Source organism: Desulfovibrio intestinivivus (genome assembly GCF_053570665.1).
In genome coordinates this window covers 1-57,671 of the sequence record NZ_JBRBQT010000002.1, presented here as the reverse complement: position 1 = coordinate 57,671, position 57,671 = coordinate 1, and the positions used below count along the sequence as shown (strand labels likewise).

Annotated in this window: 41 protein-coding genes and 1 tRNA gene (1 of these 42 running past the window's edge); 19 read left to right on the top strand and 23 right to left on the bottom strand. The window is 58.7% G+C overall.

What is annotated here, in order from left to right:
- The 3 genes from ACUZ9P_RS14610 to ACUZ9P_RS14600 form a co-directional block, all read right to left on the bottom strand.
- Window positions 1–198: the beginning of an ATP-grasp domain-containing protein gene (locus ACUZ9P_RS14610; RefSeq protein ID WP_449250296.1), read on the bottom strand. 990 nt of this gene lie to the left of the window's left edge; only the first 198 of its 1,188 coding nucleotides appear in the window; its start codon is at window positions 196–198; its stop codon lies beyond the left edge, outside the window.
- Window positions 195–1,529, bottom strand: coding sequence for a homoserine dehydrogenase (locus ACUZ9P_RS14605; RefSeq protein WP_449250295.1), 1,335 nt, complete (start codon window positions 1,527–1,529; stop codon window positions 195–197). The genes ACUZ9P_RS14610 and ACUZ9P_RS14605 overlap by 4 nt, the downstream gene beginning before the upstream one ends.
- 437 nt (window positions 1,530–1,966) lie before the next feature.
- On the bottom strand, window positions 1,967–3,148 hold the full coding sequence (locus ACUZ9P_RS14600) for an aminotransferase class I/II-fold pyridoxal phosphate-dependent enzyme (protein WP_022659937.1): 1,182 nt from the start codon (window positions 3,146–3,148) through the stop codon (window positions 1,967–1,969).
- A 332-nt stretch (window positions 3,149–3,480) separates the two neighbouring features.
- On the opposite strand from ACUZ9P_RS14600, the gene mtnA reads away from it, so the two are divergent.
- The 4 genes from mtnA (at window position 3,481) to mgtA (ending at window position 10,110) form a co-directional block, all read left to right on the top strand.
- Window positions 3,481–4,569, top strand: a complete 1,089-nt coding sequence (gene mtnA, locus ACUZ9P_RS14595) for an S-methyl-5-thioribose-1-phosphate isomerase (RefSeq protein ID WP_449250294.1) — start codon at window positions 3,481–3,483, stop codon at window positions 4,567–4,569.
- Between the two features lie 9 nt (window positions 4,570–4,578).
- Window positions 4,579–6,606 (top strand): TIGR04326 family surface carbohydrate biosynthesis protein, encoded by a 2,028-nt coding sequence (locus ACUZ9P_RS14590; protein ID WP_449250293.1) that lies wholly within the window; start codon window positions 4,579–4,581, stop codon window positions 6,604–6,606.
- The gene (locus ACUZ9P_RS14585; protein ID WP_449250292.1) at window positions 6,603–7,076 is read left to right on the top strand and encodes a C-GCAxxG-C-C family (seleno)protein; all 474 of its coding nucleotides are present in this window, start codon (window positions 6,603–6,605) and stop codon (window positions 7,074–7,076) included. Before ACUZ9P_RS14590 ends, ACUZ9P_RS14585 begins: the two co-directional genes overlap by 4 nt.
- 274 nt (window positions 7,077–7,350) lie before the next feature.
- Window positions 7,351–10,110, top strand: a complete 2,760-nt coding sequence (mgtA, locus tag ACUZ9P_RS14580) for a magnesium-translocating P-type ATPase (protein WP_449250291.1) — start codon at window positions 7,351–7,353, stop codon at window positions 10,108–10,110.
- Between the two features lie 135 nt (window positions 10,111–10,245).
- Here mgtA and ACUZ9P_RS14575 read toward each other — a convergent pair whose 3' ends face one another.
- The 6 genes from ACUZ9P_RS14575 to ACUZ9P_RS14550 form a co-directional block, all read right to left on the bottom strand.
- The gene (locus ACUZ9P_RS14575; protein WP_449250290.1) at window positions 10,246–11,448 is read right to left on the bottom strand and encodes an alpha/beta hydrolase family protein; all 1,203 of its coding nucleotides are present in this window, start codon (window positions 11,446–11,448) and stop codon (window positions 10,246–10,248) included.
- Between the two features lie 160 nt (window positions 11,449–11,608).
- Window positions 11,609–13,651, bottom strand: a complete 2,043-nt coding sequence (locus ACUZ9P_RS14570; protein WP_449250289.1) for a methyl-accepting chemotaxis protein — start codon at window positions 13,649–13,651, stop codon at window positions 11,609–11,611.
- A 403-nt stretch (window positions 13,652–14,054) separates the two neighbouring features.
- Window positions 14,055–16,097 carry a methyl-accepting chemotaxis protein gene (locus ACUZ9P_RS14565; protein ID WP_449250288.1) on the bottom strand — a complete coding sequence of 681 codons (2,043 nt, stop codon included), beginning with the start codon at window positions 16,095–16,097 and terminating at the stop codon, window positions 14,055–14,057.
- Window positions 16,098–16,354: 257 nt separating this feature from the next.
- Entirely contained in the window at window positions 16,355–17,800 is a 1,446-nt protein-coding gene (gene thrC, locus ACUZ9P_RS14560; RefSeq protein ID WP_449250287.1) for a threonine synthase, read from the bottom strand.
- Window positions 17,801–17,956: 156 nt separating this feature from the next.
- Window positions 17,957–18,571: a glycerol-3-phosphate 1-O-acyltransferase PlsY gene (plsY, locus tag ACUZ9P_RS14555; RefSeq protein WP_298998282.1), complete on the bottom strand. Its 615-nt coding sequence runs from the start codon at window positions 18,569–18,571 to the stop codon at window positions 17,957–17,959.
- Between the two features lie 152 nt (window positions 18,572–18,723).
- A complete protein-coding gene (locus tag ACUZ9P_RS14550) occupies window positions 18,724–20,874 on the bottom strand; it encodes a ribonuclease catalytic domain-containing protein (RefSeq protein WP_449250286.1) in 2,151 nt (716 codons plus the stop codon).
- 206 nt (window positions 20,875–21,080) lie between these two features.
- Between ACUZ9P_RS14550 and ACUZ9P_RS14545 the strand changes: the two genes are divergently transcribed.
- The 4 genes from ACUZ9P_RS14545 to ACUZ9P_RS14530 all read left to right on the top strand — a co-directional run bounded on the left by ACUZ9P_RS14545 (window position 21,081) and on the right by ACUZ9P_RS14530 (window position 27,324).
- Window positions 21,081–22,922 carry a triose-phosphate isomerase gene (locus ACUZ9P_RS14545; protein ID WP_298998278.1) on the top strand — a complete coding sequence of 614 codons (1,842 nt, stop codon included), beginning with the start codon at window positions 21,081–21,083 and terminating at the stop codon, window positions 22,920–22,922.
- A 14-nt stretch (window positions 22,923–22,936) separates the two neighbouring features.
- Entirely contained in the window at window positions 22,937–24,079 is a 1,143-nt protein-coding gene (gene icd, locus ACUZ9P_RS14540) for an NADP-dependent isocitrate dehydrogenase (RefSeq protein ID WP_298998276.1), read from the top strand.
- Window positions 24,080–24,312: 233 nt separating this feature from the next.
- Complete coding sequence (locus ACUZ9P_RS14535) at window positions 24,313–24,990, top strand: LysE family translocator (RefSeq protein ID WP_298998274.1); 678 nt, start codon at window positions 24,313–24,315, stop codon at window positions 24,988–24,990.
- Between the two features lie 42 nt (window positions 24,991–25,032).
- Window positions 25,033–27,324 (top strand): hydratase, encoded by a 2,292-nt coding sequence (locus ACUZ9P_RS14530; protein WP_449250285.1) that lies wholly within the window; start codon window positions 25,033–25,035, stop codon window positions 27,322–27,324.
- 178 nt (window positions 27,325–27,502) lie between these two features.
- Here ACUZ9P_RS14530 and ACUZ9P_RS14525 read toward each other — a convergent pair whose 3' ends face one another.
- The 8 genes from ACUZ9P_RS14525 to ACUZ9P_RS14490 form a co-directional block, all read right to left on the bottom strand.
- A complete protein-coding gene (locus tag ACUZ9P_RS14525; RefSeq protein ID WP_449250284.1) occupies window positions 27,503–28,180 on the bottom strand; it encodes a tetratricopeptide repeat protein in 678 nt (225 codons plus the stop codon).
- Window positions 28,173–28,310: a CcmD family protein gene (locus ACUZ9P_RS14520; RefSeq protein ID WP_022659954.1), complete on the bottom strand. Its 138-nt coding sequence runs from the start codon at window positions 28,308–28,310 to the stop codon at window positions 28,173–28,175. Before ACUZ9P_RS14520 ends, ACUZ9P_RS14525 begins: the two co-directional genes overlap by 8 nt.
- Window positions 28,311–28,355: 45 nt before the next feature.
- Window positions 28,356–29,039 (bottom strand): cytochrome c biogenesis protein, encoded by a 684-nt coding sequence (locus ACUZ9P_RS14515; protein ID WP_449250283.1) that lies wholly within the window; start codon window positions 29,037–29,039, stop codon window positions 28,356–28,358.
- Window positions 29,039–29,716 carry a heme exporter protein CcmB gene (locus ACUZ9P_RS14510; protein ID WP_022659956.1) on the bottom strand — a complete coding sequence of 226 codons (678 nt, stop codon included), beginning with the start codon at window positions 29,714–29,716 and terminating at the stop codon, window positions 29,039–29,041. Before ACUZ9P_RS14510 ends, ACUZ9P_RS14515 begins: the two co-directional genes overlap by 1 nt.
- Window positions 29,704–30,411 carry an ABC transporter ATP-binding protein gene (locus ACUZ9P_RS14505; protein WP_449250282.1) on the bottom strand — a complete coding sequence of 236 codons (708 nt, stop codon included), beginning with the start codon at window positions 30,409–30,411 and terminating at the stop codon, window positions 29,704–29,706. Before ACUZ9P_RS14505 ends, ACUZ9P_RS14510 begins: the two co-directional genes overlap by 13 nt.
- A gap of 16 nt (window positions 30,412–30,427) precedes the next feature.
- Entirely contained in the window at window positions 30,428–32,344 is a 1,917-nt protein-coding gene (locus tag ACUZ9P_RS14500; RefSeq protein WP_449250281.1) for a heme lyase CcmF/NrfE family subunit, read from the bottom strand.
- Between the two features lie 213 nt (window positions 32,345–32,557).
- Complete coding sequence (locus ACUZ9P_RS14495) at window positions 32,558–32,971, bottom strand: cytochrome c maturation protein CcmE (RefSeq protein ID WP_027181034.1); 414 nt, start codon at window positions 32,969–32,971, stop codon at window positions 32,558–32,560.
- A 490-nt stretch (window positions 32,972–33,461) separates the two neighbouring features.
- Window positions 33,462–34,499 (bottom strand): hemolysin family protein, encoded by a 1,038-nt coding sequence (locus ACUZ9P_RS14490; protein WP_449250280.1) that lies wholly within the window; start codon window positions 34,497–34,499, stop codon window positions 33,462–33,464.
- 414 nt (window positions 34,500–34,913) lie between these two features.
- Here ACUZ9P_RS14490 and ACUZ9P_RS14485 point away from each other — a divergent pair.
- Window positions 34,914–34,990 (top strand) — tRNA-Met (locus ACUZ9P_RS14485).
- A gap of 82 nt (window positions 34,991–35,072) precedes the next feature.
- Here ACUZ9P_RS14485 and ACUZ9P_RS14480 read toward each other — a convergent pair.
- The 4 genes from ACUZ9P_RS14480 to ACUZ9P_RS14465 form a co-directional block, all read right to left on the bottom strand.
- Window positions 35,073–35,675 (bottom strand): hypothetical protein, encoded by a 603-nt coding sequence (locus ACUZ9P_RS14480; protein WP_449250278.1) that lies wholly within the window; start codon window positions 35,673–35,675, stop codon window positions 35,073–35,075.
- A complete protein-coding gene (locus ACUZ9P_RS14475) occupies window positions 35,644–36,597 on the bottom strand; it encodes a hypothetical protein (protein WP_449250277.1) in 954 nt (317 codons plus the stop codon). Before ACUZ9P_RS14475 ends, ACUZ9P_RS14480 begins: the two co-directional genes overlap by 32 nt.
- Before the next feature lie 191 nt (window positions 36,598–36,788).
- Complete coding sequence (locus tag ACUZ9P_RS14470) at window positions 36,789–37,421, bottom strand: GDYXXLXY domain-containing protein (protein ID WP_449250276.1); 633 nt, start codon at window positions 37,419–37,421, stop codon at window positions 36,789–36,791.
- Window positions 37,414–39,816 (bottom strand): DUF4401 domain-containing protein, encoded by a 2,403-nt coding sequence (locus ACUZ9P_RS14465; RefSeq protein ID WP_449250275.1) that lies wholly within the window; start codon window positions 39,814–39,816, stop codon window positions 37,414–37,416. The genes ACUZ9P_RS14470 and ACUZ9P_RS14465 overlap by 8 nt, the downstream gene beginning before the upstream one ends.
- Window positions 39,817–40,179: 363 nt before the next feature.
- On the opposite strand from ACUZ9P_RS14465, the gene ACUZ9P_RS14460 reads away from it, so the two are divergent.
- The 8 genes from ACUZ9P_RS14460 to ACUZ9P_RS14425 all read left to right on the top strand — a co-directional run bounded on the left by ACUZ9P_RS14460 (window position 40,180) and on the right by ACUZ9P_RS14425 (window position 52,528).
- Window positions 40,180–42,729: an ATP-binding protein gene (locus ACUZ9P_RS14460; protein WP_449250274.1), complete on the top strand. Its 2,550-nt coding sequence runs from the start codon at window positions 40,180–40,182 to the stop codon at window positions 42,727–42,729.
- Window positions 42,730–42,783: 54 nt separating this feature from the next.
- Window positions 42,784–44,220 carry a sigma-54-dependent transcriptional regulator gene (locus ACUZ9P_RS14455; RefSeq protein WP_449250273.1) on the top strand — a complete coding sequence of 479 codons (1,437 nt, stop codon included), beginning with the start codon at window positions 42,784–42,786 and terminating at the stop codon, window positions 44,218–44,220.
- 187 nt (window positions 44,221–44,407) lie between these two features.
- Entirely contained in the window at window positions 44,408–46,834 is a 2,427-nt protein-coding gene (locus tag ACUZ9P_RS14450) for a DMSO/selenate family reductase complex A subunit (RefSeq protein ID WP_449250272.1), read from the top strand.
- A gap of 11 nt (window positions 46,835–46,845) precedes the next feature.
- Window positions 46,846–47,466, top strand: coding sequence for a DMSO/selenate family reductase complex B subunit (locus ACUZ9P_RS14445; RefSeq protein ID WP_240823426.1), 621 nt, complete (start codon window positions 46,846–46,848; stop codon window positions 47,464–47,466).
- A gap of 2 nt (window positions 47,467–47,468) precedes the next feature.
- On the top strand, window positions 47,469–48,332 hold the full coding sequence (locus ACUZ9P_RS14440) for a dimethyl sulfoxide reductase anchor subunit family protein (RefSeq protein WP_449250271.1): 864 nt from the start codon (window positions 47,469–47,471) through the stop codon (window positions 48,330–48,332).
- A gap of 47 nt (window positions 48,333–48,379) precedes the next feature.
- Window positions 48,380–49,036, top strand: a complete 657-nt coding sequence (locus ACUZ9P_RS14435) for a TorD/DmsD family molecular chaperone (protein ID WP_449250270.1) — start codon at window positions 48,380–48,382, stop codon at window positions 49,034–49,036.
- Window positions 49,037–49,392: 356 nt separating this feature from the next.
- A complete protein-coding gene (locus tag ACUZ9P_RS14430; protein ID WP_449250269.1) occupies window positions 49,393–51,168 on the top strand; it encodes a methyl-accepting chemotaxis protein in 1,776 nt (591 codons plus the stop codon).
- A 139-nt stretch (window positions 51,169–51,307) separates the two neighbouring features.
- Complete coding sequence (locus tag ACUZ9P_RS14425; protein ID WP_449250268.1) at window positions 51,308–52,528, top strand: MFS transporter; 1,221 nt, start codon at window positions 51,308–51,310, stop codon at window positions 52,526–52,528.
- Window positions 52,529–52,626: 98 nt separating this feature from the next.
- Here the strand turns inward: ACUZ9P_RS14425 and ACUZ9P_RS14420 are convergent, their stop codons facing one another.
- Window positions 52,627–54,141 carry an outer membrane homotrimeric porin gene (locus tag ACUZ9P_RS14420; RefSeq protein ID WP_449250267.1) on the bottom strand — a complete coding sequence of 505 codons (1,515 nt, stop codon included), beginning with the start codon at window positions 54,139–54,141 and terminating at the stop codon, window positions 52,627–52,629.
- Window positions 54,142–54,556: 415 nt separating this feature from the next.
- Here ACUZ9P_RS14420 and dcuS point away from each other — a divergent pair, with 415 nt between their 5' ends.
- Window positions 54,557–56,191, top strand: a complete 1,635-nt coding sequence (dcuS, locus tag ACUZ9P_RS14415) for a DcuS/MalK family sensor histidine kinase (protein WP_449250266.1) — start codon at window positions 54,557–54,559, stop codon at window positions 56,189–56,191.
- Entirely contained in the window at window positions 56,188–56,865 is a 678-nt protein-coding gene (locus tag ACUZ9P_RS14410) for a response regulator (protein ID WP_022659973.1), read from the top strand. Before dcuS ends, ACUZ9P_RS14410 begins: the two co-directional genes overlap by 4 nt.
- A gap of 24 nt (window positions 56,866–56,889) precedes the next feature.
- On the opposite strand, the gene ACUZ9P_RS14405 is transcribed toward ACUZ9P_RS14410, so the two are convergent.
- On the bottom strand, window positions 56,890–57,636 hold the full coding sequence (locus ACUZ9P_RS14405; protein WP_449250265.1) for a sulfite exporter TauE/SafE family protein: 747 nt from the start codon (window positions 57,634–57,636) through the stop codon (window positions 56,890–56,892).
- Window positions 57,637–57,671: the final 35 nt, after the last annotated feature.

The following is a 57,671-nucleotide window of genomic DNA, read 5'->3' as shown; positions in this document are numbered from 1 at the left end:
GGGCGCGCAGTCCGGGCAGGGCTTCCGGCCCTGGACCGCAAATTCCGCTTCCGGTATGAGGTTCAGGGGCGCTGCGCCAGAAAGCGCGCGGGCGCGGGACAAGTCCCGCGCCACAGCATTGTCGAGCACCGGTTCCCGCCGGGCTGCCGCGTAGTCGAGCAGCTCTGGCGAGACGTATGGTTCATCAAAAATTATCATGCTCCTCCCAACACGCGGAAGTACACCGCGGGTTCCTTGAGCAGGCCGGCGTCCATGGTGCGCTGGAGGGCGTCGCTCATGGCGCGGGCCGTGGTTTCGTGGGTCATGAAGACCAGCGGCACGCCGTTGCCTTCATCGCTCTTCTGGATGACCTGAGCCATGCTGATGCCCTCGGCGGCCATGCAGCCCGAAAGATCACGCAGCACGCCGGGGGTGTCCTGCACCATGACGCGCACGTAGTAGCACGAGCGCCATTCTTCCGGCGGCACTATGGAGGCCTTGGGCAGTTCCTTGCCTACAAAGCCGGTGTTGTTGGGGCGTTCATCGCGGGCAACGGCCAGCAGATCGCCCAGCACGGCCCCGGCTGTGGGCAGATCGCCCGCGCCGCGCCCGTGGAAAAACAGCGGGCCGGAAGCGTTGGCGTCCACCCGAACGGCGTTGTACACGCCGCCCACGCGGGCAAGCAAAAATTTGTGGTACACTAGGGCGGGGAACACCCCGGCCTCAAGCCGGATGTTGCCTTCAGCCTCGGCACCCTCGGCGCCGGGCACCTCGCGCACCTGACCAATGAGCTTGATGCGGTAGCCAAATTCGCGCGCAAGGCGGATATCCATGCCAGAAAGCCCGCGAATGCCGCGCACCGAAAGGGCCGTGTAGGGATAGTGCACCCCGTAGGCCAGACGGATAAGCAGAATAAGCTTGTGGGCGGCATCATGACCGTCAATGTCCAGCGTGGGATCGGCCTCGGCATAGCCCAGCTGCTGGGCCTGCTTGAGCGCAACGTCAAAATCCATGCCATTGCTGGTCATTTCAGACAAAATATAGTTGCTGGTGCCGTTGAGAATGCCCATGAGCGATTCAATCCGGTTGCCCGTGAGGCTTTCCTTCAGCGTTTCCACAATGGGGATGGCCCCGGCCACGCTGGCTTCGTAGCGCAGGATGCGCTTTTTGCGGTCAGCCTTCTGGAACAGGGCCAGACCTTCCTCGGCCAGCAGGGCCTTGTTGGCGGTGACGATGTGCTTGCCCTGATCAAGGGCGCGGTCGATGATGGTGCGGGCATTGTCGATGCCGCCGATCAGTTCCACCAGCACGTCAATTTCAGGATCATCGGTAAGCGCGCGGTAATCGGTGGTTAGCTCGGTTCCGGCTGGCAACGGGGCGCTGCGGGCCTTGGTGGCGTTGCGCACAAGCACCTTTTTGAGCACGATGTCGCGCCCGCAACGGCGGCGAATAAGATCGGCGTTTTCGTCAAGCAGACGCACAAGGCCGCCGCCCACGGTGCCGAATCCGGCAAGGCCCACTACCAGGGGTTTATCGCTGTTCTTTGTCATGTCGCCTCCGAATCTGCTGCCTAACCCCGGTCTGTCCGCCGCGGGCCTGCGCGGTTGTTGGCCATGTGCGGCCTTATGGTTGCTGCGGCGGGGCCGGAAAACCTCCCGACCCCGCCGATTTCAGTAATTCTGACCTCGCTTCTTACCGTCCGAAAAAACGGCTTTTGAAAGCGAAATTTTGTTCCCTGGCAAGAAAACGACCCGTTTCAGGCCAGGGATAGTACATGCTGGTGCAGACCTGGACTGAAACGGGCCGTTGACGCTGTCCAGGGGGCAAAAGATACTTTCAAAACCTGTTTTGCCATCCTGCGAATTTTTGCCTTCCGGCAAGGAATGCGGGCTTTTTATGCAGGGAGTGTACTCTGATGGTACTCGACCGGAATAAAAAGACCGCCTGACGCCGCCGGAAGCAAAAAGGCGCGGAGTGCGAAACAGGTTTAGTCGGAGACGCCCGACAACAACCGCCGCATACTGCTAATAGCCTGCCGCGTGCGTTGATCGTTTTCAATCAGGGCAAAACGCACGTATTCGTCGCCGTAGGAGCCGAAGCCCAGGCCAGGCGAAACAGCCACGTGGGCCTCCTGCAACAGCAGCTTGGAGAATTCCACGGAGCCCATCTTGCGGAAGGGTTCGGGAATGTGCGCCCACACAAACATGGTCGCCTTGGGCGAAGGTGTTTCCCAGCCGATGCGGTTCAGGCCTTCGATGAGGCGGTCGCGCCGTTCCTGATATACATCGCGGATCTGGTGCACGCAGTCTTCGGGGCCGTTGAGGGCCACGGTGGAGGCAATCTGGATGGGCTGGAACATGCCGTAATCCAGATAGCTCTTGATGCGCGCCAGGGCATGAATAAGATCCTTGTTGCCCACGGCAAAACCCACGCGCCAGCCGGGCATGGAATAGCTCTTGGACAGGGAGTAGAATTCCACGCCCACATCCTTGGCGCCCTTGGCCTGCAAAAAGCTGGGGGCCTTGTAGCCGTCAAAAACCAGATCGGCGTAAGCCAGATCATGCACAACCCAGATGTGGTTTTCCTTGGCGAAGTCCACAATCTTCTGGAAGAATTCCAGATCCGTCACTTCGGTGGTGGGGTTGTGCGGATAGCAGATGAAAAGCACCTTGGGCTTGGGCCAGGCCTGACGCATGGCGGCCTCAAGGTCTTCAAAAAAGTTGCGGCCAGGGCCGATGGGCACGCTGCGCACGTCCGCGCCTGCAATGATGGGCGCGTACTTGTGGATGGGGTAGGTCGGGTCGGGTGCGAGCACCACATCGCCGGGCTCAAGAATAGCCAGCGAAAGGTGGGCCAGGCCTTCCTTGGAACCCAGGGTCACGATGGCTTCGCTGTCAGGGTCGAGCTGCACGCCGTAGTGGCGGGCATAGCGATCACAGATGGCTTTGCGCAGGTTCGGAATACCGCGCGAAAGCGAGTAGCGGTGGTTCACCGGCTTCTGTGCTGCCTCAACAAGCTTTTCGACGATGGGTGCGGGCGTTGCGATGTCCGGATTGCCCATGCTGAAGTCCACGATGTCGATATTCTGCCGACGCAGCCGCATTTTGAGGTCTCCCACCACCGCAAAAACATAGGGGGGGAGGCGGCGAATCCGCGAAAACTCTTCCATGTCTGATAGCTCCTAAGTTGATCGACATGCAGTCTGTCCCATGCGCTCGCAACAGGTCACGCCCGCACCATGCAGGCATGGACTCCACCCTGCCGCGCAGCCCCACAGGAAGCCCGTGCGTTTACCGGGCGCTCACATCGCGCCGGAAACGATTTTGTCAAGCCGCAGCATAGCCAGCCGCGCGCCTGTTTGTAAAGCATTGCGGGCCGCAGAACCCCTTGAGGGGGCATGTTTTTTATATGGTTTACGGCGAAATGCCGCCAACTGCGCTTTGCCTTCAGCGCATAGTTGTGTATCCTTGATAAATATCTCGAATCCTGCGGAGGCAAACCATGGAAGATCATATTCGCTTTGACAGGCAAAATCTTGCGCTGCACCTGCTTGACCAGCGCTTGCTGCCAGAGCAGGAAACCGAAGTGATCTGCCGCAATACAGACGACATTGTATCGGCTTTACAAACCATGGTTGTGCGCGGGGCTCCGGCCATTGGCGTCACTGCGGCCTGGGGCTGCGCCCTTGCGCTGAACGAAACCAGCGGCCCCGGCTGGGCCACCCAGCTTGAAGAACTGCTCGACCGCATTGCCAATGCCCGACCCACCGCCGTAAACCTGCGCTGGGCCGTTGAACGCATGCGCAGATGCTGGTGGAAGGGCATGAACAGCGGACGCGGCGACCGCGCCCCCCTGCTCGCGGCCTTTCTTGACGAGGCCGCCAGAATGCAGGCCGAAGATGTGGAAGCATGCAAGACTCTGGGCCGTTTTGGCGCGGATTGCCTGAAAGACGGCGACACCGTGCTCACCCACTGCAATGCTGGCGCCCTGGCCACTGCGGGCTATGGCACGGCGCTTGGGGTTATTCGAGGTGCTGTGGAGCAGGGCAAACGCATCAAGGTTATTGCCGATGAAACACGGCCCTTCCTCCAGGGCGCGCGCCTCACGGCCTGGGAACTGCACAAGGACAATATCCCCGTTACTGTTGCCTGCGACAATGCCTGCGCGCTGCTCATGAGCAAGGGGCTCGTGCAGTCTGTGGTGGTGGGGGCCGACCGCATTGCCGCCAACGGCGACGCGGCCAACAAGATCGGCACCTATGGCGTTGCCCTGCTGGCAAAGCACTTCAATATTCCCTTCTACGTGGCTGCCCCGCTCTCCACCATTGACCCCACAACATCCGACGGCAGCGGCATTCCCATTGAACAGCGCCCGGAACGCGAGGTCACCCACGTGGGTGATACGCGCCTGACACCCGCAGATGTGCCCGTGTACAATTTTGCCTTTGACGTAACCCCTGCAGAGCTTATCACCGGCATCATCACCGAAAAAGGAGTGTTGCAGCCGCCCTACGGCCTTGCCATCTGGGCAGCCCTCAACGAGGCCAGTGCCGCGCCCGAAGCAGAAGACGCCAGGATTAAGGAGCGATAGGGGTTCAGCATGAAAGAGCTTGTTCTTGTCATAGGCCCGATGCTGCCGGATGCGGCGCGCGCGCTGTGCACGGCCCCGGGCTACAGCCCCAACGGCAAGGCCGAAACAGAGTCAGGTAAGGCCCTGCCCGAACGACTTGTTGCGCACTGGGACGGCTGGGAAGCGCCCAGTGGCGAAATTTCGCTGTCTGCGCGCCTGCGTGATGAACTGACGACCATCCGCGCCGAACATATGGCCTGGGCGCACGATTTGGGACGCATGCGCGTTGGCGGCCGCGAGGTGCAGCAGCATCTGCGTTGCGGCGAAAAGCTCTCCATGTGGTGGTGTTCGCTGCTGTACGAACGCCATCCCAAGATGACGCCCGGCCTCTACACTGTTTACAAACTGCGCACCCTTGAGCGCCTCATGGACGAGGGCGGATTTGCCTCCCTGCGCGTTTTTGGCGGGGATGAAGACCTGCGCGCCGCGCTTGCGCGCATGTGCAAATCTGGCCACAGGCTGTTTGCAGGATGCAGCGAAGCTCCGGTTCCGCTTGAGCCCGCCCGCAGCCTGCTGCGCAAGGTTTATGACGCAACGCCTCCTCCCTTGCGCGCGCTGGCCCGCTACGTCCACTGGTGGTGGACTGTGCGCCGCCACCTGCCGCCAGTTTCAGCCAAAAACCCGCTGCCGCCCGCTCAGGGGCAGGCTGCCACCATCGCCACCTACTTTCCCAATGTGGACATGAAGGCTGTGGAAAATGGCCGCTATCGTTCCCGCTACTGGGAAAGCCTGCACGATGCGCTGAACGCCACCGCCGATGCGGAGGCGCAAGAACATGGGAACGCCGGGGAGCATGCCCAGACCGCCGGGCACTTCGTGCGCTGGCTTTTCATCCGCTTTCCTGCGCCCCAGCTCAGTCTGGCCCAGTGTATTGCCCTGCGCGACCGCTTTCGCCGTGAAGGCAGAGACGGCGCGAGCTTCCATTATCTTGAAGAATTTCTGACCACAGGCGACCTCATAGCCGCCCTGTTCCGCTACGCGCGCCTGTGCCTTGCCAGCCTGCGGCTGGAAAAAGAAGCCCGCGCGGCCTTTCATTTTACAGGCTCGCAGATTGATTTCTGGGCCTACCTCGGCCCCTACTGGGCGGAATCGTTCCGGGGCTGGCGCTGCCTTGAACGCTGCCTGCAACACCGGGCATTCAAGCGGTATGCCGCCATGGCAGGCCCGCAGCGCTGGACGCTCTTCCCGCTGGAAAACTGCCCGTGGGAACGCATGCTCACGCAGACCATGCACGAGGCGGACAACGGCCCCGTCATCGGCGCGCAGCATTCCACCATCCGGCCCACAGACTTTCGTTATTTTGACGACCCGCGCACCTTTACGGGAGAACTGGCCGCTTTCCAGCCCGACATGGTGCGGGGCAACGGGCAATCCGCGTGCTCGCAGTGGCGCGAGGCAGGCGTGCCCGCCGAGCGGCTGGGCGAAGTGGAAGCTCTGCGTTACCTCTATCTGGCCGACAAAGACGCGCAAAAGGCCAGCGTTGCTGCGGGCCATGATTCCACGCCTGCTCCCCGGCGTCTGCTGGCTGTAACCAGCTTTTTTGCTGACGAAACCGAGGCCCATCTGGCCCTGCTTGCCCGTTCGCTGCATGCAGGCCTGCTTGACGGCTGGGAAATCCGCGTAAAGCCGCACCCCTACCTGCCCGTTCAGGAAAGGCTCAACGCCTTGCTGGGCCGCCGTGCGCAGGACGTGCAGGTTGTGGATGGCCCCATTGCCGACCAGCTTGCCCCCGGCGTGGTGGTCTGGGCCTCCAACTCCACCACCGTGGCGCTTGAAGCCGCCATCAAGGGGCTGCCCGTCGTGGCCATGCTGCCCACAGACGACTTTGACCTCTGCCCCCTGCAAGATGTAGCCAGCCTGCCGCGCACCGGCAGCGTGGACGATGTGGCCAGCGCGCTGCAAACTGCAGCGCCTCTGCACCTTCCACCTGAATATCTTGACCTGAACGTCGATCTTCCCAGATGGGAAAAACTGCTGCACCTGAGAGGAAAACCATGAGTACGCATGACAGAGTGGCCGCCCTGGTGCGCCACTATTATTGGGACAGAGATCTCAATTGCGCCCGCACGACCCTGCGTTGTCTGGAAAACACACTCCAGGAACCGCTGCACCCGCAGATTTACACTGCCACCGTAGGTTGCCACGGCGCTGGCGGCACAGGCGGGCAGTGCGGTCTTGTGGAGGGCGGCTTGCTGCTTATCGGCCTGCGCGGCGCAGAACTGGGCAAGGAAGAATCCGAAATCGTTGATCTGTGCGCGCAGTTTGCCGCCCTGTTCACTGAACGCTTCGGCAGCCTCTCCTGCAAGGCTTTGCGGCCCGGCGGCATCCACCCCAATGATCCGCCACATCTGTGCGAATCCGTTTCAGTAGACGCCATATGTTTTTTGCATGACTTTCTTGACGAAATGACACATTCCGCCGAGCCCAACCGCAGAAAACATGGATTTAGCGCCGACACGGCGGAATAGGCTTCCGTTTTCCCCCTTTGACAATAATGCCCGGAGCGAATAGGTTCCGCGCAGATGGCCCGTTGCGGCCATACTCTTTTTATGTGTCTGCCCCCTGGCAGGCGGTCACCCTCAACCCTATGGAAGGAGCTTCCTACATGCCGTCCGACAGTTGCCACAGTTCCCCTTCGGAACCTGACAGTTTACGTCGCACCACTCTTTCCACGCCATTCCGTTCCCGTAGCTGAAAATCTTCCTGCGGGTAACGCGTTGCGCGTGCTCCCAGGAGGATTTTATGGTTCTGCGCTCTTTTCTGCCGCACGGCCTTGTTGTGCCGTTTGCCCGTTTTTTTGGCCGCAAAAAAGGCCCCGCCGCACATACCGTCAGTACTGAACTGGTCCGTCAGGCTACAACCCGCCTGCTTGATGCCGCGCGTGTTGAGCCGGACGAAGCATTGCAGACGTTCAACTCCTCGCCCGATGGCCTTTCCCGCCATCAGGTGCATGAGATGCGCCATCAGTACGGTGCCAATATCCTTGCCGCCAAGGGCAGGGACAGCCTGCCCAAACGCCTGTTCACCTCGTTTATCAATCCCTTCAGCGTTGTGCTCCTGCTGCTGGCCTGCATTTCTTTCTTTACCGACTATCTGCTTGTAGCCGCCGGAGAAAAAGACCTCACCGCCGTTATTATCGTGATGGTCATGGTCTGCATCAGCGGCGTGCTCCATTTCGTGCAGGAGGCCCGCTCCGGCAATGCCGTGGCCCGTCTTGAATCGCTGGTCAAAACCACCATTGAAGTGGTGCGCGAGGGCGAAGGCAAGGAATTGCCCATAAATTCGCTGGTGGTGGGCGATGTGGTGCGCCTGGCCGCAGGCGACATGATCCCCGCCGACATGCGGATTTTGCGGGCAAAGGATCTTTTTGTCAGTCAGTCTTCCCTCACTGGCGAGAGCGAACCGGTGGAAAAGTTCCCCCATGCCCTGCCCGCCGACACTGCCGCCGCCTCGCCCCTTGATTGCGACAATCTGGCCTTCATGGGCAGCAACGTTGTCAGCGGCGCGGCCTACGGCCTTGTGCTGGCTGTTGGCGGAGCGTCGCTTTTCGGCTCTCTGGCGCGCCAGATTGCTGCAACCACCACGCCCACCAGCTTTGACAAAGGCGTGAACTCCGTTTCCTGGCTGCTTTTGCGGTTCATGTTCTGCATGGCCCCGGTGGTGCTTTTTATCAACGGCTTCACCAAGGGCGACTGGGTGGAAGCCGCATTGTTTGCCCTTTCCGTTGCTGTGGGCCTTACGCCCGAAATGCTGCCCACCGTGGTATCCGCCAATCTGGTGCGCGGAGCCGTGTTTATGGCCCGCAAAAAGGTTATTGCCCGCCGCCTCAACGCCATCCAGAACCTTGGGGCCATGGACGTGCTGTGTACCGACAAGACGGGCACCCTTACGCAAGACAGGATTGTGCTTGAGTATTCGCTCGACATTCACGGCGCGGAAGACGCCCGAGTGCTGCGCCACGCCTTTTTGAACAGCTGGTTCCAGACCGGCCTCAAAAACCTGCTCGACGCCGCCATTGTCAACCACGCCGATGAACTGAGCATGCAGCCCCTGCGCAAAGAGTACAGCCTTGTGGACGAAATGCCCTTTGATTTCAGCCGCCGCCGTATGAGCGTTGTGGTGGCCGACACCACGGACAAAACCCAGATCATCACCAAGGGCGCGCTGGAAGAAATGCTCACCGTATGCGCCTATGCCGAATACCACGGGCAGGTCGAACCGCTCACGCCTGAACTCCAGGCGGAAATACTGGAGCGAGTGCGCCGTTACAACAACGACGGCATGCGCGTGGTGGGCGTGGCGCACAAAACCATGTCCGCGCCGGGCGGCGTTTTCTCTGTGGCGGACGAAAAAGATATGGTGTTGCTGGGCTATCTGGCCTTTCTTGATCCGCCCAAGGATTCCGCATCAAAGGCGCTGGCCGCGCTCAACGAACACGGCGTACGCGTAAAGGTGCTGACAGGCGACAACGATGCCGTTACCCGTAGCGTGTGCCGCCAGGTGGGGCTGCAGGGAAAAAACATTCTGCTGGGCGCAGAAATAGAGGGTATGGACGACGCGGCCCTGAAAACTGCCGTTGAGGAAGCCGACATTTTCGCAAAGCTCAGCCCGCGCCAAAAGGCCCGCATTGTGACCTGCCTGCGCGGCAACGGCCATGTGGTGGGCTTTATGGGCGACGGCATCAACGATGCCCCGGCCATGAAGAACGCCGATGTGGGTATTTCCGTAGATTCCGCCGTGGATGTGGCGCGGGAATCCGCGGGCGTCATCCTGCTGGAAAAAGACCTCACCGTGCTTGAGGCCGGCGTGATGGAAGGCCGCCGCACCTATGCGAATATAATCAAATACATCAAGATTACGGTAAGTTCAAACTTCGGCAACATGTTTTCCGTGCTGGCGGCCAGCGTGTTTCTGCCGTTCTTGCCCATGACGCCCCTACAGATTCTGGTGCTCAACCTGCTCTACGATGTCTCCTGCACGGCCATGCCCTGGGACAATGTGGACGAGGACTTTTTGCGCAAGCCCCGCAACTGGGACACGGACAGCATCCGCAGGTTTATGTTCTGGCTCGGGCCTACCAGCTCGGTCTTTGACCTCACAACCTACGCCCTGCTGTTCTGGGTGATCTGCCCTGCCGTGGTGCCCATGCCCGCAGGCGGCTGGCAAGCCATGAGCAGTACCGATCAGGCGAGCTTTGCCGCCCTGTTTCAGGCGGGCTGGTTTGTGGAATCGCTGTGGACGCAGACCATGGTCATTCACATGCTGCGCACCCCGGGCATCCCCCTGCTGCACAGCCGCGCCGCATGGCAGGTGACCCTGTTCACGGGCCTTGGCGTTGCTGTGGGCACAGCCATTCCCTTTACCACTCTGGGGCAGGGGCTGGATATGGGCGCGCTGCCCGCCAGCTACTTCCCCTGGCTGGCGGCAGTGCTTGCGGGTTATCTGACCCTCGCCACGCTGGTAAAGGGAGCCTTTATGCGCCGCTACAACACCTGGTTATAACAAGAACTGCGGTCAGGGGGCTGGTTTCCAACCTCCTGACCGCAGCACGAAAAGAAACCGGAACTATCTGATTTTTGCAGTGTCCTTTGCTCTCAGGCAAAGCTTTCTGATGCAGCCAGCGGGCAAAAGAGCTGTTTAGCGTTTGCTGTCAAAAAAATCCTTCTGATCCCCCACTCCATACAAAAACCCACCTCGGTGGTCGGCGGTGTCGCCAGCATACACGGCTTCAGCCCTGGCTCCCCCTGCGGTGATGGTGTAGCCCACGGCAAGGGTGGACACATAGGGCGGCATGACTTCATCCACCTTGCCGTAATAGTAGCGGCAAGGCGTTGCCGAGCGCCACATGAAGGCCTGATTGTCTCGCAATCTGCGAAAAAAGGTATCCATACCCGCCGAGGATTGCGCCATAACTTCCTCTTGCACCAGGTCGGCAATCTTGGCGGGTATCTGCGGTTGCAACTCTTCCCAACCGATCTTGTTCTCGTAGAAATCACGGCAAACAGCCTGATACTCTGGCTTGATGATGGTCTGGGGCAGGCCGGGCATGTCGTAATAGTAGGCGTAGGAATAGGTAAACAGAATAACGCTGCCAGCGAGCCACGTGGCGTCAAGCGCTGAGGGGTTGTTTATCCAGCGGGTCAGCAACAGGTACAGATCGGCTGGCGTAGCCGCCGTTGCCGCCGCCTTGACGGGCATGTTCAGGGATTCGAGCCGATGGCGGAACTGCTGGGTGCTCCAGCTGCCCTGCGACCAGCCACTAAGATAGAGGCAATCCTCTTCAATACCCAGATCAGCAAGCACCGCTCGGGCGGCAAAAAGCATATCCATGCAGGCCTGCACTGTTGACTCGCGCACCATGTAGCTGTCCGGCTCTGTGGAATCACCCTTGCCGATGTAGTCCGCGCCTATCACCACATAGCCGTTCCCCGCCAGCCGCGCGGTGACAATGCGTGTTTCGTCCGATTCCTCGGGGCGGGAGGGCACTGCCGTGCGGGTAAATACCGTGCCGTGCTGATATGAGACCACGGGCAGCTTTTTTTGCGTAGTTTGCGGCACCGCCACAAGGCCGGAAGCCAGCGTGGGCCGATTGCCCTGTTCCGGAATCATGGTTGTATACAGCACCTTGTACAGGCTCACGCCATTGGCGGCTTGCGGGTACTGCATCTTGAAATTGCTGAAGGTCGCCACTTCTGACGTAAGAATTTTGTTCAGCCGTTCAACGCTGTAGTCGCCGATGTGCGTATAGCGCACGCCGGAGGCTACGTCCTTGTAATCTGCCGCGCTGGCAGTCGCCGCCAGCAGCATGAACAAAAGAGCAATGATCGTAGTCTGCCGCATGGAGCCTCCGGGGTTGCTGGTGTTTTTTCCACACTACTGATGCTCTGTTCTTTTGCAAGCCTCTGTGGGCAGCCCAAAAAGCTGACCCGGAAAAACCATATGAAAAGGGGCCCTGCCATGCGGCAAGGCCCCCCCCATATTGGTACTTACAGCCGGGCGGCTAATGCCCGGATTTCATACTGCTGATAAGCCCGCGCAGCACCTGGGCCTGCTGGGCCATGTCTGAAACCGCCCCGGCAGAATGCTGCATGGCGGAGCTGGTTTCTAGCGAAATACGGTTCACGTCTTCAATGGAGCGGTTGATCTCCTCGCTGGTCGAAGACTGTTCTTCCGCGGCGGTGGCGATGGATTGCACCTGCTGGGCCGTAGCGTCCACCAGATTCACAATTTCATGCAGGGCCTCGCCGGAAGTGCCCGCAAGCGTGGTGGCGGTATCAATCATACCCACTACCTGCTCCACGTTGCCCACGTTTTTGCGGGTGCCGTTCTGGATATCGCGGATGGCGTCGCCCACTTCTTTGGTGGCGGTCATGGTCTTTTCCGCCAGTTTGCGCACTTCGTCAGCAACCACGGCAAACCCTCGCCCGGCCTCGCCTGCGCGCGCCGCTTCTATGGCGGCATTGAGCGCCAGCAGGTTGGTTTGGTCTGCAATGTCCGAAATAACACCCAAAATCTGCCCAGTACTCTCGGCCTGCTTGCCGAGCGTGGTCATTTCCGATTTCAACTCCACGGCGCTGGTCTGGATAAGGCTGATATCCTTTATCACGCTGGCCACCACATCCGCGCCGCTTTCAGCCTTGCTCTTGGCGGCCTTGGCGGATTCCGCCGCCTGCCCGGCGTTGCGCGCCACTTCAAGCACGGTGGCGTTCATTTCTTCCATGGCCGTGGCTGTCTCGCCCACGCGCGCGGTCTGGCTTTCAGCGCCGCGACTGGCCTGTTCCACCTGGGCAGAGAGTTCTTCCGAAGCCGTGGTTACGGCCTCCACAACGCCTTCAAGCTCGGTGGCGGCATGCAGCATGCCATCGGCCTTGGCCTGTTCGGCGGCAATGCGGGCGGCTTCGGCTTCCTTTGTTGCGCTGGCTGCGCGTTCTGATTCTTCCTGCGCCAGACGGCTTTTTCCGTCTGCTTCGGCTATTTTGTCTTTAAGGCTGCCCACCATGCTGCGCAGGCTGTCTGCCAGATGACCAATCTCATTACGCCGCACAAGGGTCAGGCTGCGGTCAAGCTCACCCGCCGCCACCGACCGGGCATAGGATTCCAGCTCTTGCAGGGGTTTGACGATTATCTTTTCAAGGGCCAGCAGGGTAATGCCCACAAGCAGCAGAATTGCGGCAAAACCCGCGCCAACCATGAGGTTGCGCTGGCTGTTGGCCGAGGCCTCAATCTCCGCGCGATCCATGGTAATGACAACCTTCCAGTTCCAGCCCGGAACCGGCGCCCACGCCAGCATTTTTACCACGCCGTCACGGGTAAAGGATTCCACGCCTGAAGGCGTGGCAAGAATCTTGGCAATGCCTTCTTCCTTGGAAACATCCTTGAGTACGCGCTCGCTGTCAGGGTGCCCGACCATGACGCCCGTGGGCGCAACAATAAACGGATAGCCCGTTTTACCCAGGTGAATGTCGTTAATGTATTTTTCCATCAGGCCATCAATAGCATAGGCCATGCCCACGCCGCCAAGCACCTTGCCGCTGTCGTCCACTATGGCATCGGCAACGCCCACAATGGGCTTGCCCGTGATCGCACTCTTTGACGGAGTGTCGCTCAGGCCGGGCTTGCCCTTGAAGGTCTCGCGAATGTACTCGCGGTGAGCAAAATTTTTGAGGCTGCCTTCCTTGCCGTGAACACGATTGATCACCTGGGTGCCTTCCGTGTCAAACAGAAAGAAGGAGTTTACTTCGTCTGCCGAGCGCGACATGGCCGAGAGAAAACCTGCGGCCTCGCCATTATCGTGCCGGTTACGCAAATATTCCTTGAGGGCAGGTTGCAGTACGGCTCCGTGTAGCACCATCTGCTGCTGCTCGCCAAAGTCGCCCAGCGACTTGGCGATGGTGCCAGCCAGAAGGCGCATCTGATCTACGCTTGACGTCAGGCTGGCCTCATAGCTGTAGCGGGCGACCACGACAATCAGGGCTGACTGCACCGCAAATACCACCCCGCCCACAAGAAGCATCATTGCCATTCTGATGCTGCGTACCGACATAAACTAGCCTCCTCACTGCAAAACAGATCATTTCGATTCAGACTGTCCACTGCGATCTTGCTAAAAACATCAAATGGAAGGCATTTGCAATATATGTTCCAATATATCAAGATATTTAATTTTACGATTATTACCTGAAATAACTGATAATTCATTGTTATCTGAATCTTGATTCCTTCACGTCACGTTCACATATGTCTACATTTATTAACACTGATATTAAAATAATTAACAGTAATATCTGCACGTGCGCCATGTGGCGGCGGCAAAACGAAGATGAAAAAAGCGGCCCCCACGTGAGCAGGAGCCGCTTGCAGTCAGACGTCAAGCTTGATTTTAAAACACTTCAGCAACAAGTTCAGCCTGGCAGGGCATGCCCGCCGCTGTTCTCCATCATCACTGGCTAGTTTCCGGATTTCATACTGCTGATAAGCCCGCGCAGCACCTGGGCTTGCTGGGCCATTTCTGAAACCGCCCCGGCAGAATGCTGCATGGCGGAGCTGGTCTCAAGCGAGATACGGTTCACGTCTTCAATGGAGCGGTTGATCTCTTCGCTGGTGGAGGATTGTTCTTCCGCAGCAGTGGCGATGGACTGCACCTGCTGGGCCGTGGCGTCCACCAGTTCCACAATTTCGTTCAAGGCCTCGCCCGAGGTGCTCGCAAGCGTGGTGGCGGTGTCAATCATGCCTACAACCTGTTCCACATTGCCCACGTTTTTACGGGTGCCGTTCTGGATATCACGGATGGCGTCGCCCACTTCCTTGGTGGCGGTCATGGTTTTTTCCGCCAGTTTGCGCACCTCATCGGCTACCACGGCAAATCCACGCCCGGCTTCGCCAGCGCGCGCCGCTTCAATGGCGGCATTGAGGGCCAGCAAATTTGTCTGGTCGGCAATGTCCGAAATAACGCCCAGGATCTGCCCCGTGCTCTCGGCCTGCTTGCCGAGCGAGGTCATTTCCGTTTTCAGTTCCACAGCGCTGGTCTGGATGCGGCTGATGTCCTTTACCACGCGGGCCACCACATCGGCACCGCTTTCTGCCTTGCTCTTGGCGGTTTTGGCGGATTCCGCCGCCTGCCCGGCATTGCGCGCCACTTCAAGCACGGTGGCGTTCATTTCTTCCATGGCGGTCGCTGTTTCGCCCACACGGGCAGTCTGGCTTTGAGCACCACGGCTGGCCTGTTCCACCTGGGCCGAAAGTTCTTCCGAAGCCGTGGTTACGGCCTCCACCACGCCTTCAAGCTCGGTGGCGGCATGCAGCATGCCATCGGCCTTGGCCTGTTCGGCAGCCATGCGGGCGGCTTCAGCTTCTTTTGTTGCACTGGCGGCGCGTTCCGATTCTTCCTGCGCCAGACGGCTTTTTTCATCAGCCTCGGCGATCTTGGCCTTGAGACTGCCTACCATGCTGCGCAGGCTGTCAGCCAGATGGCCAATTTCATTGCGCAGGTTGATCGTCAGGGAGGACTCAAGATTGCCGTCCGCAACGTCTGAAGCAAAAGCCTGCAACTGCCGCAAGGGGCGCACAACCACCTTGTCCAGCGCAAACAGGCAAATGCCCACCAGAGACAGGATAGTGATAAAGCCCACCACCAGCATAACGTTACGCTGCTCATGGGCAGGAGCTTCAATTTCATCGCGACTTACTGTCACGCCCACGCGCCAGTTCCAGTTGGGAGCCACATCCCACGCCAGCATGCGTTTCTCGCCGTTACGCATAAATTCTACGCCATTGCCGGAATCAGCCTTGACCATTTCGCTGACGCCCGGTTCCCCGGCCATATCCTTGAGAATAAGCTCGCTGTCCACGTGGCTGATCACAACGCCCTCGGGCGAAACCACAATGACACGGCCAGTTTTACCTATGGTTATGCCCTTGAGGTTTTTGGTCAGGGTGTCTATGTCGTAGGACATGCCAACACCTCCAGCCACTTTTCCTTTGTCGTCAAAAATAGGCGTAGTAACGCTGACTATGAGCTTGCCCGTGGCAATGCTCCTGAGCGGGGCAGAACTGTAACCCGCCTTCCCGGCTAGTGCGGTCTTTATATACTCGCGCTCCGCCAGATCGTTAACCTTGCCCAGTTTACCCTGAGCACACAGAATAACCTGCTTGCCCGAGGCATCAAACAGATAGAGCGTATTTATTTCGGGCGCGGCTTGCGACATGGCGGCAAGAAAAACTTCCGCGCCTTTTTTGTCTTCGCCCGTAAGCAGAAATTCACGCAGTCTCGGTGGTTTGGAAACTCCGTTTATGAACATGCTGAGCTGTGTTCCAAAATCGCCCAGGGATTTGCTTACCGTGTCCGCGGTGAGATCCATTTCGTGAGTGCTCGCCTTAAGGTTCGCCTCATCCCCCATGCGCGTTACGACAACAACCAGAGCCGACTGCACCGCCAGTACCACAATGCTGATGACCAGCAACATGGCAGTTCTGATACTGCGTGAAAACATAAAAACATCCTTTGCGTAATAAACTTATCATCTTAGCACATTGATCCTTGGTGATTCATATGCGGCACCTCCCATTTCGGGAGGATGATAATTCCCCAAGAGATCACGCCATGCAGCCCGCAACGCGGCTATTTTTTCAAATACCACGCAATCTACGTACCAGAGCAGGGGCGGCATTCCGCACAGCAAAAAAGAAGCGGCAGCGCAACAGATCTGCGCTGCCGCTTCTTTGATTATCGGCTTCTAAAATATAAACTTTACTTTTTTTGTAAAGAAAGTCGCCCAGCCACGGCATCCGCCCCCATGCGGGCAAATTCGGCCACTTCCCGCCCCTGACGGGCACTTTCGGGCAGGAGCAGTTCCGGCTTGTTGGCCAGGCTCTTGTCGGGCGTGACGCCGTATTCCGGCGGGAAGGAGTCGTTGAAATACATGTCCTGAAAACCAGCGAACTTGAGCGCATGGGCCGTCGCGTCAAGCACGGCATGCTCCTTGTCGCTGATCAGGCCAAAGGCCTTGGCGTTCATGAGGCCCGCAAGGCATTCTCCGCCCTGGGTGCAGGCAATGTGGCCGTGACGGTTGGCAACAATCATGGCGTCCATGATCTGCTGCTCGGTCACGCGCACCACCTGAAAGGCCCCTTCGCCGCCCTTTTCGATAAATACCTCCGCCAGCTTGCGCACACGCGGGAAGGAAACGGGGTTGCCGATCATGGCGGCCTGCGCCACGCTGGGCGTGACGGTTACGGGCTGCCAGTGGCGGGCATCCTTGGGCGCATCGTAATAACGCCACACCGGGTCGGCATGCTCTGACTGCACGCCGAACACGCGGGGCAGCGAGGATATGATGCCGAGCTCCAGCATTTTCAAAAATCCGCACATGATGGCCGTGACGTTGCCCGCATTGCCGATGGGCACAAAGAGGCACAGATCAGTCATGTCCCAGCCGTACCACTGGGCTGTTTCATACGCGTAGGATTCCTGCCCGAGGATGCGCCAGCTGTTCTTGGAATTGAGCAGGGCCACGCGGTAATTTTCTGCCAGCAGCTCGACCACCTTCATGCAGTCGTCAAACACGCCGGGCAGTTCAAGCACGGTTGCTCCGCTGCCAAGCGGCTGCGAAAGCTGCTGGGGCGTCACCTTGCCGTGGGGCAGAAGCACCACGCTCTTGAGGGGCGCGCCCACATACGAGGCGTAGAGGGCCGCCGCCGCCGAGGTATCACCAGTGGAGGCGCACACGGTCAGCACTTCGTCCCATTTGTTGCGGCGGCACAGCCACTTGAGGTAGCTGAACGCGCAAGCCATGCCGCGATCCTTAAAGGACGCGCTGGGGTTCTGACCGTCGTTCTTGTAGGCAAAGGGCACGCCCACGCGGTCGCGCAGGGCCGGGGCCGCTTCAATAATCGGCGTGATGCCTTCGCCCAGATACACGATATCGTCTTCGTCCAGCAGGGGAGCAAGCAGCTCGTAAAAACGGAATATCCCCCGAAGCGCGGTGCTGCGGCTGGCGGAGCGGGCGTCAAAAAGCTCGCGCCACTCTGCGCCGCTGCGTTCTTTCAGTTTGTCGAAATCCAGGTTTTCCAGCAGAAACACGCCGCCGCACTGCGGGCAGGTGTACAGCAGGCTGTCGCCGGGATGACGCGCGCCGCAGTCAAGACAAACATACTCCATGCGGCCGCGATAGGCCGGAAAATCCGCATGCGCCATGAGAGAAACTCCTTGATAATGGCATCAGGAAGGGGCTTTGCAATCCCCATCCTCACCTCTGGTCTGCAAAAACACTTTGCGGCCAGGGGCGCTTGTGGCTGTGGCAATGGCGGCACAGAGGGCCGCAACATTGCCGAAATCTGCGGGAAAGCCAGGCTATCCCTTGTCTTCCTGTTTTTCCGAATGCTTGCCCTTGAGCCAGCTGTTTTCTGTTCCTGCACGCAGTCGGGCGATGTTTTCCTTGTGCTTCCAGACCACCACGGCGCACACGCACAGGGCCAAAGGCAGCCAGGCCCACTGGCCGGTAACGGCCAGCGCCACGGCCAGCGCCACGACCAGCGTGAGCGAACCCAGCGAAACAAAGCCGCTGCGCCAGATAACAAGGCAGCACAGGGCCGAGGCCGCTAGCAGATGCCAGAAAGCCAGGGGGAGGAACACGCCAATGCTGGTGGCAACAGCCTTGCCGCCCTTGAACTTCATGAAGCACGAAAAAACGTGCCCAAGCACGCAGGCCAGGCCCACCACGCTCACAAATACGGGCGAGGGATTGATGCGAAAGGCCAGCCACACGGGCACAGCCCCCTTGCAGACGTCGCACGCAAGGGTTGCCACACCCCAGCCAAAGCCGCACAGGCGGGCCACATTGGTGGCCCCGGTGCTGCGGCTGCCGCTTTCACGCGGGTCTATGCGGCAAAAGGTCTTGGCGATAACAAGGCCCCACGGCACAGAACCAAGCACATAGGCCAGAGCAATCCACAATACTTCCAGCATATAATTCTCCGCTGCAAGCCTCTGAAAATACGGGCAGATATGCCCGCAAACCCCAAAAGTCCTCTTAAAAACACAATCTTACATGGCAGCGCAAATACCTGTCGGCGCGCATGCCAAGCAGGGACGCAGCCCGACTGAAGCGAAAGGCTGGTCTAGCCCGCCGTAACCGCTTCCAGAATCATGATTTCATTATACAGGGGCTGCACCTTGCCGATACGCACATCCACGGCAAGGCCGGGGTGCGAGCGCTCGTCAAAAAGCCGCCTTTTACCGCGTACAAACATACCCTGGTCAGGCAGGCTCACGGTAATAAAAGCATCGTTTTCTTCAGTGATGACGCCGTTCCACCAGACTTTGTCGCCCTTCTGGCGGAAGAAGAGCAGCTTCCAGTAGCGCGGGCGGAAGCGCTGCACCTGCCCCGCCGCGTCCAGTGCGGGCGAAAGCACGTTGAGCAGGTCTGTCAGCTCGGCTTCTGTCCAGCGCGGCGCGCCAGTACGGAAAAAATGCACCAACTGTTCTTCGTTGACAAGATCGGGATAACGCCTGAGCGGCGAGGTCACAGGGGTGTAGCGCGCAAGCCCGAGGGCCGCGTGGGGCCGGGCCTGCACCTCAAGGCCTGAGGGCGTGAGCGCGCGCATGATGCGCGTCATGTCCTGCGGCGTCGTCCAGATGCCCGCGTATTCTCTGGGCAGGGCCACATCCTGCACGCGGTGCAGCATGGCGACGCCCTGGTCCGCGGCCCACTGGGCCACAGCGGCGCTGGCAAGGATCATCATTTCCGCCACCAGCATCTGCGCGTCCGAGGCCTGATAATCCAGCCCAACTTCCACGCGCACATCTGCCCCTTCGCCCTCAAGACGTATCACAGGGTCGGGCCTGTCCATGATCACCGCGCCGTCCGCGATGCGGGCGGTCTGCCGCTGACGGGCAAGTTCAAGGCCCAGACGCAGCTGTTCGGCATAGGGCGTGGCCGCGTTCTGCGGCAGGGGTTCGCCTGCGGCCTGCGCGTCAAGCACGGCCTGGCTGTCCACATAGGTCAGGTTAGCGGCAAGGCTGGTCTGCACAACCGAAATCTCGCACTCGCCAAGGGTGCCGTCCGCCGCCACATGCACAAGCACGCTCAGTGCGGGACGCGTCTGGCCCGCCAGCAGCGAGTAGGCGTCCGTGCCCAGCACTTCGGGCAGCATGTGGCAGTCGCCTTCCGGCAGATAGATGCTGGTGCCGCGGTGCAGCACCATCTTGTCCAGCGGCCCGCCAAAATTCCAGAACAGCGAGGGGCAGGCCAGCATGAGGGTCAGGGCCCAGCCGTCGCCCTCCGCCTCCACATGAAAGGCATCGTCCACGTCGCGCGTGGTTGCGCTGTCTATGCTGATGCAGGGCAGATCGCAAACATCAAGACTGCCTGGCTGTCCGTTCTTGGCAAGGACTGCCTGGGGGTCGCGCCCTGCGGCGGCAAGGGAGTCTACCTCATCGGCGCAGGCCTGCCACCATGTGTCGCCCGAGGCATAGCCCGCGCGGTCAAGCCAGAAATTATAGTGCGGCGGCACCTTGCCCCAGGCCACCAGCAGTTGCAGGGGCAGATGCGGCACATCCGGCATGCCCTTGCTCAGGGTGCGCCAGATGTTTTCCCATTCCTGACTTTCAGGATCAATCATGCGGGAAAAAAGAACTTCTTCCAGGCGCTCGGCCACTTCCTGCGAGGGCCATTCGCCAAGGGCAGCGCCCTCGCGCGGGGGCTGGGGCAGCTCGCGCTTGCGGCAGGCAACATCCCACAGAAGGCGCAGAAAGGCGGCTCCGCCTGCAATGAGCGATTCGCGCTCAAGGCGGATTTTCTCCTCGGCCATGCGTTTTTCAACCATGTCGGCAGAAAAAACCTGAAAATCCGGGGGCTGAAAACGAAAATGACTTTTGCAGGCCAGCAGGGCGCGGCCATAGGCAGCCACATGATCGGTGGTGGGGTCGCTTTCAAAAAGCTCGGCAAACCAGCTTGCCGGGGCCGCTTCCACCTCGCCCTGGGCGAGTTCCCACACGTCCATGACGGGGATCTGGACGGCCATATCTTCGCGGTTTTGTCTGTGCGCTTCAAGCACGCGCACTGCGTCTTCCCGCCCCATATCCGCCCCGTGCATGGGCCCTATCCAGGGCAGCAGGCGCGAAGAATTGAGCCGGGTTTCCCTTCTGTTGGGCAACAGCAGCCGCAGCCTGCCCCCGACCTCTTCAGTGACCAGGGCAATCTGCACGGCATTGCCTTCCATATATTCCACCACGCAACCCGGCGCCGGGTAGCGCACACAATCAGACATGCCCGCTCCTTCAGAAAAAGCGCGTCCGCTCTCCCATAGACCGCCGCGCTTGCAGCCAAAGACATTCCTTTATTTTTGGCCTTCTGGCAAGTGCCGCCGGGGGCGCAGCGCCAGATATACTGGACGCAAGGGCTATAAACCGCTATCTTAGCGGCTTACGGCAACAATTTTTACCACGCGCATAGCGCTAGCAGGGCGGACACCCAATGAGCAACATTATTCACCAAACTGGAGGCAGCCGTACCCTGGTCATGCAGGAGCCGGAAAAACCGCAGCTCTACCGTGAGCTTTTCCCTTACACCAGCGTTTGCCGCACCTCGTTTGACGAGGTTCTGCTGTCCCCCCGACCGGCAGATCAAATGCGCATTACCGACACGACCTTTCGCGACGGCCAGCAGGCCCGCCCCCCCTATACGGTCAAGCAAGTGGCAAAGATGTTCGATTTTCTGCACCGACTCGGCGGAAAAACCGGACTCATCACGGCTTCGGAATTTTTTCTGTACTCGGCCAAAGACCGCAAGTGCATTGATGTGTGCCGCGCCAGAGGCTACCGCTTTCCGCGTGTGACCGCCTGGATACGCGCCACCAAGGAAGACCTCAAACTTGCGCGCGACATGGAATTTGACGAAACCGGCATGCTCACCAGCGTGTCGGACTATCATATTTTTCTCAAGCTGGGCAAAACCCGCCAGCAGGCCATGGACATGTATGTGGGCATGGCCGAGCAGGCGCTGGAATGGGGCATCATCCCCCGCTGCCACTTTGAAGACGTGACCAGAGCCGATATTTACGGCTTCTGCCTGCCCCTGGCCCAACGTCTCATGGAGCTTTCGCGCCAGAGCGGCATGCCTGTCAAAATCCGCCTGTGCGACACCATGGGCTACGGCGTCCCCTACCCTGGCGCGGCGCTACCCCGCTCGGTGCAGCGCATTGTGCGCTGCTTTACGGACGAGGCCGGCGTTCCCGGTCAGTGGCTTGAATGGCACGGACACAACGACTTCCACAAGGTGCTGGTCAACGGCGTTACCGCATGGCTCTACGGCTGCGGCGCGGTCAACGGCACGCTGTTCGGCTTTGGCGAACGCACGGGCAACACACCGCTGGAAGCCCTGCTGGTGGAATACATTTCGCTTACGGGCGACGATGCCGCCGCAGACACCACGATTCTGAGCGAAGTTGCCGATTTCTTTGAAAAAGAACTGCATTACCGCATTCCGCACAACTATCCCTTTGTGGGCCGCGACTTCAACGCCACCAGCGCGGGCGTGCACGCCGACGGCCTGGCCAAGAACGAAGAGATATACAACATCTTCGACACCAAGCATCTGCTTGGCCGCCCGGTGCCCATCATCATTACCGACAAGACGGGCCGCGCGGGCGTTGCCTACTGGATCAACGCCAACCTCAATCTGCCCAACGACCAGCAGGTCTCCAAAAAGCACCCTGCCGTGGGCCAGATATACGATGCCATCATGGCCGTGTACGAAGAAACGGGCCGCACCACCAGCTTCTCGCACGAAGAAATGGAAGCCCTGGTGCAGCGCTTTATGCCCGAACTCTTCGCCTCCGAATACGACCACATGAAGCAGCTGGCTGGCGAACTTTCGGCCAACATCATCATTCGCCTTGCCCGCAGCAAGGATCTGCTGGATCTCAGCAAGCATGCCTGCGCGCGGCTTGACGAATTTGTGCGCGAATTCCCCTTTATCCAGTATTGCTACCTCACAGACGACCAGGGCAAGCTGCGCTGCTCGGCCATTACCGACCCGGTCTACAAGGAAACCTACGAGGCTCTGCCCATCGGCTACGATTTTTCGGAGCGCGAATGGTTCAAGATGCCCATGAAAACCGGCGACCTGCACATCATGGATGTGTACCAGTCGCACTTCACGAGCAAACTCATCATCACCGTTTCATGCGCGGTGACGGATGACAAGGACAACATCGTGGGCGTCATTGGCGTGGACATCCAGCTTGAACTGCTCCTCAAACGCGCCCGTGCGCTCCAGCAGGAAGTGGCGGCAGCAGACGACAGCGACAACGACTAAGGTAAGGAAATTCCATGAACAAGAGAATCTACTGGATCGAAGGCGATGGCATTGGCCCCGAAATCTGGAAGGCCGCGCGCCCTGTCATTGAAGCTGCCCTTGCTGCCGAAAATACCGGCATCAATCTGGAGTGGACAGAGCTGCTGGCGGGCGACAAGGCCGTGAAAGAAACTGGCTCTCCCCTGCCGGAAGAAACCATGCAGACCCTGCGTAGCGCAGAGCTTGCCATGAAGGGCCCCCTCGGCACCCCCGTGGGCACGGGTATCCGCAGCCTCAACGTGGCTTTGCGCCAGGGGCTTGATCTCTACGCATGCATCCGCCCGGTGCGTCACTTTGAAGGGCTTGAAACTCCCGTCAAACACCCCGAGCGCGTCAACATGGTCATTTTCCGCGAAAATACCGAAGACGTTTACGCCGGTGTGGAATTTGCCGCCGGGACTCCCGAGGCCCGCAAGCTTATCACCTTTTTGCGCGAGGAACTGGGCGTGAACAAGGTGGACGACACCGCCGCCGTGGGTATCAAACCCATGACCGAGGCTGGCTCCAAGCGTCTGGTGCGTCGCGCCCTTCGCTTTGCCCTGGACCAGAAGCAGCAGAGCCTCACCCTTGTGCACAAAGGCAATATCATGAAGTTCACCGAAGGCGCCTTCCGCCAGTGGGGCTACGATGTGGCCGCGCAGGAATTTGGCGACCTGACCTGCACGGAAAAGGAACCCGTGGCTGGACGTCTGGTGGTCAAAGACCGCATTGCAGACGCCATGTTCCAGGAGGCCCTGCTGCGCCCCGAGCAGTACCAGATTCTCGCCACGCCCAACCTCAACGGCGACTACATCTCTGACGCGCTGGCGGCGCAGGTGGGCGGCCTTGGGCTGGCCCCCGGCGTCAACATGTCGGACACCCTGGCCTTTTACGAAGCCACCCACGGCACTGCCCCCACCATTGCGGGCAAGGACAAGGCCAACCCCGGCAGCGTCATTTTGTGCGGCGCGCTGATGCTTGAACACATCGGCGTGCCCAAGGCAGCCGAGCGCATTCGCAATGCCGTGAGCAAGGCCATTGCCGCCAAGGCCGTGACCGAAGATCTCGCCGCCCAGGTGCCCGGCTCGCGCACTGTGGGCTGCGTGGAGTTCGGCGAAATCATAGGTGCAAATCTGTAGAGATATGTTAGCCCGTAGCCGAAAGGTTACGGGCTTTACTTCTGCATGCTGCGCGGGCCAGCTGCATGGCTAGTCATACGGCCAATTGCCCGGCCAGATGCATATTCTTGAAGGTAGAATATGAAGAAAAGGAGTGTCTTTACGGCTCTGTTCGGAGGTCAACCGACTGACGGGCGCAACCGCAAGGTACTCCTTTTATTTCTCCTGCTCTGGCTTGAATGAAGGACTACACCATGATTTCACTGGATACTCTGCTGCTCTTTGTGCCCATGGCCGCCATTCTGGTAATGTTGCCGGGGCCGGATTTTGCGCTTATTGCCAAAATTTCGCTCATGAATGGTCGCCCGCAGGGGCAGGCCGCGGCAGTGGGCGTGGCCCTTGGCATCTGTGTGCACACCACGGCAGCCATGCTGGGCATTTCGGCCATCATCGCCCAGTCCGTGCTGTGGTTCAGCATCCTCAAATATGTGGGCGCGGCCTATCTGGTGTGGCTGGGCATTCAGGCCATACGCGCAGGGCAACGCGCTGGCCAGCCAGTAAGCGCGGCGGTAGTTAAAACGGCGCAGGAGCCGAATCCCGCCCGGTCAGTGCAACGTCTGACGTTGCGCCAATGGCTGCACTTCTTCGGCCAGGGCTTTCTGACCAATGCGCTGAATCCCAAGGCTGTGCTGATTTTTCTGACTTTTCTCCCCCAGTTCATGGATCCCCACGCACCGCTTGCCCCGCAGTTTCTCACCCTGGGCAGCATCATGTCTGGACTGTGTCTGTTCTGGTATGTGCCGCTGGCCTATATGTTGGGCCGCATCCGGCACATCTTTGAGAACAGCCGCTTCCAGAAGTGGATGCAGCGCTGCACTGGCCTTGTGTTCATAGCCTTTGGCCTCAAACTGGCCACGGCGCAAGCTCGCTAACCCGCGTCGCGCCAGCGACCCGCAAACCCCTGAAGGTCTGCCATGATCGAAATTGTGAACAGTTCTGTGGTGATTGACGCCAACGGCATAAGCATGGCTGAAGAAGCCCGCGACAAGGGCGTGGATATCGAAGCCGCCCGCAAGAACAGTCTTTCCGCCCGCATTCTGGCGGCGCACAATACCGGCACGGACGACAACGTGCTGCGCATCCGCTTTGACGCCATGGCCTCGCACGACATCACCTATGTGGGTATTGTGCAGACGGCCCGCGCCAGCGGCCTCAAGGAATTTCCCGTCCCTTACGCGCTGACCAACTGCCACAACAGCCTGTGCGCCGTGGGCGGCACCATCAATGAAGACGACCATCTCTTCGGTCTTTCCGCTGCCCGCAAGTACGGCGGCATCTTTGTGCCCCCGCATCTGGCGGTCATCCACCAGTATGTGCGCGAAATGATGACCAAATGCGGCGGCATGATCCTTGGATCAGACAGCCACACCCGCTACGGCGCGCTGGGCGTCATGGCCATTGGCGAAGGCGGGCCGGAACTGGTCAAGCAGCTGCTTGGCAAGACCTACGATGTGACCAATCCGCAAAAGGTGGTTGTGTGGCTTGAGGGCGCGCCCCGCCCCGGCGTTGGCCCGCAGGACGTGGCCCTCGCCATCATTGGCGCGGTGTTCAAAAACGGCTTTGTGAAGAACAAGGTCATGGAATTCATGGGCCCCGGCGTGGCGGGTCTTTCCGTGGAATACCGCTGCGGCATTGACGTCATGACCACGGAAACCACCTGTCTGTCGTCCATCTGGACCACGGACGAAAAGGTGCGCGACTACATGGCCATGCACGGCCGCGCGGGCGACTACGCCGAGCTGCGGCTTGAAGGCCCGGCCTGCTACGATGGCCTTATCCGCGTTGATCTGAGCAGGATTGTGCCCATGATCGCCCTGCCCTTCCACCCCAGCAACGTGTACCCCGTGGCCGAAGTTGCCAAGCACGGGGCCGAGCTGCTGGCCGAAGTGGAAGCCGAAGCCCAACGCCAGTTTGGCGATGCGGCCAAGGGCCTGAACATGCGCGCCAAGGTGCGCGATGGCGGCGTGTGGGTGGATCAGGGCATTATTGCTGGCTGCGCTGGCGGCAATTTTGAAAATATCGCCTTGGCTGCCGCCATCCTGGACGGCAAATCCACGGGCAATCAGGCCTTCAATCTGGCCGTGTACCCCGCCAGCGAACCGCAGGGCCTTGCGCTCGTCAAAAACGGCGCAACCGCCAAGCTCATGCTTGCAGGCGCAGTGATGAAGACGGCCTTCTGCGGCCCTTGTTTCGGCGCTGGCGATACCCCGGCCCACGGGGCGCTCTCCATCCGCCACACCACCCGCAACTTCCCCAACCGCGAAGGCTCCAAGCCTTCCAACGGGCAGGTCTCCACGGTGGCCCTCATGGACGCCCGCTCCATCGCCGCCACTGCGGCCAATGGCGGCCGCCTTACCCCGGCAACCGAGCTTGACTGGTCTGCGCCCGCGCTGGCCAATGTCGATCTTTCCTACTCCTTTGAGCCGCTCATCTACCACAGCCGCGTGTACAACGGCTTTGGCAAGGCGGAACCCGAAGCCCAGCTCGTGCGCGGCCCCAACATTGCCGACTGGCCGAGCATGAGCCCCCTGCCCGAACATCTGCTCTTGCAGGTGGTAAGCGTGATCACCGACCCCGTCACCACCACGGACGAGCTGATTCCCTCCGGCGAAACTTCGTCTCTGCGCTCCAACCCGCTCAAACTGGCGGAATACACGCTTTCCCGCAAAGATCCCGCTTATGTGGGCCGCGCCAAGGCTGTTAACGCCATGGAAGCCGCCCGCCTCGCCAATCCCGCCGATGCGGAGTTGCTTGCCAAGGCGCGGGGGCTCTTTGCCGTGTGCGGTCTTGATGTATTGCAGGGCGCAGCCGACCTCAAGCAGGTGGGCCTTGGCTCCACAATCTTTGCCGTAAAGCCCGGCGACGGTTCGGCCCGCGAACAGGCGGCTTCCTGCCAGAAAGTGCTGGGCGGCTGGGCCAACATGGCCGTGGAATACGCCACCAAGCGTTACCGCTCCAACCTTATCAACTGGGGCATGCTGCCCTTTATCGTTGATCCCTCGCTGGCCGACAGCCTGAAGGTCGGCGACTGGCTTGTGGTGCCCAACGTGCGCAGCGCCGTGCAGAACGCCGACCCCACCTTCACCGGCTACGTTGCCAGCGAAGACGGACAGGCTCAGCAGATCAGCCTTGCGCTCAAGGAACTGACCAGTGATGAACGCAAGATCATCCTCAATGGCTGCCTGATCAACTTCTACAACAGCTAGGCGAGAGTTTTGCGGGGGGGGGGGGACCCTCTAAAAAGGGTCTCCTCCCCCGTACCCCCACCCCCTAAATTTTTTATTCTACTATCAGGGGTGGCTAACAAGGCCATTCAAAACACCAAAAGGCCTCTGTGGAGCAGTTCCACAGCGGCCTTTTTAATTTCTGGCTGGCAGAAAAGCCTTACTTGGCGGCTTTCTTGTCTGCCTTTTTGTCAGCTTTCTTGTCCGCCTTGGCGTCTGCTTTGGCATCGGGCTTGGCTGCGGCGGGCTGGGCTTCTTGCACTGCGGGGACTTTTTCCAGTTCCTGCTTGATGGCAGCCTTGAGTTCTTCGCTGGCGGTGGCGTCGGTCAGGCCCGCGCGCAGGTGTTCCGCACCGCGCTTGGGGTCTTCGAGAAAATAGATGTACAGCACGCCGAGGCTGTAGCGCACGGAGGCTTCGTCCTTGATCTTCACAACCTGCTCAAGGGCTTCGGCGGCTTCCTTGTGGCGGCCCTGATTGTGCTGGATTACGCCAAGCAGGTACAGGGGCTTGGGATTGCTCACGTCCATGGTCACGGCGCGCTGGGCAAAGGTTTCTGCCGCATCCCAGTTCTGCGCGGTCACAAGGTGCTCGATCAGATGAATAAGAGCGCCGAGATCCTGCGGATTTTCCGCAACCTGACGCATGAGCTTGCCCACGGTCTGGGCATCTTCGCCAGCTTCGCCCCCGCCCATGCCCTGCTGTTGACGGGCCGCCACAGTGAGATGCGGATTCTGGAAGCGCGCCTTGAGCGAGGCCCCAAGCATCACAGCCAGCGCAACAGCCAACGCGATAATGAGTATGCGGGCGGAAAGGTTGCTTTTTTTCGTATCAGTCATGATTGAGCATCTCCATCTGGGCAAGGCGCGCGGCCAGTGAACGCTGGCGAGCCGCCAGAAAAGCCATATACGAGCCAATGCCAATCCACACGGCGGCATTGGCCATGATTACCCATGTCAGTGTATCCATAGTTCCTCCGGGTGGAGTGAATGATTTCAGTTACGGGCCGAAATATCAGGCATTCAGCCGATTTTGCGCCAGCGCGTCAAGGCGGTCGCGCAGATCAAGCTGACGCTTGCGCAGCCACACCAGGGCCGCCCACAACAGGCCAAAACAGGCAACGCAGGCCATGACGGTAATACGCATTTCAGGCTCCAGCCCGCCGCCCTTGCTGCCAAAAACAGCCGGATGGATCGACCGCCAGATGCGCGCCGACATAAAGACCAGCGGCACATCCAGAAAGGCCACCACGCCCACCACGGCGCACACCGTATTGCGGCGCTGCGGCGGCAGGTCAAGCCCGCGCAAAACCAGATAGCCCGCGTACACGAACCACATGATCAGGGTTGTGGTCAGGCGCGGATCCCACGTCCACCACACGCCCCACGAGCGGCGCGCCCAGAGCATGCCCGTGACCAGCGCAAGGCCGCCCAGCAGCACGCCCACTTCTGCGGCGGCGGCAGCCAGCCTGTCCGCAGCGGGATTACGCCGCCACAGGTAGGCTACAGAAGCGCCAAACACCACAAAAAAACTCACCAGTGCCCACCACGACATGGGCAGGTGGATGTAAAATATCTTTTGCGCCAGCCCCAGGGTCACTTCCTCAGGGGCATAGGCAAACACAAGCCACTGACAGGCGGCAAAGGCAACGCCCCCCAGCAGGGCCAGAATCTGCGGCAACGCCGAACACTTGGGCATTACTCATCCCCCGCGTAGATGTATCCAAACAGCAAAAGCCCGGCACCCAGAAAAACGGCGTCAAAGGCGGCGGCTACGCCGAGCCACGCCCCCGGGCCATCCGGGTTGGGCGCGCCGAGCGCCTGCGCCCCCACGCTGATACCCGCCAGCAAAAGCGGCGTCAGCAGCGGAAAAAGCACAATGCTCAGCAACGATTCACGGGCGGCCTGCCCCTGCGCCAGCGCCCCCAGCAGGGAGCCAAGGGCGCACATGCCGATATCCGTCAGCACAAGGGCCAGCAGAGCCTCGGGCAATGGCCCGCTGAGATCCTGCCCCAGAAAGACAACCGCCGCTGGCAGAAAAACAACCTGCGCCAGCACCAGCAGGGCAAGCCCCGCGCAGCCCTTGCCAAGCCATACGGCCTGCACCGGGGCGGGGCACAACAAAAGCCCGAGGCGGGAATTGTTAACTTCTTCCAGCGCATAGAGCTGGTTGAAAATAAGCACCTGACAAAAAGCGGAACTTATCCAGAACACAGCCGCAGCGCCCTGAGGAGCCATACGCTCGCCAATGCCCTGCGACAGGCTGAAGACAAAAAGCAGCAAAAGCCCGAGCAGCAAGGCCTGCACCAGCCCGCTGCCACGCGCCAGCGTCAGGGCCAGATCCTTACGGGTCATGGCAAACATCAGGCGCAGCATGCGGGGCCTCCCTGCGCGCGTTCAGAAGCCTCTGCGGCAGCGCCAGCCAAGGTTTCCACCGGGGCAAATCCGCCAAATCCTGCGGGGGAGCCATCATAAGCCAGCTTGCGGTGTTCCAGCGCCAGCAGCCTGTCGGCCAGGGGCGCATCGCCCGCCAGATCGTGGCTGATAAGCACCACGCATGCCCCGCGCTGGCGCGCTGCAAGGATTTCTCGCCGCAGCAGAGCCAGCGAAGCCACATCAAGCCCTGTGCCGGGTTCGTCCAGCAGGAGCACGTCCGGGGCCTGCATGAGCACCCGCGCCAAGTTCAGACGCTGGGCCATGCCGCGCGAGAACACGCCCGCTCGCTCGTGGGCGTGGGCTTCCAGCCCCACGCGGGCCAGCCCTGCCATGATATCGTCACGCGTCAGCTTGAGGCAGTAGGCGTCGCGCCAGAAGGCCAGATTCTCCACCGCTGTGAGACCGGGATACAGAAAGGTAGCGTGCCCCAGATAGCCCACGCGGGCCTGATCTGCCACGTTGGCAGCGCCAGCGCTTGGGCGGGAAAGCCCTGCCATGATGCGCATGAGGGTGCTCTTGCCCGCGCCGTTGCCGCCCACGAGCAGCGAGACACTGCCCGCAGCAAGAGCGCAGCTTACGTCTTTAAAGACGACCTTGACGCCATAGACCTTGGCAACGCGCACAAGTTCCAGCAAGAGGGGCCTCCTGCGGCTAGGCCGCGCTGTTCTCGCTGTCCGACTCCGGCGCGGGATTCTTGCGGCGGCGCAGGCCAGCAAGCGGCACAAGGCACATGATGGTGCCGCCGATCCACAGCCAGTTTACCAGCGGCTCAACGCTGACCTTGACCACAACCCTGGAGCTTTCGTCCAGCCCCAGCAGGGAGGCGTAGACTTCGTTGCCAAGGCCGGGGATCACGTCCACTTCGGAGAACTGCATAGTGCCGAACTTGTCGTACAGGCGGCGTTCCGGCGCGACGATGCCGATGGATTTGCCGTCCTTGAAGATTTCCAGCCGCGCGACGATGAATTCATGGTCAACGCGGCGGCCCTCGCCCAGTTCGAGCAGGGTGGCGGTATAGCTGCCCACGGTGCTGCTTTCGCCCTTGGCGAGGATCATTTCGCGGTCAGTGGTGTACGGGCCGGAAAAGGAGAGACCGATGGCGACCAGCGCCATGCCGATATGCGCGCCCAGCGCCCCGATGGTGACAGGCTGCGAGCGGTTGGCCTTGTCTGCCAGCAGCATGACGGCCCCAAGCACGATAGCCACAGCGGCGGAAGCGCCCAGCAGGGCCGTGGGCTGATGGTAGCCCAGCGCCCAGATAACCCCGGCGCTGACCACAAAGGCCCCGATCACGGCAAAAAAGCCCTTCTTGTTGCGCAGGCCCCCGCCCCAGCCGAGCCAGGGGCAGGCAGCCATCATCACCACCAGCAGCGCGCCGAGGGGCAGGCACACGCGGTTGTAGAAGCGGGCGTCAAGGCCGCGCGGCGCGGTAGACCACAACTTGCTGATGACGGGCCACATGGTGGCAACCAGAATAATCACGGCAAGCGCCAGCAGCACCCAGGCCACAAGGGTCAGAAAGCCTTCGCGGCTTTCAAGCCCGGCAAGGGGTTTGCCGGTTTTGGGCGAGGCAAAGGGAATCCACAGGGCAATGACAAGGCCGCCCAGCACAAAGATGGTCAGGGGCGTACCCACGCTGCCGTCGCCAAAGGCGTGGACGGAATCAATAACGCCGCTGCGCACAAGGTAGGTGGCAAAAAAGGCAGAAACCGTGGTGAGCACCATCATGGCAACGTTGACGCGCCCAAGCTTGCCCCGGCGGTCTTCAACAATCAGGGTATGCAGCGAAGCCGTGGCGATGAGCCAGGGCACCAGAGAGGCGTTTTCCACAGGGTCCCATGCCCAGTAGCCGCCCCAGCCAAGCTCCATGTAGGCCCACCATGCGCCGAGCACTATGCCCGCCGTAAGGAACAGCCACGCCAGAATGATGAAGGGCCGCGAAAGGCGGAACCAGGACCCTTCGCTGCTGCTCTGCCCCGAAAGACACTGGGCCAGCGCCAGGCAGGCGGGCACGGCAAAGCCGCCGTAACCAAGGAACAGCAACGGCGGATGAAAGATCATACCGGGATTCTGGAGCAGGGGGTTCAGGCCGTTGCCGTCTGCCGGAACAGGCGATTGCAGCACAAAGGGATTGCTCCAGCTGGTGAGGATAAGGGCAAAAAAGCCCATGATGATGTAAAAAAAGCTCCAGTACCACAGGCGCGTGGGGCGGCTGAGGTTTCTGTAGGCCCGCGTGAGCGCAAAGGCGCTGCCGCTCAGGCCCACGGCCAGCGCCCAGAAGAGCATGGAGCCGGGCTGCCCGGCCCAGAAGGCCGTGAGGCGGTAAAATACGGGCAGTACGCGGTCAGTATAGCTGGCAACGTAGGCCACGCTGAAGTCGTTCCAGAACAGGGCGTGCAGCAGCAGGGCCGAGGCCAGCAAGAGCGCGCCGCTGATAACGAGGTGGGCTTTTTCCACCACGGCGAGGGAGTCTTCCCGGTTTTGCCACAATTGCAGAAGGGCCAGACCACAGCCGCCAAGTGCGGCCAGCAGGGCCACCAGTTGAAGGGCAAAGGCAAAAACGTACATAAGACTCCTTTATCCCGCTTAGGGGGCGGCCCGCCGCAGGGCGGGGCGTTACTATCGTTTGGGCATCGGGTGCCCGATTACGGCTCTGCGCACTGAGCTGAAACCCGGCCATCTTTGCAGGGAAAGCCCGCGACCTTGGCCCGCAACAATGGACAGAACGAAGGGCCAGTCAGGCCAATCGCACTCGCCAAACGGCAATGCCGCTGAGCAGGCTCAGCTATTGCGGTTCTCTTTCTGGTATTTGGAGGGGCATTTGGTCATGAGCGTCTTGGCCTGAAAGCGGCCTTCCGGCCCCATGCCGCCTTCAACAATAACTTCCGCGCCAGCCTTGAAGGTATCCGGCACCGCGCCGGAATAACTTATCAGAATGGTCTGGCTGGCGTTGTCCTTGTCTTCAAGGCGAAAATCCACACCGGGCGCGCCCCGGTGCTTCTCAATGCCGTCTTCGGCCACAGTACCAAAAAGCCGCGCCGCCACGAGTTTTTCGGGCGTTGCGGCCTTGGCTTCCGACACATTCAGAAAATACACGCTGTTTTCAGAAAAGCCGGAATATGCAAGATAGCCCACCCCGCCCAAAAAGAGCAGCAGCGCGGCTATGTAGATGCCAGTGTTTTTTTTGCGGGCCATGCGTTTCTCCTGAAACATTGGGTCATGTTTGGTGCTGCCCGAAAGGGGCCATGACCTTCGACCTGTCGCGCCGCAAGGCGCGCAGACCGAACCTGCCGGGCTGGGGCTTTTGCCTTGGGCCGCCCGGCCCTGATTGCTCAAACCCTTACGCTATTTTATACCTGCTGACAAGATAGGAATTATTTTTAATAGAAGTATAACTCAGCTAGGGGCGCGGGTTCTGTGATTGTGGTCACACTTGCCGCAAGCTTTGTGTGCGGGCGCACACCACTGCAACAGCAGGGGAACAGGGGCTGAATCCAAACAAGCATTTGCTCAGGCACACATGCAAGGCAGAATGCGGCCTGCGTCTTATCATACTACTGCAATAAGATTTCTGCCGCAAGGGATAATACAATTATTCCACGCCGCCCAATCCTAATCGGCTGGCGCGCAAGCTGCAACGCGCCGGATTTGCAAGCCGGGCAAGCGGGCAGCGCAGGGCAACAGATCAGCCCTGCCGGTTCACGCTCAGTTCGCGCCGCCGCTGACGAGCCAGCGCGCGCAGATCATCCACATTATCGCTTTCGTCCACAATTTCGCTGCCGAGGATTTCTTCCAGCACGTCTTCCAGCGACACCACGCCAGCAAGACCGCCGTATTCATCCAGCACCACAAAGAGATGCACGCGGGCCTTGAGCAGCTCGTGCAGCAGCACGTCAAGGGTCTGGTTTTCAATGATAAAATGTGCCGGGCGCATGATCTTGCCGAGGGTCACATCTTTGCGGCCCTCGTTTATGCAGCGGCCCAGGGTGCGGCGCTCCACCACGCCCACAATGTCTTCGTTATTGTCGCCGTACACGGGTATGCGGCTGAAATGCCAGGTGCGCTGGTCTGTATAGGCCTGCTCCACGGTGAGGTCGTCCGGCAGTTCAAACACCACCGTGCGGGGGGTCATGATTTCGCGCACGCGCTTTTGATCCAGCGCCAGCACATTGCGGATAAAGGCTTCTTCATAAGGTTTGATGCGCCCCGCCTGACGCGAAAGGCTCGTGACGGCGCGGATGTCGTCCTCGGAAATGACCGGGCCAGCGGACGGCGGGGACACAAGCCGCGTTATCATGCTCGTAACCCACAGCAGCGGCGACATGAGCTTGACCATGATGGCAAGCGGGCGGGCGAGCATCACGCCGAGCGGCTCTGCCTTGGTCACGCCCAGATTCTTGGGCAGGATTTCGCCCATTGTCAGAATCAGCACAGTAAAGCCCACGGCAAAAATCGACATGTATTCCGGCCCGTACACGGCCAGAAAGGCCGCGCCCGCCACCGTGGCCCCGGCGGTGTTGGCAATGGTGTTGAGCGTGAGGATGGCGGCAATGGGTTTGTCCACCTGGGTGCGCAGGGCGTACAGCAGCTCGCCGGACTTGCTGCCGGACTTGCGCAGCCGCTCGATGGTTGACCACGAAAGGGAATACAGCACCGTCTCAAGCAGCGAACAGGTAAAGGAAACGGCAACAGCAATGACAACGGCCAAAACAAGGGTGAGCATGGCGAAACATCCGAAGGATTTGATGCGGCGGGTCGCCCTGCAAAACGCAAGGCGGCGCTGACAGCCGAAGTTTAGCCCCACGCGGGCCTGTTTGCAATCGCTGGGGGGTTGCGCGAGGGGCGGATGTGGATGCTGACCAGCACGACCAGCCGGAATCTCAACGAATGAAATGGAAAAAAGGAACGACAGTTACTGCGGCAACTGGCAAGTGAGATTATGCTGACTGAAAAACGCGCCCCCGGAGCAAAAATATTTTTGAGAAGTAAAATGCAATATAACTGCGCAAACAAAGGGTTTCAGACTCTGACAATCATTTTTAAATGAGGCTCTTTCAAAAAAATTTATTAATTTCCTTGACAGTCAGAGGCCAAGCGCTTAGATATCTGTTCTCGCAGCGAGAAACGCTGCACGTGTCGCGGGGTGGAGCAGCTCGGTAGCTCGTCGGGCTCATAACCCGAAGGTCGTAGGTTCAAATCCTGCCCCCGCAACCAGATAACTCAAGCCCTTACGGAGACGAGCCGTAAGGGCTTTTTCTATTTTCTTCACAAGGCCCCGACAGACTAGCCTGAAAAATCAGTCTTCAGCATCTGGGTCGCTATGGCTAGGCCAATGAAGGCGATCACACAGATAGAAAAGCCCCACAAGACTTGTCACTATCATGTGAGCAAAAAAATACACATAAAATATTGCCACTAAATATTTTGCAATGACAAGAAACGAATAATGCAACTTTGCATGTTCTAGGATAAGAAAAAAAATATTAAAAAGACATAGCACTATACTAATAAACGCAAGATAACCAAACAAAAAACATAAAAATCTTCTTCTTGATAGTTCACGTTTTTTGCTTATTCCATTTTCTGAAGAAAAAAGAGTCGGTGGATTATCTCCATCAATCTTTCCATCTATACTTTTCCCATTGAATGTTGCTATTGCAGCTAGAGCCGCAATATAAAACCCAGGAAGTACACCCAAAAGCGAAGAAGTTGACTTAGCAACATCATAAAGCTTTAATGGTATACACCATATGTGATAAAAAAATAATACACATATTACTGATAAACATGGGATAGCTACGTCATAAATGCACTTTGCCTTATGCTGAATACAAAAATATAAAAGTGGCCTCAACAACCTTGACTCACTAATTATCCGATCCAATTTTTTTTTGCACATATTTCTCTGCCAAAAGAAGTCTAATCATTTTACTAGTCAAGTCCGTACGAATAGATTCTGAACACTGAGGTAGTGCGACATTAACTCCAATTTTTTCAGTTTTCCCATAAATAAGATCCTTCACGGAATGTATATCTGATGAAGTCTTTAACGTGTAAGACTTCCCTTCATTTCTTTTTATGGTAATTCTTACTTCAGGAAATTTCTTATTGAACTTATCTATAAGTTTTTCTACAATTGATAGCGATTCTTCACCTTGAACTTTCTCCAGAGATATTTTCAAGCTGTGTACATGCTCTTTCATAACTGCTCGTTCATCAAGCTGTTCTATTGAATATCTTTTTATTAACTCTATTCCTGAGATAGACCCTCTAGTATTTACATCGTCTGTGAGTTTTTGCGAGGCGAGTGTTTCAATCTTGAGTTTTGGCCATGACTCTATCTGATCATATTCAGTACACGGTGTGACCCCAAACATTTTAAAATAATTACGCAAAAATGATAAAATATAATGTGACTGCAAGCCTGGAACCTGCTCTTTTACTGCGATATATCCAAGATTTTTTATCTTTTTTAAAGCTATTACATAATGAAATGACAAAGCAATTCCTTCACCCTCCAACTTTGGTTCAGTACGAATTTCATTTTTTTCAAGCTGACCAAATGCGGGGTCAGAAACATTTTTATCTACATATACAAACAATATTGTTGCAGTCTCGCTTTCTTTATTAAATTGCATATCACGTATTCTCAAGGCAATTGTATTATTTTTATATACTTTGACTAATCCATCTTCAGAATTTATGCGCCGTTGCATGTTCTCAAGGATGGTTTTCATTCTGAAAGGAAAGTTTCCTTGATCACTATTCGGAGTGAAATTAAATATTTGAAATACAACCCACCTAGACTTTGCATCCAGCATATAGGCTCTCCTTGGCTTAACTATTTCATTATTTATTTAGCAGCTTCTTCATCACTTTCCAAGCCTTCATGCCCATTATCAGCTATCAACAAGATGCAGGAGACTCATTGTTAGCGACGCAAATATTGCATACATCTTTAGTCTAAATAATTTCCCTCTTATTATTTCAGTACATTATCGTCCATCCTCCCCTACCCACCACTCAACCCCACAAGCAGGGTCTTGCCGTCTGGCGCGAGCTTAAACACGCCAAACTTTGCACCTGTATACTGATGGGCGGTTCCTTCCTGAAAGTAGAAGGCCGTGGCGGCTGTGAGCACTTCGTAGCCGCGCAGCTTGTAGGCCAGCAAGAATTCATCAGCCTGCAAGGGGCTGCCATCGTCCAGCCGCACAAATGATGCCGCATGCGGCACCGGGTCATTGGCAATGCGCAGCACGGCAAAGCCTTCCGTTTTTCGGCTTTCGTCATATATGTTGAGGTCTTTTGCGCTCGCTGTGGGGGAACTGGCCCCGCCATCCACGCCCCCGCCGCTTGCCGCATTGCCCGAAGCTCCAGCCTCAGGCGTCCCGTTTGTCGCACTCACTTGAGCAGCCTTTTGGCCCGCGCCCTGTGCGGCCCTCTGCGCAAGGGCCTTGCGAATATCGTTGTTCACCACATAACGCAGGGCCATGTAGTCGCCCATGAGCGGCGCGCGCGGGTCAACCGGGGCAAGGGCCAGCAGGATTGTCTTGCCCTCCGCCAGCACTGTTTCCATGCGGTATACGGAAAGGCCGTAGCCGCCCAAAAACAAAACCAGCACCGCAAAAATATAGAACTTACGCATGGGCTGCCTCCCGCGCCGCAGCTTTTGCCTGCCATAGCCGCAGAACTAGGGCCAGCGCCAGCAAGCCAAGGCCTGTTGCCATCAGATAGATGGATTTTTGCGAAAACGGCACAGCCAGACTGTAATAATAAAAAACCATGTAGGCCAAGAAATACGCCAGCACAAAGCCCTGCATCACCACGCTGCCCATCTGCCTTGCCAGCGTTAGCCCCAAAAGGGCCAACCCAGCCCCCGGCAGATACCACGACAACGCAAACACAAGGGGCATGCCCGCCATTGTGAGCAACCGGGCAGTCCTGCCCGCGCCTTTGCCTAACCAGAATGCCAGCGCGGCCACAGCCAGAGCCGGGGCAAGTCCCAAATATCCCGAAGCCAGACCGGGCAAACCCATATCGCTGGCGAGGCTGTACGCCGGGGCAAGGGTGAACATCTCAAAAATCAGCACAGAAGCGTAAAAGCCGTAAAACCACCCTTCCGCCATTTTGCCACGCGCCGTGCCGCGCCACCTGTGTTCACGCAGGCAATAGCAGGTCAGCCCCGCGCAAACCAGCGCCCACCACAGCGAAAGCAGCTCCACCGCGCCGCCCGCTTCGGAGGTGGCAAAACCATTGCGCGCATACCCGTAAGAGAACGCAATCCCCAGCGCCACAGAGTTGCCGACCACAACCGCCGCAAGCATTGCGTAGCCAGTGTTGCCCATGAGGATGCCTAGAGCCAAAAGCACCCCCGCCAGCGCAAGACAGGCCAAACCTTCGGGCCTGATGCTGGCGCACAGGGCAATGGCAAGCCCGACAGTTCCGGCAATCACCAAGGCAAAGCCAAAGTGTCGGGCAAACAACTGCTGCCTTGCCAGCAGCACACGCCCCATAAGCAGCACCGGCACAGATGCCGCAAAAACGGTCAGTTCCTCATTGGAGCTGATCCCCAGACTCTCAAAAAGCAAAAATCCGAAAAAGGCGATGAAAAAAACCGCCGCCACCCATCCGCCAAAGGCCAGCATGCCCCTGACATACCAGGGGGAGGGTTGCGCCCCCAGCCTATCCAATGCGTCAGGCAACGGCTGATTGAGCGGCACAAGATCGCCCGCCTGCAAGTGCGCCCACAGCGTTTGCCAAATGTTCCCGGCAGCGGTACGGCCAAAGAGCGAAGGGGAAAAGGCCACGGCCTCGGCCTCCTGCCGGGGGGCCGTTATCATGCTGCGTTGCAGGTGCAGGAGTATCTTTGCCAGCCCCGCGGTCACGCCGGTGACAAGCAAACCCCACAGCAAAAAGGTTGCCATGCTTCCGGCGCTGAAAAACAGCTCCGCTTCCGCCAGAGCGGAAAGCAACACTGCCGCGCCCGCTGCCAGAAGTGTCGCAAGCATAAAGAGGTCGGGCTGCCGGGTGCGGTACCACCACCACGAAAAACCCGCCACGACCACGGCAAAACCCACAACAAAATTGGGCGGCAGCCAAAGCATCTGTCCAGCCCTGAAATACTGGTTAAAAATAGTGGCGATCAGAAAAAACGTGGTGCGGGAAACCATGTCAAAAAAGAGCAGTCTGGGCATCCAGCGCGAGCAGAGCCACGCCTGCGCATGGGCCGTGTTCTTATTCTGGTTTATATTCTGATCTGGATTATTGCCTGTACCATCGCCTGCATCATCCAGATTCTGTTGCAGCCTGGCCGCCGCCCTGCGGGCCATCCACTCCCAGCACCCAATGGCGCAGGCAATGGCAACAAGCCACTCCGGCACCATAAAAAACTGCCCCAAGGCATCAAGAGGCGATGAAAGGCTGCGCCCAAGCCAGAGCGCCGCAAAAATATTGGCCGAAATCCACGCGGCAAACCACAGCCCGGCCTGCCTGCCCGCCAGCGCAAGCAGCACCAGCAGCGCCGTCCATACCCGAAACAGCTCCCACAACTCGGCCCCTGTCTGGTAGGTCTGCCCAAACACCGCCAGCATCGGCCCCATTGCAATGCCGCAGGCCAGCAGCAAAACCTGCCACAGCCGCGTATCCGGCCCCAGCAGCACTGCCCCAAGGCCGCTCCCTGCCACAAGCGCGCCTATAAGAGCCATGCGCGCAGAGGGCGTCATGGCTCCCCAGTTCCAGGCAATGAAGCAGATCACGCCCGCCAGAAAAAACAGCGCCCCGCCCAGCAAAAACATCTGCCGCCAGTAGGCGAGCCAGGCCTTGCCGTCCGGCCTGAAACCGCAAAATTCCACGGCCCGCTGCCATGCTACAGTGCTGATTACCCCGGTATCGCACAGGGTGTTGAGCGCGGTCTTGGTCAGCGGCGGCAACACTCCGCCACCGGAGGCGTAATCTGGCGCAGTGTATGGCGCGTGGCCTGCCTCATGGTTTGATGCATGGCTGGGCGTTGCAGAAGGATCAGGATTTTCAATTTCGGTCATGGGCTGTTTCCTAATTGTGGGCAGGGGCTTGAAAAGCAGTGACGGTTATCAGCGTAACGCCAGCATAACAAAACACCCTCTGGCGGAGAACAGGAATATATCTCTGTAATTATAGCCAGATATACGATTCTGTCGCCGTGTGCGTCAGCAGACAAAGCCAGCACGCAGGCTCAGCGGCGGCGCACTGGTGCAAGCAACAAATCATAGTGAACGGCTTTTATACGGTTGCCTTTCAGCGCAAGCTGTACCAATCTTGGCAGCTTGAGACAGCGCAAATGCGCGGGCAGGCCATGCGCCCTGCCCCTGCGCAGCGTAAAACAGTTTTTGTAAACCACTCTATTGGCCCCAACGCGGCACCAATTAATGAAATATACAGCTTACATATTGTGCGCGCTGGCGCTGCTTTTTGCCGCCGCCTGCTCGCTCCTGCCAGAACACACGCCGCTCACAATGGAAGAACGGCGCTGGATCAAGGAACACCCGGACGGCGTGCGCGTGGGCGTAAGCCTGCACTACCCCCCCTACGAAATTTACGACATGAAAGGGCATTATCAGGGGCTGAGCGCAGACTACATCCGGCTTATTACGGAAAAAACCGGGCTGAAATTCGTGCCTGTGCGCTTTCGCAACCGGGAAGAAGCGCTCAAGGCGCTGGAATCGCACAAGGTCGATATGGTGGCGGCTCTGGAGATGACCCCCGAGCTTCAGGAGTATCTGGATTTCACCCAGCCCTACATCAGCGTGCCCGCGGCCATCATATCCCGTAAGGAATACGCGGACGACCTCACCCTGGACAAACTGGCGGACATGCGCATCGGCGTGACGGTTTCCGACCATTTCACCAAATATCTCAACGAGCATTACAGCGGCACGAGTCGCACCATCCTGCCCGTTACTGGCGGCTATATCGGCGGCCTGCGCGCGCTGGCCGTGGGTGATGTGGACGCCCTCATCTGCGACATGGCCCTTGCCTCGCACTATATTGCCAATGCCCGCATCAGCAACCTGCGCATAGCTGGCATAACCAACTATTCCATAGACCTGCGCATAGCATCCCGCAAGGATGAGCCCATGCTCGGCAGCATTGTGCGCAAGGGGCTTGCCCTGATTCTTCCGCACGAACGGCAAGTGATTGAGGAGGAATGGCTTTCCCTTCAATACCGCCCATTCTGGGCGAGCCGCACGTTCTGGATGGGCGTTTTTGCCGTGTTTGGCCTTGTGTTTGGCAGTATCGTGCTGGTGCTGTTCTGGAACCGCAGCCTCAAACGGCAGGTCAACCAGCGCACCCTTACCCTGCGCTCCATCAACACCGTTCTGCTGGGGTCGCTGGATTGCCATACGGAGCAGGAGGTTATGCTGCGCTGCCTCATGGAGGCGCGCGTCATGTCCGGCAGCGAACACGCCACCCTGGCCCAGTTGCAGCCCAAGGGCACGCTCAACCACCTGCTGACTGTCTATCCTGAAGATGGCGAGCCGGACGGCAAAAACACCAGCGGGCGCGACGCCATCCAGCTTGGCGAAGCCCAGCTCAGTGAACTGCGCTCCGGCAATGTTGCCCGCGCGCATCTTGCCAGCGAGGGCCTGCACATGGTGATCGTGCCCTTGCAGCAAAAGGACGCCACTGTTCTGCGCTGCATCACGGTAATGCGCCGCGGCAAGGATTACACCCCCACGGAAATACTCGGGCTGACGCAGGTGCTTTTTGCCTTTGAAGAAGCCCTGCAACGCAAGCGCGCAGAAATTTCCCTGCACGACAAAGAACTGCAATTGCAGCGTGTGCAGCGCATGGAGGCCCTTGGCACCCTCGCAGGCGGCATTGCCCACGACTTCAACAACCTGCTGGGCGTCATCATAGCCAATGGCGAAATGATCGAGCTGTTCCATCTGGACGGCGATGCCACGCTGGAATCCAAGACCAAGGCCATTCTTGCCGCAGCCTATCGGGGCCGCGACCTTGTGAGCCAGATTCTCAGCTTCACCAAACGCAGCAATCAGGAAGTGCAGCTCGTACACGTCAGCCATATTATCAAGGAAACCGCAAAGTTCCTGCAAACTTCCCTGCCTGCGCCCATCTCCATCCACTACAGCATCGGCGACCCGGAGCCTCCGGTGCTGGCCGATCCCACGCAGTTGCATCAGGTGCTCATGAATCTGTGCACCAATGCAGCGCAGGCCATGGAAACCAGCGGCGGCGTGCTGACCATCGGCATAGAAACGGCGGATGAAGCCCCCTGCGCAGCAAAAATATCCGAACGCGGCTTTTTGTGCCTCACCGTTTCAGACACGGGCTGCGGCATGAGCAAGGAAGTGCTCGAGCGCATTTTTGATCCCTTCTTTACCACCAAAACGCCGGGCAAGGGCACAGGGCTTGGGCTGGCAGTGGTGCAGGGCATCGTCAAGGTCTGGGGCGGCTGCGTGCAGGTTTCCAGCGAGGTGGGGCGCGGCTCTGTGTTCCGGGTGTACATTCCCGCAGCGCGTGAGCAAAAGTACGCCCAGCCCGCCAAGACCGGGCCGCAAAAAATGCCCGCCGGCACAGGCTCCATCCTCTTTGTGGATGATGAACGCGAACTGGCGGAGACCTTCCGCGTGTTTCTCGAAAGTCTCGGCTATACCGTGCATGTGGAGACGGAAAGCAATGCCGCGCTGGAGCGCTTTGCCCAGTGCCCCAAGGCATACGATCTGGTCATCACCGACTACAGCATGCCGGGCCTGTGCGGCGACAAGCTCGCCCGCGCCATACTGAACATCCGCCCCGATCTTCCCATCATCCTCTGCACCGGGTACAGCCATACCTTTGGTGAGGAAGAGGCCGCTGCCATCGGCATTGCAGCATTCCTGAACAAACCAGCGGAGCTGCACAGTCTGGCCGAAGCCGTGAAAAAACTGCTGCATCCTGACGATACCAATCCATAATATTTCTGAGATATTGCAGCGCCGCTGGCGCTGCCTGGCACTACGGAGGAACGCATGGCCCGCATGCTGGTGATAGATGACGACAAACTGACCTGCGACGCACTGGTGGAGCTGGTGCGCACCATCGGGCACACGGCTGACTTTGCGCTCACAGGGGCCGAGGGCAAGCGCATGGCTCAGGCAACGGAATATGACGTCATATTTCTGGATGTGCGCCTGCCCGACACCAACGGGCTGGTTATTCTGCCAGACCTGCGCCAGGGCACGCCCCCGCCCGAAGTCATCATGCTCACCGGGCTGGGCGACCCGGACGGCGCGGAGCTTGCCATACGCAATGGCGCGTGGGACTACCTGCAAAAACCGCTTTCTCCCAAAAAAATATTGCTGCCGCTGCAACGTGTGCTGAAATACCGTGACTCGCTGAGGGAATGCAGCGCCCCGCCGCTGCTCCTCTCCCGCGCGGACATCATCGGCCACAGCCCGGCGCTGGAGCGCGCCCTGGAGCATCTGGCCTCCGCAGCCAGAGGCGACGGCAGCGTTCTTATCCACGGCGAGACGGGGACGGGCAAGGAACTCTTCGCCAAGGCCCTGCACCGCAACAGCAAACGCAAATCCGGCCCCTTTGTGGTGGTGGACTGCGCTTCCATTCCGGCGACCCTGCTGGAAAGCACCCTGTTCGGTCATGTTAAGGGAGCCTTTACCGGGGCGGACAGAGCCAGCGACGGTCTGGTGCTTGGGGCCAACAACGGCACGCTTTTTCTGGATGAACTCGGAGAACTGCCGCTGGAGCTGCAAAAAAAACTGCTGCGCGTACTTCAGGAGCGGCGCTACCGCCCTGTGGGCGGCAGTGTTGAGGTGGAGAGCGATTTTCGACTTGTGGCCGCTACCAACCGCAATCTGGAGCAAATGGTCGAAGACGGCGATTTCCGCCGTGATCTGCTCTATCGTCTGGGGGCCACCACCCTTCATTTGCCGCCCCTGCGCGAGCGGAAGGAGGATTTTCCGGAATTAGTGGAAAACATGGTGCGCCGCATGGCCCGCCAGTATGGCGTTCCGGAAAAAAAGCTCAGCACGGGCTTTCTGGAAACGCTGGAATCCTACGACTGGCCGGGAAATGTGCGTGAACTGGACAATGTGATTGAAAGCGCCTTTACAGGGGCCTTTGACTTGCCGGAACTGTGCGTTCACAACCTGCCGGAAGGTGTACGCATTCGCATTCTCAAGCATTCCATCGAGCTCAATGGCGAGCATAACGTCGCTGCGACGGCACACCCAGCGCTCTCCGCCAGCGGGAACCTGAGCACGGCCCCGTCCGCTGTGGGGTCGTACAAAGACTTTCGTCAGCAGGTGCTGGCCGTGGCCGAGCGGGAATATTTTTCACAACTGATGGAAGCCTCGGCCTGGGATATCAAGAGGGCCTGCGAAATCTCCGGCCTTGGCAAGAGCAGGCTGTACGCGCAGCTCAAACGCTACGGGCTGGAAAAGGACTAACCTTTCCATAAAAAATGGAAAGATCTGGACTTTGCGTGGACGTTCTGTCCACCTTTTTTGTAAAAAGCGTGACAGTAAAATTCAATACGCTGATATTAAACGATATTTCATTTGGCACATAAATTGTTAAGTCTGCTCATATGTACTGATTGGTTACAAATTTCACAATAAGACCTTGAGAGTAGATATGAGCAAGAAAAATCCCCCCGAAACTGCGCCCGGCGGTGAAATCACGCGGCGTTGCGTTCTCAAGTGGGTTGCCGCTCTGGGCGGTCTGGCCGCAGGCGGCGGGCTGTTCTACGGCCTCAACTACGCTGTGAGCGCGCCCGCCAAGGATGGAAAGACCATCTGGACATCGTGCAACGTCAACTGCGGCAGCCGCTGCCTGTTGCGCGCCCATGTCGCCGACGGCGTGGTTACCCGCATTGATTCGGACACACAGGGCGACAGCGAATACGGCCTGCACGAAATCCGCGCCTGTCTGCGTGGCCGCTCCATGCGGCACCGCCTCTACGCTCCCGACCGGCTCAAGTATCCCATGAAGCGCGTTGGCGCTCGCGGCGAAGGCAAATTTGAGCGCATTTCGTGGGAGCAGGCGCTGGACGAAATTTCTGCCCGTCTGAAAAAGACCATTGCCGACTACGGCAACGATGCCGTCTATATCAACTACGGCACGGGCAACCTCGGCGCCACGCTCTCCATCTCCTGGCCCACGGGCAATACCCCGCTGGCGCGCCTGATGAACTGCCTTGGCGGTTATCTGAACATGTACGGCACGTACAGCACCTCCCAGATCAGCCAGGCCATGCCATTCATGTACGGCGAATATCTGGGCAACAATGCGCTGAGCGACATTGCCAATACCAAGCTTGCGGTCTTTTTTGGCAACAACCCCGTAGAAACGCGCATGAGCGGCGGCGGCATGACCTACGACCTCATGCAGGCAAAGCAGAAGGGCAATGCCCGCATTGTGGTTATTGACCCCCGCTACACCGATACCGCCGCCGTTGCCGACGAATGGATCCCCATCCGCCCCGGCACGGACGCCGCCCTTGTGAGCGGCATGGCTTATGTGCTGATTTCGGAAAACATGGTGGACAATGATTTTCTGAAGCGCTGCACCGTGGGCTATGACGAGGATTCCCTGCCGGAGGGCATCCCCGCAGGTAATTCCTACAAGGCTTACATACTCGGCCAGGGTGAGGACAAGACCCCCAAAACTCCTCGCTGGGCTTCAACCATTACCGGAATTCCGGAAGACAAAATCATCAGCCTCGCGCGCGAAATCGGCGGTGCAAAGCCCTGCTACATCTGTCAGGGCTGGGCTTCTCAGCGCCATGCCAATGGCGAACAGACCTCACGGGCCATCACCATGATGGCCATGCTCACCGGCAACATGGGCCTGCAAGGCGGCAGCACGGGCGCGCGTGAAGGCTGCGCCAACCTGCCCGTTGCTGTCTTCCCCTTCCTGACCAACCCGGTCAAAAAGGCCATTTCCGTCTTTTCGTGGACAGAAGCGATCAAGCGCGGCGCGGAAATGACCGCCCTGCGGGACGGCGTGCGCGGCGCGGACAAGCTGGACGTGCCCATCAAGTTCATGTGGAACTACGCGGGCAACGCCATCATCAACCAGCACTCCGACGCCAACGAGACCAGCCGCATTCTCAAGGATGAATCCCTGCTGGAAACACTGGTGGTCATTGACAACTTTCTTACGCCCAGCGCCAAATTTGCGGACTACCTGCTGCCGGGCACCTTTAACCTTGAAGAAGACGACATCATCCCTCAGGGGTCTTCATCCCAGCTCGAGTACGTCATCTTTGCCCAAAAGGCCGTGGAGCCGTTCTTTGAATCGCGTTCCATTTACGACATCTGCACAGGCATTGCCGAGCGCTTCGGCGTTCAGGGAAAATATACCGAAGGCCGCACACGCGATGCGTGGCTGCGCAAGCTGTATGACGACACCCGCAAGAAAATCCCTGAACTGCCCGCAACGGTAGAAGAAGCCTTCAGCATGGGCGTGCTGAAGCGCAAGGCTCCCCAGCCGCCCGTTGTGCCGTACAAGGCTTTTCGCGACAATCCCGAGGCCAATCCGCTCAAGACCCCCACGGGCAAGGTGGAAATTTTCAGCAAGAAACTCTGGGATATCGGCCACACCTGGGAACTGCCCGAAGGGGATCGCATCACCGCCCTGCCCGAATACCTGCCCACCTGGGAAGGTGTTTCCGACCCGCTCAGGAGCAAGTATCCGCTCCAGCTCATCGGGCACCACTACAAGCAGCGCACCCACTCCACCTACGGCAATGTGGACTGGCTGAAGAAGGTGGCCCCGCAGGAACTGTGGATCAACCCGGTGGACGCCGAAAAGCGCGGCCTCAAGGCGGGCGATACGGCCAAGGTCTTCAACGACCGGGGCACGGTGTTTGTTCCCGTCAAGGTCACGCCGCGCATCATGCCCGGGGTGCTCAGCCTGCCGCAGGGCGCGTGGTATGAACCGGATGCAAAAGGGCAGGATCACGGCGGGTGCGTGAACGTGCTCACTTCCTTGCGGCCCAGTCCGCTTTCAAAGGGCAACCCGCAGCACACCAACCTTGTTGAAGTCGTCAAGGTCTAAGGAGAAGCTTCATGTACAAAAGACCTGCCTTTCATATCGACACTTCACGGTGCACCGGGTGCAAAACCTGCATGATTGCATGCATGGACAAGCATGACCTGCCCGAGGGCGTGCTGTGGCGACGCGTTACGGAATACGTTGGCGGCGAATGGGCCGCGCGCCCTGACGGCACCTATACCCAGAATATTTTCGGTTATTATCTGTCCATTGGCTGCAACCACTGCCAAAACCCCATCTGCGTGCGCTCCTGCCCCACAACGGCCATGCACAAAGGCAAGGACGGCATTGTTTCGGTAGACCACACCAAGTGCGTGGGGTGCAGATATTGTGAATGGGGCTGTCCTTATTCCGCCCCCCAGTACGATGCCAAACTCGGTAAAATGACCAAGTGCGATTTTTGCCGCGACTATCAGCAGGAAGGCAAGGCCCCGGCCTGTGTGGCGGCCTGCCCCAACCGCGCGCTGGATTATGGCGAATATGAGGAGCTTGCTGCGAAATACGGCGAGGTCAACGTTATCGCGCCCTTGCCCGATCCCGGCATTACCCAGCCGAATCTTGTGATCACCTTGGGCAAAAATGCCAAGCCGGCTGGTTCCAAGGCCGGGAAAGTCAGCAACCCTGAGGAGGTGTAGCCATGCTGTCCAGCGAATGGAGTCTCGTCATGTTCACCATCCTCGTGCAGGCAGCTGTGGGGATGGTGCTGGTTTCCGAGGCGGCGCGGCTTTGCTTTGGCGTAAAGGCGGCAAGCCTGCGCTGGCAGACCCCGGTGGCCTGCGCAATGTCTCTCGTGGCTGTGCTGCTTTCCCTCACGCATCTGGGCACGCCCTCGCACAGCATCTTTACCGTGCTGAACATCGGGCATTCGTGGCTGAGCCGCGAAATAGCCTCTGTGGGCTGCTTCAGCGGCCTCCTGCTGGTTCTGTCCGTGCTGCGCAGAAACAACGCCTCAATTGCTCCGCTGGCTCTGGTCACGGTGTGTATGGGCCTTGTGACCGTGGGCATCATGTCCAAGGTATATCTGCTTGAAACCATACCGGTCTGGAACACGGTTTCTACCGTGCTGGGCTTCTTCAGCACCGTGCTGCTCACGGGTGCTGTGGTCAGCGGCATGGTCTACAGCCTTGAGAAAGACGCGGACGGCATGGGGGATGCAAACTCCGGCAGGCTCATGGGCGTGGGCAGCCTTGCCGCCACTGTGGGCCTTGCCCTCAAGTTTGTGAGCATTCCTCTGAGCATGCTCACCCTGGGCGTGGTTGGCAGCACCGGCGCCAGCGGTATGGACATGCTTGCCGGAACGGGTGTGGGCATACTGGTGATCTGCATCCTGCTGGTCTTCTTTGGCGGCGCTCTGTTTGCATGGAGCGCGTGCCGCACGGTTTTTGCCGGGCACGACAGACCGCTGATCGGCTCCACCCTGTGCGCGCTGGCTCTTGTGCTCGCCGGAGAAGTCCTGTCCCGACTCATGTTTTACGGAAGCTACCTGCGCATCGGCCTGTAACATTTCACCATTGGCCCGGGGGGCAACCTCCGGGCCGCTCCATACCTATGAATACAGAAACTCTTGGCGCATGCGCCCTGGCGTACAATTTTTTCAGCCGTATTTTTCTGCATGCCCCTGACCCTTTGTTGCTTGACCTGCTGGCCAGGGAGCGCTTGTTTGAAAACTGGCCCATGCAGCCGGAAACACCAGAGGGCGTCAGTGGGCTGGCCCTGCTTGCGGATTTTTTTCGCAGTTATACTGATGCGGCCTTGCCAGCACTCAACGCTGATTACACGGCCCTGTACGCAGCCCCGGGGCAAGCTATCCCCCTGTGGGAATCTGTGTGGACGACCCGCGACCGACTGCTCTTTGACGGCCCAATGTTTGACGTGCGCGCCGCCTATGCGGAGTATGGCCTTGTGAGCCCGCGCGCTGCGCATGAGCCGGACGATCACATCGGCCTGGAGCTTTCCTTTCTGGGCGGCGTACTTAACGAGGCCGCCGGGGCCGCAGACAGGCAAAATCCTGAAGAAGCGTTGAGCCATCTGGACGTCGCCCGCAATTTTCTGAACAGTCATCTGACACGCTGGGCTGGCAAGTTTTTGCAGGAAACCACCGCGCGGGCCGCAACGCCGCTGTATGGCGGGGCAGCGCTGCTTTGCCATGACACGCTGTTTCAGACAGGGGCATTGCTACAAGCAGATTCTGCACACTCCCTGTAAATCCTGCACGATAAATTCCGCTAACCGCACTGCACGCAGCTTTGGCATCGCATGCAGAGTCCCCCGGCGCTCTGCCCGAGCGCCGGAACGGCGGTTTGCCGAATCATGCCACTCAGACCGGCACAACTTTTGGTCGATTCTGGCAACTCCCCCCTTGATTCAATAAATCTTCCCCATATGGGCTTCCTGTACACCGGCAATTTCGCGGCAACGCCCTTGCGCCAAACAGGCAAATGTTACTTTTTTGTGCCGTTCTATTGGCGAGGGTCTGCTGGCCCTATTGTTTTTCCCTGCGCGTCCGTTTAGAACCAAGCATCACATCAGTCATTCTATGATATAACTGCGAGGGAACGGCAATGCTGAAAAATATCTCTGTTGCCAGAAAGTTCACCATTCTTATAGCTTCTGTGTTTTTGGGCATGACTGCCCTTTTTGTCATTTCAACATACACGATATCAAAAACATCAATTGGTTCCGCAACATATCAATCCATAGAAAACAGCAAGGATTTACTTGCCGATATTTTACCTCCACCGCTTTATGTTGTTGAAACATATCTTGATGCATTGCAAACCATTAACGCCAGTGATGCTGCAAGCCTTGAAAAAATTTACAATTCTATTGCCCAGCACAAAAAAGGATTTCAGCAACAGTACGAATTCTGGCATTCCGGCGCTATTGACCCAAAGATCAAGGAAATTCTCAATCAGGAGCTGTACCCCACGGGGAAGGTCATCTTTGAAATATTTGAAACCAGGCTCAAGCCCGCGCTCCAGACCGGCAACAAGGCAGAAGCTGAAAGCATTTGCCTGAACCAGCTTGCGCCCGCCTATCAAAAGCACCGGGCCGTGGTGGACAAGCTTGCTATCCTGCTTGATGCCTATTCCAAAAAAGTTTCGGACGAGGGCCGCAGCGTTGTTGAAACCGGGCGCATTTTCTTTACCGCCATGTTTATTTGCGGTCTGGCGCTCATCACGGTGATCTCGCTGGCTATCGCCATGGGCATTATCAAGCCGCTCAGGGAGTGCATCTGTTTTGCAAAAAACATCAGCGACGGCGCGCTTGATTCAGAAATGACCATGCAGAGAAAGGACGACTTTGGCACACTGGCAACGAGCCTCAGCACCATGCTTGTGGAGCTGAAGCGCAAAATTTCTTTTGCGGAAGAAAAAAGCCAGCTTGCCGAGCAGGAGGTCGCCAAGGCCACCCGCGCAGCAGAAGAAGCGCACGAAGCCAGACAAAAAGTGGAAGAGAACCGCAACAAACTTGTGGATATAATCCAACGGCTTGAGAGCGTGGCTGGTGTTGTCACCTCGGCTTCCGAGCAGCTTTCTGCGCGCGTTGAGCAGTCCAGCCGAGGCGCGGACGAGCAATCAGGCCGGGTGCGGGAAACCGCCACGGCCATGGAAGAAATGAACGCCACCGTGCTTGAGGTCGCCAGAAACTCCCAGCGGGCTGCCAGCGCCTCTACCGAGACGCGCGGGCAGGCTCAGGACGGCGCCGCCATTGTGGACAAAGCGGTCAAAGGCATTGAAGACGTGCGCGCCTACTCCCTTGCCATTCGCGAAGACATGGCGGTGCTGGGCAAACAGGCGGACGGCATCGGGGAGGTCATGAACATCATTGCAGACATAGCCGATCAGACCAACCTGCTTGCGCTCAATGCCGCCATTGAGGCTGCGCGCGCAGGCGATGCGGGTCGCGGCTTTGCCGTGGTGGCCGATGAAGTGCGCAAGCTGGCGGAAAAAACCATGACGGCAACCCAGGATGTGGGCCGCGCGGTGAACGAAATTCAGGCTGGTACGCGCAAAAATATTTCCAGCGTGGAAACCGTGGTCAAGGCCATTGAAAATGCCGCCGCCCTTTCCTCCCACTCTGGCGACTCGCTGAAAAATATCCTCGGCTTTGTGGATCAGGTCAATGATCAGGTTCAGTCCATTGCCACGGCCAGCGAGCAGCAGTCCGCCACCAGCGAAGAGATCAACCGCTCCGTTGAGCAGATTGCCACCATCTCCGCAGAAACAGCGCAAGCAATGGAACAGGCCTCCACGGCAGTATCTGACCTCATGCAACAGACCCAGATATTGCATCAGCTCATAAAGGACATGAAGGCGCAAAGCCAGACAGCCTGAGTAATCCCGCACAAGACTGCAAGCTCCCCAATGGCCGCCCGTTGGGGAGCTTTTTTGCATACTGTCCCATGCCGGGCAACTGGACGCCTATCAGGCATAGCGGTATAGCTTGCCCATGATACCCCGCGCACGCTTTATCATGCTGAATCTGTACCACATCCTGATTGACGGGCTTTTCGATTCTGTTCCGGTTGTACTGGCCTTTATGGCGCTGGCCCTTGGCAGCGGAGAAACGGACGTGGGCCTTGTGGTGTCGCTGGGCGCGGCCCTGAGCACTGCCGTGGGCCTTGGCACGGGCCTGTTTTCGCGGCGGTTCGGCTTTGACGGCTCTGTGGCCCTGCTCCTATGCCTAGCCGGGCTCGGCTATCTGGGCGCGGCCTTTGCGGGCGGCATGATTACCGCCGGTACGTGCTTTGTGCTGGCAATGGCGGGCTTTGCCGCCTTTCATAACATTTCTTTTTCCTACATCACGGCCAATACTGAAAGGCAGAGCCTTGGCCGGGTCATGAGCGACTTTACCGCCATTGGCGATGTGGGGCGCATCCCGCTGGTGTCTTTTGCCGCCTTTGCGGCGGCCTACTCTGTGGGCCCCATGCCGGGCTGGCGGGCAGTCTGCCTAGCCTATGGCGTACTGGCCCTGTGCGCCGCCCTGTGGCTCTTTTGCACCGCCGTAAAAAAATCCCCAGCGGCAAGCGGCAGCACACAACCGGGCGATTCCGCTTCCGGCCCATTGCCCGGATCTGCGGAAACCCCTCCCCCGCGCCCAAGGCGCAATCCTTTTGCAGGGTTCAGCATACTGAAAAACCGGGATGTCTTTCTGGCCATGCTTGCCAGCATGCTCAATGCTTTCAGCAACGACAGAATATTTACCTTTCTGCCCCTGCTGCTGGTGGCAAAAGGCATAGACGCCAAAACCATCGGTTCGTTCGCCCTTGGCTTCACCCTCGGTTCCTTTGTGGGCAAGATGGCCTGCGGACGCCTGATAGATATTTTCGGCACCCGAAAAATCTTTGTTATCGCAGGGATCACCCTTGCCCTGCTGCTTTGCGCCCTACTCCAGTCAAGCAATCTTATACTAACGGTAATTATATCCCTGGCCATCGGCATCGTGACCAAGGGGACCGTACCCGTCATACAGACCATCATCACGGAGCCGGTACGCGGCGCAACCGTCTACGATGCCATTTTTTCGCTCAATTCCTTCGGGCGCGGCATAATCAACATGCTGACGCCCGTGCTGTTTGGCGGCATTGCTTCCCTCTGGAGCATGGATGCCGTTTATCTGCTCATGGCTGCGGTCGCCGCGCTGGGCATTGTGCCTGTTCTGCTTATGAGCCGGAGCCGCACCGCCTCCGAATGAGCGGCATCTGCCGCCTGCACGTCCCGATAAAGCAAAAGCGCCCATGAAATCATGGGCGCTTTATTTTCGCGGTGCTTCAGGGGCTGACCGCGCGCGGCCTAGAACTGATACACAAAGGTCACTGCTGTATTCCAGGCATCGGCGCTGCGGTCGCTCTTGCCGTTCATCTTGCTGTTGCCCCACACAGATGCGCTCTTGTCGAGGAAGAGCGCGTCATAGTTGGTTTCCACGTAGATGGTGAAGTTGTCGTACATCTTGTACTTGGTGCTCAGGCCAAATTCCACAAGGCTGTCGTTGCGGGTCAGGTACAGACCCTCGCGGCCTGGCACGGAACCATCATTGGGAGCCATCCAGCTTCCGGTGGCGTTTTTGATCTTTTTCAGGATCGCCGGGTCGTTGGTGCCGCCCATGTAATTGATGCGGAAGGTGTGGCTGAGGTTGTCGATAAAGCTCATATCCTTGAGCCGCGCGCCAATGCCCCAGGTACCGGTCATGGATTTACCCACAATGCTGTCGCGTCCCACAATGGGGTCGCCGTGGAAGGCGAATTCCGAAAAATCGTTGGGGTTGTTGGGGTGAATGTTGGGCATGCGCTCGGAGCCGTTGCCCGGATTGTCATCATCACCCGAGGTGTACCAGCCGTAAAGACCAGGGGTGCTCCAGTCCAGCTTGTATTCGAGCAGCAGGGAGGCCAGCCAGCCAGCGCGGTTCATGGCGGCATCGTCATACTGCACGGAGCCGTAAACAACATCCCACGACACGCGGAAAGGATCAAACAACGTCACCTGACCAGGCAGGCCCATCCATACGGCATTGCCGTATTCACTGAGCTTGCTCTTGTGGAAGCCGCCGTACAGGGGCAACAGGCCAGCCTTGGGCCCGCCGGCAGAGGCTGCGCTGGTGTAGCTGGTGATCTGGGAATTTTTGACGTTGTTGTAGTTGATGGCCGGGCCAATGCCCATATACATTCCCCAGGGCGTGAGGCTTACGCCGTCAAACGTCAGGGGCAGGGTCAGGCCCACGGCATCCATGTTGTCCATGTAGCCGGGGCTGCGGTTGGTTGCGTCAGTGGTGTTGTCGTTGAAGAGGCGCGCCCAGAAGGCCGTCACGCCCACGTTTTCGTTAAAGGCGTAGGAGGCGGTGATGCCCGCCGCGTCATCGGCCAGCACCTGGCTGTTGTTGATGTAGTCAGGCAACTGCATGGGCTGAATACCCATACGCACCTTGAGGGCCGTCTGCGGCACAGTCCAGTCAAGAAAGGCGTTCTTGACCTTGACCCAGTTGCCGTCCGCGCCCAGCGAGCCGCCGCTGTTGCTGGCGCCCCAGTACTGCATCATGCCCCGGTTGTAGCCACCCAGTTCAAAATGCACGGTGCCGGAAAGATTTTCAGAAGCCTTGGCGTCCAGCTGCAGGCGAACCTGCTGGGCGGCTTCAAATTCGTCTTCACCTGTGCTGTAGCCCGTTTTGTTCCCGCCCTCGGTAAAATTGCCGTGCTGCCCGTAGCTGAAATTATAAGCCCAGCGGCCTTTGGCCGAAAAATCAATGGCGCTTGCTCCCCCGGGCATTGCGCACAACATCCCGGCTACCAAAAGTAACACTGCAATTTTCTTCATCCCCGGCTCCATCTTCGTTTCCTGGTTCAGTAACTCAATGACCAACGCAACAGCATTCCAAAATCTGCACACATAGGGGGGGGGTCGCCATTCCTAACTCCGCAGGTGATATTTTTCCACACTATTTTTTACTTGGCCGTGGAACGTGTGGGCTCCGCGCGCTACACCTGTGATGTTTCAGGGGATGTTTTGCAAAATGTTGCCATTTGCGGCAGCACTCCCAATCTGGCAGCAACACCCATTTTCAACACGCTTGCCGCCATTTGCGGCCCCACAACGCACCTGATATGATAGCCTCTGGCGGGCAAGCCTACGCCTGCCGCAATTGTGCCGCACACTCACAGGCGGAGCCCAGCCACGGGCCGCCGCCACAATCCGGTCTGCCCGCCAGCATGACCGCCCTCATCGGTTTACCATGCTGCACGCCATCAGAAATTCCAGCCTGTTTGTAAAGCTTGTTCTTATGGTCAGTCTGGCGCTTTGTCCGCCCATGCTGCTCGGGCACCTGGCTGGTTCCTATTTTATCAGCAAGTACGGCTATGAGGATGCGGAAAATACCGTTTCGAGCGTGGCGCAGCTTGCGGCGGAATCGCCGCTTGTGGTGGAGGCCATGCGCACCCGCCAGCCCGAGGCATACAGACAGATGACCGCCTTTCTTGAAACGCTCACCCGTGCCTCGGACGTAAAATTTATCGTGCTGATAGATATGCAGGGTATCCGCCTTTTTCACCCCGACGCTGCAAAAATCGGTCAGCACTTCGTGGGCGGCGATGAAGGCAAGGCCCTTGAAGGGCAGTCCTACCTTTCATCGGCGCGCGGCACATTCGGATTTTCGCTGCGGGCGTTCCGGCCCATTTTTGACGCGCAGGGCAATCAGCTAGGCGCGGCTTCCGCAGGTATTTTGTCCAGCGATATCGAGGCGGGCGTGGCGCGCCTGACCGGGCCTCTTGGCTGGCTGCTGGCGCTTTCGCTGGTTATTGGCATTGTGCTGGCGGTGCTGCTTTCGCGCACCATTAAAAAGATCCTTTTCGGACTGGAACCGCACCAGATCGCCCGGCTGCTTGAAGAACGCAACGCCATACTGCGCACCACCCGCGAGGGAATTATCGCCGTGAACAAGAACGGCACCCTGGTGCTCGTTAACGAAATGGCCGAAAAAATTCTGCGTTCGGCGGGCGTTTTCGGCCCGCTGGAGGGCCAACCCGTGCAGAGTGCCATCCCCGGCACCCGTCTAGATGCCGTGGTCAGGGAGGGCAGGCCGGAATACGACCAGGAGCAGAATATCAACAGCTGCGTGGTGCTGACCAACCGCGTGCCAATTCTGGTGCAGGGAGAAATAATCGGCGCTGTGGCGACCTTTCGCGACATGACGGACGTGCGCGCCCAGGCCGAACGCCTCACCGGCCTCAGCAATTATGTTGAGGCGCTGCGCTCGCGCTCTCACGAATATCTCAACAAGCTGCACGTCATTTCCGGTCTGTTGCGCAATGACCGCCACGCGGAGCTTGATGCCTACCTCGAGCAGATTATCGGCAGCAAAAAACTGGAAACCTCCGCCATTGCCGCCTTGGTCAAGGATCCCATTGTTGCGGGCTTTCTGGAGAGCAAGTACAGCCGCGCCCATGAAATGGGCGTGACCCTGGTGATCGAGGGGCACGGCGTGATCCCCCCGCTTTCGCCCAAGGGCTCGCACGCCTTGGTTACGGTGGTGGGCAACCTCATTGACAATGCCTTTGAAGCCACCATCTACGCTGTAGAAAAAAGGATCACCCTGAATATCGAAAATATCCCGGCCCAGGCGGGCGAGTCTGACGAGCTTGTTATCAGCGTCTCCGACACCGGACGCGGCATTTCCGATGAACACCTGGAAAAAATCTTCACCAAGGGCTTTTCCACCAAGGGGTCAAACAGGGGCATCGGGCTTTACATGCTGCTGTTTACGCTGGAAGAAATGGACGGTTCTGTGGAAATCGACGCAAAACCGGGGCACGGCACGGTCTTTACCGTGCGTGTTCCTGTGGCTGCGCTGGCGCAAGGAGAACAGGAATGATCCGCGTGCTCATTGTTGAAGACGATCCCATGGTGGCAGATCTGGCGGCAGTGTATCTTGAGGGAATAGAGGGCTTTTGCCTTGAAGGCAGGGCCAGCTCCGGCGAGGCCGCGCTGGAACTGCTGCGCGCCGGAGAGATTGATCTGGTGCTGCTCGACATGTTCATGCCCGGCATGACCGGCATGGAACTGCTGCGCATCATCAAGACCAGTTTTTTCAATACAGACGTCATCATGATAACCGCTGCGCAGAACAGCGACGACATTCTCAACGCCCTTCGCATGGGCGTTGCAGACTATATCGTCAAGCCCTTCACGGTTGAGAGGTTCCGCACCGCCCTTGAGCAGCTGCGTGAAAAGCGCCAGCTGCTCACATCGCCCGAGGTGCCCATCACGCAAGAAATCCTGGACAAACGTATATTTATTAAAAAATCTGGTCAGCCTCCGGCAGATACCCCAAAAGGCATAGACGCCACCACACTGCAAAACATCATACAGGTGCTGCAAGGCTGTTCCGGCCCGTTCAGCCTCAAGGATATTGAGCCGCTGACAGGCATTTCGCGCATATCGCTGAAAAAATATTTCGACTACCTTACGGCGGCTGACCGCCTGGGCAGTGAAAAAGACTACGGCGGTCACGGCAGGCCCGTGACCAGATATCACTGGAAAGGCTAAAGTGCTGGAGTACCAGCTCCTGGTCTAACCCATAGCCCGCCATGCGATGAACAGACCTATGGCCATGCAAAGCCAGCTGACCATGCGCTTGAGCAGGCTCGCAGGCACACGGTGGGCAATGTGCGCGCCCACGGCTATGCCCACAAGCTCGCAGGCCGTGACCCACCAGACCGTGGAATAGGAAATAAAGCCGTTGCTCATGTTGCTTGCAGAGCCGGAAACAGAAATAACCATCTGCAAAACCTGGCTTGTGGCAATGCACTGCAAGGGAGCATAGCTGAACAGCAGCATGACCGGCACGGAAATAATGCCCCCGCCAGCCCCCGTCATGCCGCACAAAAATCCCGTAAAAATGCCAATGCCAAAGAGCAGCGCCGTATTGCCCCTGGGGCTGAGCCGCTGGGCCATGCCCGTGCCCTTGCGCACCGGAAGCATGGAATACAGGCTGGAAAAGATTATCAGACAGGCCAGCAGAATGTTGAGCCCGCGCGCCGGAACATACGCCCCCACATACGCCCCCGCATACCCAGATAAAAAGCTGCCCGCCACCACTGGCAGGGTAACCCGCCAGTCAATGGTGCCGTAGCGCTGATAGCTTGCCGTTGCCACAATGCCCGCAAACAGAAAGCTGAACAGCGCCGTTGCCATGGCCTCATGCGTGCCGAGCCCGCCGAAAAACATGATGGCCGGGATCAGCAGTACGCCGCCCACCCCTGTTGCGCCAATAAGCGCGCCCACCAGAAATGACGAAAACGCAAGCGCCACAAGCATAAAGGCTCCTTATGATTGCTGCGGGCATGGGCAGT

Excerpts from the sequence above, each read along its gene's own strand:
- ACUZ9P_RS14605 (WP_449250295.1), bottom strand. The coding sequence starts at position 1,529 with ATGACAAAGAACAGCGATAAACCCCTGGTAGTGGGCCTTGCCGGATTC.
- ACUZ9P_RS14600 (WP_022659937.1), bottom strand. The coding sequence starts at position 3,148 with ATGGAAGAGTTTTCGCGGATTCGCCGCCTCCCCCCCTATGTTTTTGCG.
- mtnA (WP_449250294.1), top strand. The coding sequence starts at position 3,481 with ATGGAAGATCATATTCGCTTTGACAGGCAAAATCTTGCGCTGCACCTG.
- ACUZ9P_RS14590 (WP_449250293.1), top strand. The coding sequence starts at position 4,579 with ATGAAAGAGCTTGTTCTTGTCATAGGCCCGATGCTGCCGGATGCGGCG.
- ACUZ9P_RS14585 (WP_449250292.1), top strand. The coding sequence starts at position 6,603 with ATGAGTACGCATGACAGAGTGGCCGCCCTGGTGCGCCACTATTATTGG.
- mgtA (WP_449250291.1), top strand. The coding sequence starts at position 7,351 with ATGGTTCTGCGCTCTTTTCTGCCGCACGGCCTTGTTGTGCCGTTTGCC.
- ACUZ9P_RS14575 (WP_449250290.1), bottom strand. The coding sequence starts at position 11,448 with ATGCGGCAGACTACGATCATTGCTCTTTTGTTCATGCTGCTGGCGGCG.
- ACUZ9P_RS14570 (WP_449250289.1), bottom strand. The coding sequence starts at position 13,651 with ATGTCGGTACGCAGCATCAGAATGGCAATGATGCTTCTTGTGGGCGGG.
- ACUZ9P_RS14565 (WP_449250288.1), bottom strand. The coding sequence starts at position 16,097 with ATGTTTTCACGCAGTATCAGAACTGCCATGTTGCTGGTCATCAGCATT.
- thrC (WP_449250287.1), bottom strand. The coding sequence starts at position 17,800 with ATGGCGCATGCGGATTTTCCGGCCTATCGCGGCCGCATGGAGTATGTT.
- plsY (WP_298998282.1), bottom strand. The coding sequence starts at position 18,571 with ATGCTGGAAGTATTGTGGATTGCTCTGGCCTATGTGCTTGGTTCTGTG.
- ACUZ9P_RS14550 (WP_449250286.1), bottom strand. The coding sequence starts at position 20,874 with ATGTCTGATTGTGTGCGCTACCCGGCGCCGGGTTGCGTGGTGGAATAT.
- ACUZ9P_RS14545 (WP_298998278.1), top strand. The coding sequence starts at position 21,081 with ATGAGCAACATTATTCACCAAACTGGAGGCAGCCGTACCCTGGTCATG.
- icd (WP_298998276.1), top strand. The coding sequence starts at position 22,937 with ATGAACAAGAGAATCTACTGGATCGAAGGCGATGGCATTGGCCCCGAA.
- ACUZ9P_RS14535 (WP_298998274.1), top strand. The coding sequence starts at position 24,313 with ATGATTTCACTGGATACTCTGCTGCTCTTTGTGCCCATGGCCGCCATT.
- ACUZ9P_RS14530 (WP_449250285.1), top strand. The coding sequence starts at position 25,033 with ATGATCGAAATTGTGAACAGTTCTGTGGTGATTGACGCCAACGGCATA.
- ACUZ9P_RS14525 (WP_449250284.1), bottom strand. The coding sequence starts at position 28,180 with ATGACTGATACGAAAAAAAGCAACCTTTCCGCCCGCATACTCATTATC.
- ACUZ9P_RS14520 (WP_022659954.1), bottom strand. The coding sequence starts at position 28,310 with ATGGATACACTGACATGGGTAATCATGGCCAATGCCGCCGTGTGGATT.
- ACUZ9P_RS14515 (WP_449250283.1), bottom strand. The coding sequence starts at position 29,039 with ATGCCCAAGTGTTCGGCGTTGCCGCAGATTCTGGCCCTGCTGGGGGGC.
- ACUZ9P_RS14510 (WP_022659956.1), bottom strand. The coding sequence starts at position 29,716 with ATGCTGCGCCTGATGTTTGCCATGACCCGTAAGGATCTGGCCCTGACG.
- ACUZ9P_RS14500 (WP_449250281.1), bottom strand. The coding sequence starts at position 32,344 with ATGTACGTTTTTGCCTTTGCCCTTCAACTGGTGGCCCTGCTGGCCGCA.
- ACUZ9P_RS14495 (WP_027181034.1), bottom strand. The coding sequence starts at position 32,971 with ATGGCCCGCAAAAAAAACACTGGCATCTACATAGCCGCGCTGCTGCTC.
- ACUZ9P_RS14490 (WP_449250280.1), bottom strand. The coding sequence starts at position 34,499 with ATGCTCACCCTTGTTTTGGCCGTTGTCATTGCTGTTGCCGTTTCCTTT.
- ACUZ9P_RS14480 (WP_449250278.1), bottom strand. The coding sequence starts at position 35,675 with ATGTGCAAAAAAAAATTGGATCGGATAATTAGTGAGTCAAGGTTGTTG.
- ACUZ9P_RS14475 (WP_449250277.1), bottom strand. The coding sequence starts at position 36,597 with ATGCTGGATGCAAAGTCTAGGTGGGTTGTATTTCAAATATTTAATTTC.
- ACUZ9P_RS14470 (WP_449250276.1), bottom strand. The coding sequence starts at position 37,421 with ATGCGTAAGTTCTATATTTTTGCGGTGCTGGTTTTGTTTTTGGGCGGC.
- ACUZ9P_RS14465 (WP_449250275.1), bottom strand. The coding sequence starts at position 39,816 with ATGACCGAAATTGAAAATCCTGATCCTTCTGCAACGCCCAGCCATGCA.
- ACUZ9P_RS14460 (WP_449250274.1), top strand. The coding sequence starts at position 40,180 with ATGAAATATACAGCTTACATATTGTGCGCGCTGGCGCTGCTTTTTGCC.
- ACUZ9P_RS14455 (WP_449250273.1), top strand. The coding sequence starts at position 42,784 with ATGGCCCGCATGCTGGTGATAGATGACGACAAACTGACCTGCGACGCA.
- ACUZ9P_RS14450 (WP_449250272.1), top strand. The coding sequence starts at position 44,408 with ATGAGCAAGAAAAATCCCCCCGAAACTGCGCCCGGCGGTGAAATCACG.
- ACUZ9P_RS14445 (WP_240823426.1), top strand. The coding sequence starts at position 46,846 with ATGTACAAAAGACCTGCCTTTCATATCGACACTTCACGGTGCACCGGG.
- ACUZ9P_RS14440 (WP_449250271.1), top strand. The coding sequence starts at position 47,469 with ATGCTGTCCAGCGAATGGAGTCTCGTCATGTTCACCATCCTCGTGCAG.
- ACUZ9P_RS14435 (WP_449250270.1), top strand. The coding sequence starts at position 48,380 with ATGAATACAGAAACTCTTGGCGCATGCGCCCTGGCGTACAATTTTTTC.
- ACUZ9P_RS14430 (WP_449250269.1), top strand. The coding sequence starts at position 49,393 with ATGCTGAAAAATATCTCTGTTGCCAGAAAGTTCACCATTCTTATAGCT.
- ACUZ9P_RS14425 (WP_449250268.1), top strand. The coding sequence starts at position 51,308 with ATGCTGAATCTGTACCACATCCTGATTGACGGGCTTTTCGATTCTGTT.
- ACUZ9P_RS14420 (WP_449250267.1), bottom strand. The coding sequence starts at position 54,141 with ATGAAGAAAATTGCAGTGTTACTTTTGGTAGCCGGGATGTTGTGCGCA.
- dcuS (WP_449250266.1), top strand. The coding sequence starts at position 54,557 with ATGCTGCACGCCATCAGAAATTCCAGCCTGTTTGTAAAGCTTGTTCTT.
- ACUZ9P_RS14410 (WP_022659973.1), top strand. The coding sequence starts at position 56,188 with ATGATCCGCGTGCTCATTGTTGAAGACGATCCCATGGTGGCAGATCTG.
- ACUZ9P_RS14405 (WP_449250265.1), bottom strand. The coding sequence starts at position 57,636 with ATGCTTGTGGCGCTTGCGTTTTCGTCATTTCTGGTGGGCGCGCTTATT.